The organism is uncultured Tateyamaria sp. (assembly GCF_947503415.1).
GTDB lineage: Bacteria > Pseudomonadota > Alphaproteobacteria > Rhodobacterales > Rhodobacteraceae > Tateyamaria.
The window spans coordinates 618,776-675,246 of the sequence record NZ_CANNDS010000001.1 but is presented as its reverse complement, the minus strand read 5'-3'; the positions used below and the strand labels follow the sequence as shown (position 1 = coordinate 675,246).

The 56,471-nt window shown below is 57.8% G+C and carries 57 protein-coding genes (2 of these 57 running past the window's edge); 25 read left to right on the top strand and 32 right to left on the bottom strand.

Annotation, left to right across the window (positions count from 1 at the left end):
- A protein-coding gene (locus tag Q1A32_RS03225) for a hypothetical protein (protein WP_299649461.1) crosses the window boundary here: on the top strand, positions 1-176 show its 3' portion. It extends 115 nt beyond the left edge of the window; the window shows 176 of its 291 coding nt (coding positions 116-291); its start codon lies off the left edge, out of view; the stop codon is at positions 174-176.
- Between the two features lie 179 nt (positions 177-355).
- On the opposite strand, the gene Q1A32_RS03220 is transcribed toward Q1A32_RS03225, so the two are convergent.
- The 4 genes from Q1A32_RS03220 to Q1A32_RS03205 all read right to left on the bottom strand — a co-directional run bounded on the left by Q1A32_RS03220 (position 356) and on the right by Q1A32_RS03205 (position 5,131).
- Positions 356-1,789 carry an amidase gene (locus Q1A32_RS03220; protein WP_299649458.1) on the bottom strand — a complete coding sequence of 478 codons (1,434 nt, stop codon included), beginning with the start codon at positions 1,787-1,789 and terminating at the stop codon, positions 356-358.
- Entirely contained in the window at positions 1,779-3,086 is a 1,308-nt protein-coding gene (locus Q1A32_RS03215) for an aminotransferase class III-fold pyridoxal phosphate-dependent enzyme (RefSeq protein ID WP_299649455.1), read from the bottom strand. Before Q1A32_RS03215 ends, Q1A32_RS03220 begins: the two co-directional genes overlap by 11 nt.
- 212 nt (positions 3,087-3,298) lie before the next feature.
- Entirely contained in the window at positions 3,299-3,586 is a 288-nt protein-coding gene (locus Q1A32_RS03210; protein ID WP_299649452.1) for a hypothetical protein, read from the bottom strand.
- Between the two features lie 516 nt (positions 3,587-4,102).
- Entirely contained in the window at positions 4,103-5,131 is a 1,029-nt protein-coding gene (locus tag Q1A32_RS03205) for an L-idonate 5-dehydrogenase (RefSeq protein WP_299649449.1), read from the bottom strand.
- Positions 5,132-5,347: 216 nt separating this feature from the next.
- Between Q1A32_RS03205 and Q1A32_RS03200 the strand changes: the two genes are divergently transcribed.
- Genes Q1A32_RS03200 through Q1A32_RS03185 form a run of 4 tightly spaced genes read left to right on the top strand, consistent with a single transcriptional unit; the run spans position 5,348 to position 8,365 of the window.
- Positions 5,348-6,112: an SDR family oxidoreductase gene (locus Q1A32_RS03200; RefSeq protein ID WP_299649446.1), complete on the top strand. Its 765-nt coding sequence runs from the start codon at positions 5,348-5,350 to the stop codon at positions 6,110-6,112.
- Between the two features lie 28 nt (positions 6,113-6,140).
- Positions 6,141-7,028: an NAD(P)-dependent oxidoreductase gene (locus Q1A32_RS03195; RefSeq protein ID WP_299649443.1), complete on the top strand. Its 888-nt coding sequence runs from the start codon at positions 6,141-6,143 to the stop codon at positions 7,026-7,028.
- Entirely contained in the window at positions 7,025-7,357 is a 333-nt protein-coding gene (locus tag Q1A32_RS03190; RefSeq protein WP_299649440.1) for a putative quinol monooxygenase, read from the top strand. Before Q1A32_RS03195 ends, Q1A32_RS03190 begins: the two co-directional genes overlap by 4 nt.
- Positions 7,358-7,360: 3 nt before the next feature.
- On the top strand, positions 7,361-8,365 hold the full coding sequence (locus Q1A32_RS03185; RefSeq protein WP_299649437.1) for a LacI family DNA-binding transcriptional regulator: 1,005 nt from the start codon (positions 7,361-7,363) through the stop codon (positions 8,363-8,365).
- Between the two features lie 80 nt (positions 8,366-8,445).
- Here Q1A32_RS03185 and Q1A32_RS03180 read toward each other — a convergent pair whose 3' ends face one another.
- From Q1A32_RS03180 to Q1A32_RS23995, 7 genes are all read right to left on the bottom strand, one after another.
- Positions 8,446-9,051 (bottom strand): hypothetical protein, encoded by a 606-nt coding sequence (locus tag Q1A32_RS03180; protein WP_299649434.1) that lies wholly within the window; start codon positions 9,049-9,051, stop codon positions 8,446-8,448.
- Positions 9,052-9,595: 544 nt separating this feature from the next.
- Positions 9,596-10,375 carry a hypothetical protein gene (locus Q1A32_RS03175; RefSeq protein WP_299649431.1) on the bottom strand — a complete coding sequence of 260 codons (780 nt, stop codon included), beginning with the start codon at positions 10,373-10,375 and terminating at the stop codon, positions 9,596-9,598.
- A complete protein-coding gene (locus Q1A32_RS03170) occupies positions 10,368-11,387 on the bottom strand; it encodes a Coenzyme F420 hydrogenase/dehydrogenase, beta subunit C-terminal domain (RefSeq protein ID WP_299652746.1) in 1,020 nt (339 codons plus the stop codon). The genes Q1A32_RS03175 and Q1A32_RS03170 overlap by 8 nt, the downstream gene beginning before the upstream one ends.
- A gap of 351 nt (positions 11,388-11,738) precedes the next feature.
- Positions 11,739-13,313 (bottom strand): Coenzyme F420 hydrogenase/dehydrogenase, beta subunit C-terminal domain, encoded by a 1,575-nt coding sequence (locus tag Q1A32_RS03165; RefSeq protein ID WP_299649428.1) that lies wholly within the window; start codon positions 13,311-13,313, stop codon positions 11,739-11,741.
- A 1-nt stretch (position 13,314) separates the two neighbouring features.
- Positions 13,315-13,890, bottom strand: a complete 576-nt coding sequence (locus Q1A32_RS03160) for a hypothetical protein (protein ID WP_299649425.1) — start codon at positions 13,888-13,890, stop codon at positions 13,315-13,317.
- A gap of 520 nt (positions 13,891-14,410) precedes the next feature.
- The gene (locus tag Q1A32_RS24000) at positions 14,411-14,662 is read right to left on the bottom strand and encodes an SDR family oxidoreductase (protein WP_366141196.1); all 252 of its coding nucleotides are present in this window, start codon (positions 14,660-14,662) and stop codon (positions 14,411-14,413) included.
- Positions 14,574-15,194 carry an SDR family NAD(P)-dependent oxidoreductase gene (locus Q1A32_RS23995; protein WP_366141195.1) on the bottom strand — a complete coding sequence of 207 codons (621 nt, stop codon included), beginning with the start codon at positions 15,192-15,194 and terminating at the stop codon, positions 14,574-14,576. Before Q1A32_RS23995 ends, Q1A32_RS24000 begins: the two co-directional genes overlap by 89 nt.
- A gap of 647 nt (positions 15,195-15,841) precedes the next feature.
- On the opposite strand from Q1A32_RS23995, the gene Q1A32_RS03155 reads away from it, so the two are divergent.
- Positions 15,842-17,203, top strand: coding sequence for a hypothetical protein (locus tag Q1A32_RS03155; RefSeq protein WP_299649422.1), 1,362 nt, complete (start codon positions 15,842-15,844; stop codon positions 17,201-17,203).
- A gap of 276 nt (positions 17,204-17,479) precedes the next feature.
- Here Q1A32_RS03155 and Q1A32_RS03150 read toward each other — a convergent pair whose 3' ends face one another.
- The 12 genes from Q1A32_RS03150 to Q1A32_RS03095 form a co-directional block, all read right to left on the bottom strand.
- Positions 17,480-17,860: a hypothetical protein gene (locus Q1A32_RS03150; RefSeq protein WP_299649419.1), complete on the bottom strand. Its 381-nt coding sequence runs from the start codon at positions 17,858-17,860 to the stop codon at positions 17,480-17,482.
- A 458-nt stretch (positions 17,861-18,318) separates the two neighbouring features.
- Positions 18,319-19,215: a phage minor head protein gene (locus tag Q1A32_RS03145; protein ID WP_299649416.1), complete on the bottom strand. Its 897-nt coding sequence runs from the start codon at positions 19,213-19,215 to the stop codon at positions 18,319-18,321.
- Positions 19,216-19,307: 92 nt separating this feature from the next.
- Positions 19,308-19,574 carry a hypothetical protein gene (locus tag Q1A32_RS03140; RefSeq protein WP_299649413.1) on the bottom strand — a complete coding sequence of 89 codons (267 nt, stop codon included), beginning with the start codon at positions 19,572-19,574 and terminating at the stop codon, positions 19,308-19,310.
- An 871-nt stretch (positions 19,575-20,445) separates the two neighbouring features.
- Entirely contained in the window at positions 20,446-21,468 is a 1,023-nt protein-coding gene (locus Q1A32_RS03135) for a hypothetical protein (RefSeq protein ID WP_299649410.1), read from the bottom strand.
- A 23-nt stretch (positions 21,469-21,491) separates the two neighbouring features.
- The gene (locus tag Q1A32_RS03130) at positions 21,492-22,145 is read right to left on the bottom strand and encodes a hypothetical protein (RefSeq protein ID WP_299649407.1); all 654 of its coding nucleotides are present in this window, start codon (positions 22,143-22,145) and stop codon (positions 21,492-21,494) included.
- A 132-nt stretch (positions 22,146-22,277) separates the two neighbouring features.
- Complete coding sequence (locus Q1A32_RS03125) at positions 22,278-22,568, bottom strand: hypothetical protein (protein WP_299649404.1); 291 nt, start codon at positions 22,566-22,568, stop codon at positions 22,278-22,280.
- A 1-nt stretch (position 22,569) separates the two neighbouring features.
- Positions 22,570-23,409 carry a hypothetical protein gene (locus tag Q1A32_RS03120; protein WP_299649401.1) on the bottom strand — a complete coding sequence of 280 codons (840 nt, stop codon included), beginning with the start codon at positions 23,407-23,409 and terminating at the stop codon, positions 22,570-22,572.
- Between the two features lie 73 nt (positions 23,410-23,482).
- A complete protein-coding gene (locus Q1A32_RS03115; protein WP_299649398.1) occupies positions 23,483-24,910 on the bottom strand; it encodes a TIGR02594 family protein in 1,428 nt (475 codons plus the stop codon).
- 77 nt (positions 24,911-24,987) lie between these two features.
- Entirely contained in the window at positions 24,988-25,446 is a 459-nt protein-coding gene (locus tag Q1A32_RS03110) for a hypothetical protein (RefSeq protein WP_299649395.1), read from the bottom strand.
- A 17-nt stretch (positions 25,447-25,463) separates the two neighbouring features.
- Entirely contained in the window at positions 25,464-25,721 is a 258-nt protein-coding gene (locus Q1A32_RS03105) for a hypothetical protein (protein ID WP_299649392.1), read from the bottom strand.
- A 125-nt stretch (positions 25,722-25,846) separates the two neighbouring features.
- Positions 25,847-26,758, bottom strand: a complete 912-nt coding sequence (locus Q1A32_RS03100) for a phosphatase PAP2 family protein (protein ID WP_299649389.1) — start codon at positions 26,756-26,758, stop codon at positions 25,847-25,849.
- An 87-nt stretch (positions 26,759-26,845) separates the two neighbouring features.
- The gene (locus tag Q1A32_RS03095; RefSeq protein ID WP_299649386.1) at positions 26,846-28,426 is read right to left on the bottom strand and encodes a hypothetical protein; all 1,581 of its coding nucleotides are present in this window, start codon (positions 28,424-28,426) and stop codon (positions 26,846-26,848) included.
- 33 nt (positions 28,427-28,459) lie between these two features.
- On the opposite strand from Q1A32_RS03095, the gene Q1A32_RS03090 reads away from it, so the two are divergent.
- The 3 genes from Q1A32_RS03090 (at position 28,460) to Q1A32_RS03080 (ending at position 32,191) form a co-directional block, all read left to right on the top strand.
- Complete coding sequence (locus Q1A32_RS03090; RefSeq protein WP_299649383.1) at positions 28,460-28,858, top strand: hypothetical protein; 399 nt, start codon at positions 28,460-28,462, stop codon at positions 28,856-28,858.
- Between the two features lie 253 nt (positions 28,859-29,111).
- A complete protein-coding gene (locus Q1A32_RS03085; protein WP_299649380.1) occupies positions 29,112-30,797 on the top strand; it encodes a hypothetical protein in 1,686 nt (561 codons plus the stop codon).
- Positions 30,798-31,189: 392 nt separating this feature from the next.
- Positions 31,190-32,191, top strand: a complete 1,002-nt coding sequence (locus Q1A32_RS03080) for an IS110 family transposase (RefSeq protein WP_299652743.1) — start codon at positions 31,190-31,192, stop codon at positions 32,189-32,191.
- 721 nt (positions 32,192-32,912) lie between these two features.
- Here Q1A32_RS03080 and Q1A32_RS03075 read toward each other — a convergent pair.
- A complete protein-coding gene (locus Q1A32_RS03075; RefSeq protein WP_299649377.1) occupies positions 32,913-33,569 on the bottom strand; it encodes a tol-pal system YbgF family protein in 657 nt (218 codons plus the stop codon).
- A 281-nt stretch (positions 33,570-33,850) separates the two neighbouring features.
- Positions 33,851-34,318 carry a hypothetical protein gene (locus Q1A32_RS03070; protein ID WP_299649374.1) on the bottom strand — a complete coding sequence of 156 codons (468 nt, stop codon included), beginning with the start codon at positions 34,316-34,318 and terminating at the stop codon, positions 33,851-33,853.
- A 157-nt stretch (positions 34,319-34,475) separates the two neighbouring features.
- Here Q1A32_RS03070 and Q1A32_RS03065 point away from each other — a divergent pair, with 157 nt between their 5' ends.
- Complete coding sequence (locus Q1A32_RS03065) at positions 34,476-35,441, top strand: IS1595 family transposase (protein WP_299649371.1); 966 nt, start codon at positions 34,476-34,478, stop codon at positions 35,439-35,441.
- A gap of 54 nt (positions 35,442-35,495) precedes the next feature.
- On the opposite strand, the gene Q1A32_RS03060 is transcribed toward Q1A32_RS03065, so the two are convergent.
- Positions 35,496-36,401: a hypothetical protein gene (locus Q1A32_RS03060; protein WP_299649368.1), complete on the bottom strand. Its 906-nt coding sequence runs from the start codon at positions 36,399-36,401 to the stop codon at positions 35,496-35,498.
- A 583-nt stretch (positions 36,402-36,984) separates the two neighbouring features.
- Here Q1A32_RS03060 and Q1A32_RS03055 point away from each other — a divergent pair.
- Positions 36,985-37,122, top strand: a complete 138-nt coding sequence (locus Q1A32_RS03055; RefSeq protein WP_299649366.1) for a hypothetical protein — start codon at positions 36,985-36,987, stop codon at positions 37,120-37,122.
- A gap of 61 nt (positions 37,123-37,183) precedes the next feature.
- Here the strand turns inward: Q1A32_RS03055 and Q1A32_RS03050 are convergent, their stop codons facing one another.
- The 3 genes from Q1A32_RS03050 to Q1A32_RS03040 all read right to left on the bottom strand — a co-directional run bounded on the left by Q1A32_RS03050 (position 37,184) and on the right by Q1A32_RS03040 (position 39,578).
- Positions 37,184-37,417 carry a hypothetical protein gene (locus Q1A32_RS03050; protein ID WP_299649363.1) on the bottom strand — a complete coding sequence of 78 codons (234 nt, stop codon included), beginning with the start codon at positions 37,415-37,417 and terminating at the stop codon, positions 37,184-37,186.
- A gap of 56 nt (positions 37,418-37,473) precedes the next feature.
- On the bottom strand, positions 37,474-38,421 hold the full coding sequence (locus Q1A32_RS03045; protein ID WP_299649360.1) for a hypothetical protein: 948 nt from the start codon (positions 38,419-38,421) through the stop codon (positions 37,474-37,476).
- 167 nt (positions 38,422-38,588) lie between these two features.
- The gene (locus Q1A32_RS03040; protein ID WP_299652740.1) at positions 38,589-39,578 is read right to left on the bottom strand and encodes a LacI family DNA-binding transcriptional regulator; all 990 of its coding nucleotides are present in this window, start codon (positions 39,576-39,578) and stop codon (positions 38,589-38,591) included.
- Between the two features lie 169 nt (positions 39,579-39,747).
- On the opposite strand from Q1A32_RS03040, the gene Q1A32_RS03035 reads away from it, so the two are divergent.
- The 6 genes from Q1A32_RS03035 to Q1A32_RS03010 all read left to right on the top strand — a co-directional run bounded on the left by Q1A32_RS03035 (position 39,748) and on the right by Q1A32_RS03010 (position 46,642).
- Entirely contained in the window at positions 39,748-41,274 is a 1,527-nt protein-coding gene (locus tag Q1A32_RS03035; RefSeq protein ID WP_299649357.1) for a sugar ABC transporter ATP-binding protein, read from the top strand.
- On the top strand, positions 41,261-42,283 hold the full coding sequence (locus Q1A32_RS03030; protein ID WP_299649354.1) for an ABC transporter permease: 1,023 nt from the start codon (positions 41,261-41,263) through the stop codon (positions 42,281-42,283). The genes Q1A32_RS03035 and Q1A32_RS03030 overlap by 14 nt, the downstream gene beginning before the upstream one ends.
- A gap of 85 nt (positions 42,284-42,368) precedes the next feature.
- Entirely contained in the window at positions 42,369-43,406 is a 1,038-nt protein-coding gene (locus Q1A32_RS03025; RefSeq protein WP_299649351.1) for a substrate-binding domain-containing protein, read from the top strand.
- A 118-nt stretch (positions 43,407-43,524) separates the two neighbouring features.
- Positions 43,525-44,286 carry an ATP-binding cassette domain-containing protein gene (locus Q1A32_RS03020; RefSeq protein ID WP_299649347.1) on the top strand — a complete coding sequence of 254 codons (762 nt, stop codon included), beginning with the start codon at positions 43,525-43,527 and terminating at the stop codon, positions 44,284-44,286.
- A complete protein-coding gene (locus Q1A32_RS03015) occupies positions 44,283-45,410 on the top strand; it encodes an ABC transporter permease (protein ID WP_299649344.1) in 1,128 nt (375 codons plus the stop codon). The genes Q1A32_RS03020 and Q1A32_RS03015 overlap by 4 nt, the downstream gene beginning before the upstream one ends.
- A gap of 86 nt (positions 45,411-45,496) precedes the next feature.
- Positions 45,497-46,642 (top strand): substrate-binding domain-containing protein, encoded by a 1,146-nt coding sequence (locus tag Q1A32_RS03010; RefSeq protein ID WP_299649341.1) that lies wholly within the window; start codon positions 45,497-45,499, stop codon positions 46,640-46,642.
- Between the two features lie 44 nt (positions 46,643-46,686).
- Here Q1A32_RS03010 and Q1A32_RS03005 read toward each other — a convergent pair whose 3' ends face one another.
- Entirely contained in the window at positions 46,687-47,544 is an 858-nt protein-coding gene (locus tag Q1A32_RS03005) for a penicillin-binding transpeptidase domain-containing protein (protein ID WP_299649338.1), read from the bottom strand.
- Between the two features lie 192 nt (positions 47,545-47,736).
- Between Q1A32_RS03005 and Q1A32_RS03000 the strand changes: the two genes are divergently transcribed.
- From Q1A32_RS03000 to Q1A32_RS02965, 8 genes are all read left to right on the top strand, one after another.
- Positions 47,737-48,768, top strand: coding sequence for a LacI family DNA-binding transcriptional regulator (locus tag Q1A32_RS03000; RefSeq protein WP_299652736.1), 1,032 nt, complete (start codon positions 47,737-47,739; stop codon positions 48,766-48,768).
- Between the two features lie 103 nt (positions 48,769-48,871).
- Entirely contained in the window at positions 48,872-49,960 is a 1,089-nt protein-coding gene (locus tag Q1A32_RS02995; protein ID WP_299649335.1) for an ABC transporter ATP-binding protein, read from the top strand.
- 34 nt (positions 49,961-49,994) lie between these two features.
- Positions 49,995-51,311: an extracellular solute-binding protein gene (locus Q1A32_RS02990; RefSeq protein ID WP_299649332.1), complete on the top strand. Its 1,317-nt coding sequence runs from the start codon at positions 49,995-49,997 to the stop codon at positions 51,309-51,311.
- Positions 51,312-51,395: 84 nt separating this feature from the next.
- The gene (locus tag Q1A32_RS02985; protein WP_299649329.1) at positions 51,396-52,307 is read left to right on the top strand and encodes a carbohydrate ABC transporter permease; all 912 of its coding nucleotides are present in this window, start codon (positions 51,396-51,398) and stop codon (positions 52,305-52,307) included.
- Positions 52,307-53,239, top strand: coding sequence for a carbohydrate ABC transporter permease (locus Q1A32_RS02980; protein ID WP_299649326.1), 933 nt, complete (start codon positions 52,307-52,309; stop codon positions 53,237-53,239). Before Q1A32_RS02985 ends, Q1A32_RS02980 begins: the two co-directional genes overlap by 1 nt.
- Positions 53,239-53,991: a cytochrome b561 domain-containing protein gene (locus Q1A32_RS02975; protein WP_299649323.1), complete on the top strand. Its 753-nt coding sequence runs from the start codon at positions 53,239-53,241 to the stop codon at positions 53,989-53,991. The genes Q1A32_RS02980 and Q1A32_RS02975 overlap by 1 nt, the downstream gene beginning before the upstream one ends.
- Complete coding sequence (locus tag Q1A32_RS02970) at positions 53,951-54,877, top strand: SMP-30/gluconolactonase/LRE family protein (protein ID WP_299649320.1); 927 nt, start codon at positions 53,951-53,953, stop codon at positions 54,875-54,877. Before Q1A32_RS02975 ends, Q1A32_RS02970 begins: the two co-directional genes overlap by 41 nt.
- On the top strand, positions 54,874-55,296 hold the full coding sequence (locus Q1A32_RS02965) for a heme-binding protein (protein ID WP_299649317.1): 423 nt from the start codon (positions 54,874-54,876) through the stop codon (positions 55,294-55,296). The genes Q1A32_RS02970 and Q1A32_RS02965 overlap by 4 nt, the downstream gene beginning before the upstream one ends.
- A gap of 140 nt (positions 55,297-55,436) precedes the next feature.
- Here Q1A32_RS02965 and Q1A32_RS02960 read toward each other — a convergent pair whose 3' ends face one another.
- Together Q1A32_RS02960 and Q1A32_RS02955 are read right to left on the bottom strand one after the other, a co-directional pair.
- Entirely contained in the window at positions 55,437-56,180 is a 744-nt protein-coding gene (locus Q1A32_RS02960) for a L,D-transpeptidase family protein (protein ID WP_299649314.1), read from the bottom strand.
- Positions 56,173-56,471: the end of a helix-hairpin-helix domain-containing protein gene (locus Q1A32_RS02955; protein WP_299649309.1), read on the bottom strand. Its footprint extends 583 nt past the window's final position; only the last 299 of its 882 coding nucleotides appear in the window; its start codon lies beyond the right edge, outside the window; it ends in the stop codon at positions 56,173-56,175. Before Q1A32_RS02955 ends, Q1A32_RS02960 begins: the two co-directional genes overlap by 8 nt.

Genomic DNA, 56,471 nt, shown 5'->3' with positions numbered 1-56,471 from the left:
GTGGCGAACGCGACCGGTGCGACCAGATTTTCGTGCGTGGAGTGTTGGAAGCCGACCTTATAGCCCAGTTCGTTGACGCCGCTCAGAAAGGTCGGCGCATGAGAGTTGTAGGTCCCGCAGTATGGCATCTGGAGTCGATCGACATGGTGATCGAGAATGTGACAGCAGCGGACTAGAAGCGGTCTTTGTGGCATTCATCGATCTGCTCGGTCGAACGCTGAACCAAGCTGAGCTTACTACCTAATATCAATTTGTACTTTCGCCTGCGGCGGAAATTCGTAAAGCGCGGCGGCAAATGGCTTCCATTGAGAACCCGAACAGGCGCGCAAAACGCGACGCTCGTGCGGCCGCCCTCTCAGATCGAGATAGCGGAAAACCTTTGCAACGACCCTTGTGTGACCATCAACTCGGCCTCATAGGCCAGCGCCGCATCAAACACCTGCTGGTCGTGATAGGGTCGGGCCACGAGCTGAATGCCCGTCGGGCAGTTGTTTCCGGCGACCCCGGACGGCATGGACAGAACCGGGTGACTGCTTAGCATGTTGAACGGCACTGTTAGCGCCCAGCCCAGCACCGGATCGACCACGCGCCCATTGATCTCCAACACATCGCGGCTGTGATCAAACTCTGCCGGAACAGCGGGCACTGCTGTGGTCGGGCACACGAACAGATCGTAGTCAGACATCACAGCGGCAAATGACTGTCCTATACGCCCAGCCACGCCCAAGGCTCCGTAAAAGTCCGTCGCCGTGCTGGCCGTTCCAATGTCGATCCACGTTTGAGTGTACGGGCACATCAAATCTGCCTTGCCCCGGGATTCCGCCGCCATCCAGCTTGAAAAAATGTGCCCAAGATGCGTCTTGGCCGCATCCATCACGGACCAGTCCCAAGGCAGCGATACTTCCTCGACCGTCGCCCCACACGCCCGGAACACTTCAAGCGCGCGCAACGTGTTTTGCGCCACCTCAGGGTCGATTTCAAAGAACCCAAGATTCATCGAATACGCGACGCGCAGGCCCTTCAGTGACTTGATCTCGGACGTCACATGCAGCTTTGGGCGCAGGGTTGTCACATCGGCGGGGTGCGGGCCACACATCGCGTTTTGCATCAGAATGATGTCTGCGACCGACCGGGCCAGTGGGCCGGTATGGCAAAAGTAATCCAGGTTGAAGGGCGGCGTGACCGGGTTGCGGCCCTTGGGCGGCTTGTACCCGACCACACCGCAACAGGATGCGGGCGCGCGGATGGATCCGCCTATGTCAGACCCCATGGCAAGGGTTGCCGCCCCCGCCGCAAGGCTTGCAGCCGCCCCACCAGACGATCCCCCCGGTGTCAGCGCCGTGTTCCAGGGATTGCGCGTCACGCCCCCAGCCCGGGAATGGGTAGTAAGGGCGCCACTGAATTCCGGCGTCCGCGTGCTGCCCAGCAGTGTCGCGCCCGCCTGCACCATTGTGTCATTCTCTGCCGTTGTGCTGGTGCGCGGGGCAGGGTCCGTCGTGAGCGAACCATAGGTCGTGGGCCACCCCTCCAGACTGCCCGCATCCTTCAGTGCAACACAAATCCCTTCCAACGTGCGCGGAGCAGCCCCTTGCTCCATATACCGGGCCTCGGCCTCGCGCGCCGCGTCCATGGCCCGCGCGCCATCAAGGAAGGCGTAGGCATTAATGGAACTTTGCGTCGCCTCTGCCCGCGCCAGAATGGCTTGCGTCATCTCAACCGGGGACAGGTCGCGGCGTTTGAAGCGGGTCAACGCCTCGACCGCGCCCATAAAGCACAAGTCATCCCCCATGCGGCGCGGCCCCGGTCACAGCCAGTACGCTGTCGGCCAACACATCCATGATCTGCGTCAACTCCGCATCCGTGCAAATATAAGGCGGCGCGATGGCCAGCACGTCACCGATCACGCGAAAGAAAACACCGCGCGCCTGCGTCTCGGCTGCCACTTGTTGGCAATGACCCGAACCTGCCGCGAACTCGACACAGGCCAACATCCCCAGACAGCGCACGTCGGCCACACCCGGAAACTGCCGGATGCCTTCCAGCCGTGTCTGCATCATACCGCCCAAATGCTTGACATGAGTGGGCAGGTTCATCTCTTCGTAAATATCCAGGCACTCCATCGCCACAGCCGCCCCCACAGGGTGCCCGCCATAGGTGACGCCATGCCCGAACACCTCATAGGTTTGGGCCAGCCCCGCAACGGTGTTGCGTACCTCATCTGTCATCGCCACGGCGGACAGCGGGAACAGGCCCCCCGTCAACTGCTTGGCCATCGTCATCATGTCGGGTTCGATCCCATAGGTCTCGCACCCAAACCACTCCCCCGTCCGGCCAAAGCCGGTGATGATCTCATCCGCGATCAGCAGGATATCGTGTCGGGCCAGTACATTCTGCACCTCGGCCCAATATCCCTCGGGGGGCATGATCACTCCGCCAGCCCCCATCGCAGGCTCTCCAATAAAGGCGCCGATTGTATCCGCCCCTTCCCGACGGACCAGCGCATCCAGTTCCGCCGCGCGACGTTTGGAAAATGAGACCTCGCTTTCGCCCGGTTCGGCATCCAGCAGGTAATGCGGTCGGCCCGTGCGCAACACCATATCGTCCGGCACGTCAAAGCCGTCATGTGTGGCGGCCATCGCCGTCAGCGCAGCACTCATCGTGCCAGACCCATGGTATGCCGCATCACGCGAAATGATCCGCTTTTTGTTGGTCTTGCCACGCGCATTCTGAAAATAGCGCACGATCTTGATGGCCGTATCCACAGCCTCCGATCCGGCGGTGCCGAACAATACATGGGCCAGCCCGCCGGGCAGCTTTTCCACCAATCGCGCGGCCAGTTCCTCGGACGGGCTATGGGTGCGTCCCAGAAAGCTGTGGTAGTACCCAAGGCTGTTCATCTGCGCCGCAGCCCGCGCCGCCAACCGGTCATTGGTCAAGCCCAGCGGGCAACACCACAGGGCCGATACAGCGTCGATAAATGTGTTTCCATCTACATCGGTCACCCGGATGCCATCTGCCTGCGCCATGCGATGCGGCGGATGTACCTCAGCGCCAATCAGGTCGGTAAATGGATAAAGCTGTGACATGAAACGATCCGCTTGTTCAGTAAGACGCCGATGCAATCAAAGGCGATTTGCCCCATTAGCCAGCGCGGCTGATATCCTGTCAAAAGGGTTTTTTGGTTGCGCACGATTGGCCTTTGAACGGGCGGGCGCCGATCAGTCCGCCAACACCTCCGTCGCACGCGGCATGCGGCCCAAACTGGGGCTGATCCGACGTGCCCAGTTCGGCCCCAGCGTCATGGCCTCGGCATAGGCGAATCCCCGGCCCGAAAGATGCGAACAAGACGGGTCTGCTCGGCGCGGCGGTCCGCTGCGGCCGCCAACCGCACCCGCAACGCGTCGCTTTCGGGACCGATGTTATGCTGCTCCATCTCTGTCCCGACGCGGTACTTGTCATACCAGAACACGCGCCCCTTCACGGTCACGCGGGTCGCAGTGCCGCGCAGATCAGACGCAGCATCATCCTGCAACAAACGCAGCAGATCGTGATAAGCGACAGAGCCGATTTGAGAATGGATGCACATCGCATAATCCAGTAAGAGAAAAATTTACTGTTCAATTGAACGCTAAAACCCGAATTCCGGCTCCGTAGCAAACACGAACCGGCACAATTGGTCGGTTTCGATTTACCGCTCCGCAAATCGGCTGGGTGTGCGCAGGGACAGCGTCTCATCTGCGATCAGCTAGAGCGAATGCGACAGCACCGTCACTTATCTGGGTCAGTTGGGCGAAGAGAAGACAGACACCTCCTCAAGGTGTGACGTCCGTTTGGCGAACGGTTCCAAAAAGACTTCTCCAACATTCGCATACTGACAACTCGGTTCGAAACGACTACGCCGCTTACCCGTGCCTCGCCCAATACGGGCGGCCGTCCGCGACACGGCTGAAACTCTGAACGAAAGCACCGGAGCCACGGTCGAACAACGCCGTCGCAATGCGGAAGACGCACGCCAATTTCGCGACGCGTAGAGCGCTCGTCGGTTTTCTTTCGACCGATCTATCACTCCCCGCGCAATAACAGGTCGGATCGTATCACATCATCAGAAGGCAATGTTGACCTTGATGGCCTGCGTCCGATCCCCCGCGCTTTCAAACGCCGTGACGGCATCGTCGACGTTCATAACGTGCGTGATCAGCGGCCGCACATCCAATCGGGCCGTCCGCATCATGTCCACCGCCGTGAAGAATTCCGCGTGAAAGCGGAACGAGCCTTTCAACTGCAACTCTTTCGCTGTCATCGCTTGCATCGGCAGTGTCATGTCGCCGCCCAATCCCAGCTGCACAATGGTAGAGCCTGGACGCATGGCCGGAACGGCTGAGGCCAGCGCAGAGGCCACACCGGAACATTCAAACAATGTGTCGAAGTGCCCCTTGTCGGCTTCAAACCTTTGCAAGCCATCCGGCGCTTGCGCGATGTTGACCGTGGTATCCGCACCAACCTCGCGCGCTTTGGCGAGCGTGAAATCGGAAATATCCGTGGCGGCAACCTCAACCGCGCCCGCAGCACGGGCAACAAGGACAGCCAGCAAACCGATGGGGCCGCATCCGGTCACAAGCACCCGTTTGCCCATCAAGTCGCCCGCTTGGCGTGCGGCGTGCAATACAACGGCGAGCGGCTCGGCCATCGCGGCCTCGCCCACGCTGAGATCACCGGCTGGGGCGCATTGCGCCACGTCCGCGACGATGTATTCGCGGAACGCACCCTGAATATGGGGGAAGGGCATCGCGGAGCCGTAAAACCGCATGTTCAGGCAATGGTTCTGTTTGCCTTCGGCGCAATAGCTGCAGGACATGCAGGGCCTGGACGGGGAGACAGACACCAGATCACCGATGGCCAAGTCTTCGACGCCGTCGCCCAACCCGCTCACATGGCCGGACACCTCGTGGCCAAGGATCATCGGTTCGCGCAACCGGATCGCGCCAAAGCCACCGTGGTTGTAGTAATGCAGGTCCGATCCGCAAATCCCGCCAGCAGCCATTTTGATCAGCACCTGACCGGGCCCCGGAGTGGGCGTGTCGCGCTCTTCGATCCGCAAATCCTTGGCCGCGTGGGCAACGATGACTTTCATGAGGGACCTTTCAAAGAGCCGCTATTGGTTGTGTATGGCTGCGTCTGAACAGTGTTGCGCTTTGGGCAGGCCGGGGCAAGCACCGGGCGTGGGCCACTTTTCAGGAACGCGATCTTGCGCATGCTATTCTCTTATTGACAGGTTGTGTTATCGGTATCATGGTATCGGTAACAATCAGTAATCGTCAATCCTGCAATACCAATTCCGGAGAACCGCATGCCCCGCCTTTTCTCACTTGATGGCCGTCGTGCCCTGATCACCGGCTCGTCTCAGGGCATCGGGTTCGCCCTTGCCAAGGGCCTCGCGGATGCAGGTGCAGAGATTGTTTTGAACGGGCGCGACACCGCCAAGCTGGCAACCGCCGCGCAAGAGCTGACGGCGCACGGGGCGACTGTGTACACGCTTGCTTTTGATGCCACCGACCACGATGCGGTGCGCAACGCTGTCGACGATTTCGAAGCGCAAAACGGCTCCATCGACATCCTGATCAACAACGCAGGCATGCAGCATCGGACAGAGCTGGAAAACTTTCCGGCTGATGCGTTCGAACGCCTGCTCCAGACCAATGTCGCCAGCGTGTTCCATGTGGGGCAGGCCGTTGCCCGCCATATGATTGGCCGCGGCGCGGGCAAGATCATCAACATCGCCTCTGTCCAGTCTGCGCTGGCCCGGCCAGGTATCGCCCCCTACACCGCAACCAAGGGCGCTGTTGCAAACTTGACCAAGGGAATGGCGACCGACTGGGCCAAACATGGCCTGCAATGCAACGCCATCGCACCCGGGTACTTCGACACGCCTTTGAACGCGGCCCTTGTGGCGGACCCTGAGTTTTCCGCATGGCTTGAAAAGCGCACGCCCGCCGGGCGCTGGGGTCAGGTGGACGAGTTGGTCGGGGCGGCTGTGTTTCTGTCGTCAGCTGCGTCAAGTTTTGTGAACGGCCACACACTGTATGTGGATGGCGGCATCACGGCATCGCTTTGATGCGAAATGCTTTTCGGGGGATGATGACATGAGCGAAAAGATCGCCTTGATCGGGGCAGGGGCCATGGGCGGTGCCATCGGAACGCGTTTGTTAGAGACTGGCAATACACTGCATGTCTTTGATCTGGACGCGGCACGGGTGGCCGAACTGGTGGCCAAGGGGGCGGTTGCGGCTGCTTCTGCTGCCGAGGCCGCGCGTGACGTGGATTTCGTGATCACCAGCCTGAATGCGTCCCGCATCGTGGGCATCGCGGCCTTTGGCGCGAACGGGATTGCGGAGGGGGCCAAGCCGGGCACTGTCATCATCGACATGTCGTCGATTGAACCCGAGGCCACGCGTGAATTTGCAAAACAAGCGGCGGAGCTTGGGTTGGCTTGGGTCGACAGCCCTTTGTCCGGTGGTGCGCCGAAGGCTTTGATCGGTGAGTTGACCTTGATGGCCGGAGGCGAGGCTAAGGATGTCGAGCGCGCGCATGTGGCGCTCAAGCATGTGGCGTCGAATTACACCCATATGGGGCCGTCCGGGGCAGGGCAGACCACCAAGCTGATCAATCAGGTGCTGTGTGGTCTGGGATTTCTGGCTGTGGCAGAGGCCACGCAACTGGCGCTGGACGCGGGTGTGGACGCCGAAAAGATCCCGCAGGCGCTGAAGGGCGGGCGGGCAGATTCGGCTCTGTTGCAGGAGTATTTGCCCCGTTTCGTCACCAAGGATTATCGGCGCACGGGCCGGATCGACAACATGGTCAAGGATTTGAACGCCGTGAATGATCTGGCCCGACAGACCGGAACATCCATGCCCATGACCGCCTTGTGTGCCGAGATTCATCGAATGCTGACTGCCGCCGGATTGGGTGGTGAAGATCAGGCCGCCGTCATGGAGTTTTTCAACGGCGCGAAAGAGGAGATGCCCCAATGATCACACGGTTTGCCCTGTTCGAAGGGTCGGTGAAACCCGGCCACACGGATGCTTTTCGTGCCGCTGTGCTGGAGCGGTTGGTGCCCCTGTGGCGTCAATTTCCCGGCAACACGGATGTGCGTGTGATGTTCAGCGATGACCGGGACGAAGGGGCGCCTGAATTCCCTCTGATCCTGGCCATCACCTACCCGGACGAGGCGGCAATGCAGAGCGCTTTGAGCAGTCCCTACCGCGCCCAATCCCGCGATGTGACAGGTGAGATCGTGTCGGAGCATTTTGACGGCCGCATCCACCACCATGTGACCCAATTGAACGAATACCGGGCCTGAGCCATGGCCACGCGCATCACCATGCGGGATGTGGCCCAAAAGGTGGGCATGTCCCCCATGACGGTCAGCCGCGCGCTGCGCGAGGACCGGACGGTGAATGCGGACACGCGGGCGCGGGTGCGGCAGGTGGCGGACGAGTTGGGCTATGTCTATGACAGCACGGCGCAGGCGTTTCGCACGCAGAAAAGCGGCTTTGTCGCCGTCACTTTGCCGTCGGTGAACAATGCAAACTTTGCCGAGACCTTTCGTGCTTTGACGGGTGGGTTGGGGGAGGCGGGATTGCAGCTGCTTTTGGGCAGTACGAATTACCGGGTGGAGCGCGAAGAGGAGTTGGTGCGCCAGCTTTTGACCCGCAATCCCGAAGCGCTTGTGTTGACTGGCGGGCATCATACGGAGGCCATGCAGTCACTGGTTCAGGGCAGGGGGCTTCCCGTGATCGAGATGTGGGACCTGCCGAGCCGTCCGCTGGGCCACGTGGTTGGCTTTTCCAACAGCGATGCGATGGCACATATCGTGGATCATCTGGAACAGACGGGGCGGCGCAAGCTAGCCTTTGTCGGGGCCTCCGAAGGGGCAGACATGCGCGGTGCGGTGCGCCGGGCCGGAGTTGTTGAGGCGGCCCGTGCCCATGGGTTGCCCGAGATCGCGATGGTCGATGCAGGGCCTGCGCCTGTCTCTATGCGCCACGGCGCTGCGGTGATCGAGGCGATGGGCCGAGACGTGGCGCGCTATGACGCGCTTGTGTGTGTCTCTGATCCAGTCGCTTTTGGCTGTCTGAGTGCTGTGCAGCGGATAGGGCTACGCGTGCCTGATGATCTGGCGATCACGGGTTTTGGTCATTTTGAGGTGGCCAAGGTGTCGAACCCCCGTATCACCACCGTCAACGTGCAGGCCGAGGATATCGGACGACAGGTTGTGAGCCTGTTGCAGGGCATTTTTGACGGCGAGGTCGATGCGCCAGTGCGGGTCGATGTGGGGTCAGAGCTGGTGGTGGGGGAGACGAGCTAGAAGCGTCCTGTGTCTCCTGTGCGGGACAAAGCTGCCGTTTACAAAGGCATTAAGAATGTCTGCTTTCAAATGAACTGCTGTTAATGATGATCAAATGATGTCGCCACGTAGGCATCAAGTGGCGTTTGAGTTTCTCTCGCGAGCCAAAACAGTAAGGTAACTGCCGATGCCATTTCAACGCTTTGCTGAACTGCAGTTTCGATGCTTTGAGGTTTGGGCGAATTTGTGAGCAACTCTACATCATTGAAAATGCTGTCGCGCCGTCTCTCATACCCATGTCCAAAGAGCCCTTCTTTTTCGATAAACTCAGGCAACTCGCTAGTTGCCACTCTCAAAAAATCGATGCCTCGTTGGGTTTCAAAGTGAATGCAGTCAATGACTTGAGACGGAGGAGCAAGACCGTTCCTTCCGCTGCAAAGATCGCCCATGCGTTGAAGGCAAGCAGACTGGAGCGTGTCGCGGAACTCCGTTTCAGCGTCATCAACAGCCATTAGGCACGCGACGTAATTTGGGTCGAGCTCTTGCGAGAAGTTGTCGGGAATGTTGTCAGCAAGGCCAATATTTGGCAGGCCAAATGTACCCGCCACCAAAAGAGTGGCAAAGACTTTTGCCGCGAACTTAGTTTCAGTCTCCATGGTGCGGAATTTGGTCCCCGGGTCTCGATCCTGCATGAGCTTCGCAGACATTCGTGCACTGCGCAGCATTTGTCAAAATGGGCTCTAGAGCTGACCTCGGATGTAGTGCAACATAAGCCGCGCTTAAGACCAAGGGCCTGCCAAGGACGGCCCATGAGAGACATTCATCGCACGCTCCTCTCGCTGCATTGTGGCCCGTCTAAACGGCCGTTCGCTGCGCGCGCGAGATCGGTGCTCTGTCGAACTCACATCTGTGGATGCCCCCCCCCGTTAATGCAAGTCATTTTTTGAGTGTTTTGGGAATGTGAACGGATGCGGTCATCTGTCAGGCCTGTTTATGCGGCGTTTCAGATGCCGCTGGACCGGTCTTTCAAGTCCTCTCGACGTGGGCGTTTCTATGTCAACTGAGACAGAGGAGCCAACACCTGCAGGAACTGATTGCCCGCTTGGAACAACGACCGCAAGCCAGTATGGAATAAAACAGTTGAGCCTGCAAAGGATCTACAGCTTCAGGCATAACGGCAGTTGCACCCTTGGATGCAGCAGGCCAGTGCCAGTGCCCTCACAGGGGCAGGCTTTTCCATTCGATGCGAGTTTACAACAAGGCCGCTTCCATTGATCCCAACAAGCCAGGTTGAACAGATAGGTTCGCGGCGCTTAGCAAGGAGAAATAGAGAGCGGTGTCCGAAGACACGACAGGACACCCAAGTTCAGCCTCAAAACGCGGTGTGGCCTCCAGCATTCTGACACCCGCGCCCGCGACAACAAGCGCATCTGAGTCGGGTACCTGATGTCGCAGCGACGTGAGCAGGCGCAGCACTGTGTCCATGTCTGATGTCGCGTCATGATCCGCGATGCTTGTGATGCTTGTGCCCGCGGTCAGGATGTCTGCGGAGGCAGTGGCCGCGACATCAAACCCGAATGCGCGCAAGGCGATTTCCGTCTGCGCGCGCCATTTCGGCGTGTAGTAGGGCGTGGCGACGGCGATACGCTGCGCATCCAGCGCTTGCAGCGCGTCGCAGATGGCGGTTCCGGCCATCACCACCTCACAGCCCGCAGCCTCAGCGATACTGGCCTTTCGCGCGAGGATATCAGCCTTCGTTGACAGCCCCGCCCAGACGAAAGGCGTACCTGTCATGCCGATTGCGCAGGCGCCAGCATTGCCGAGCAGGCGGGCCGCAACCTCAACCTGCGGCTGCGCGTTCGCGATGTTGCGCAGATCGTCGTACTCTAGGCCCGGCAAGGGCACCATCGCCTGTTGCATGCGCACCGGGGTGGCGCTGAGAGCGCGAAATTCATCCACCGATGGTTCGCACCAGTCGGGTGGTGACAGGATACCGATGATAGGCCCATTGTTTGATTGCCTGTCAGTCATTTGATTTTCTATCCCATCGCGCTTTTGGAGCGAGCTCATCTGCCTTGCCGCTTTGCAGGCGGCTAAGGGTGCCCGATTTTTGCCAGTGATACGTCTCGTCATCCAGATCGGCGGCAAATGTATCGAGCCGCAACCCAGCTGTGCGCGGTACTGTTCGGCCAGCCTCAAGCAGGGCATCATACCGCGGCCGCATGTACTGCTTCTTCTTCACATGATGGTGTTGGCAGGTGTCATAGTAACGCGGCGAAACGTCTTCCTCGATTACAATAACGCCTGCCTCTACGGCGGCATCAAACAGTTTGCGACCCACCGCGCTGCGTACGAGGACCGCGTTTGAGCCCTTGTCCTCGTCTGCGGTTTCCCAGTCAGGCACATCGTTCGGCCATATATCACCGGCCGAAATATCAGCAGCTTCCCCCGGACCGTCCGGGCAGACTTTGCATCGGAACGGCAACTGCCACGAGGTTTCCTCGATGCCACCATAAGGCTCAAAGAAATTTGCAGTATGCTTATGCCCGTCACGTGTCTCGAACTCGGTGTCGCCCGGGCACATGTCGCCGCGATAGGCAAACCGGGTCAGATTGTCACGATCCGTCTGACGCTGCGCCAGGAAATCATTCATTTGCGGCGGCGGAACAATGCCGCCACAGACTGGCGTCATGCAGATTTTCACAAGCCGGTCCACCCGGGGGTCGTAACGTGCAAGATTCCGGACCGCCGAGATATCGCAGGGCTTGCCGATAAAGGCGAAAGGCTCGCCAATATCCAGAACATCACTCATGATCTCAAGAATGGGAGTTGGACCGTAAATGGAGCTTGTGCCGTGTGCCACATCAGCAGCCGTTCGGCTGATGTGTGGCACTCCGAAAGTCAGATCGTCTTCCGATTGTCTCGCGTGATAGATAAACGCCACTTCGGATTGATCGAGCAAGAACTTGGCAAGCGCTGTCAGCACACCGCCACTTGCCGCCTTGATCCGAGTCGTCTCATCCGCGGCATGGGCGCGGACCATCGAGGAAATCGGCCCCCAGACCGGATCAATCGCAAATCCCTCGCCCTGCAAATGCGTTGGTAGGCTTTCCAGACGCGTGGCGGGGCAGACATCATATATCCGGTCAACAAGCTCGTGGTTCAGCGGGACAAGCGCCACTGGGCGCTGATATCCAGTCTGGACCGTCTCCATGCTTATGCGGTCGCGGCCCGCCAGAGAGGCGCACAATCCGCAACCAATGCACATCCCATCTGTCACGATTTTTTCAAGTCGTTCACGCGGTGTCACGGTATTTCTCATTTACCTTCAATCCTTTGCGCTCATTCGGGCATATAAAGTTTAACCGTCGAGTCAGGCGTTTTGACGAAACCATCAGTCGTCGCCACCCGCCGCCTGGCGCTTGGCATTAATCTCGGTCTGGCTGTTGGGGCCGACGAACCACTGATCGCGGCTGCGGTCCTCGAAGATGATCCAGCTGTGATCCGGTGAGCCGCCCAGAACCTCGCGAAAGACCTCGCAGATGCCTTTGGCAACCGCCTTTTTCTGGGCTTGTGTGCGTCCTTCAAACATTTCGATTTTCACAAGTGGCATTATGGTTCTCCTCCGGAATGAAACTGCGGTACCCACGCCAAGCTCAGCGGCAGCAGCAGCGTCAAGGTAGGCTTGGGCCAGAAAGATATCGCAGGTGGCACCATCGCGATGATTGAAGAAAATCGCGCCTTCGAACTGGGTGTAGTAGGTTCCGTTCGATTCGCGTGAAGCCATCGCATCCAGCAGCAATCCCGTGCTGCGTGGAACTGTGTGACCAAGTGCCAAGGCAGCGTCGCAGCGGACGCGCATAACCCGTTTCTTGGTCACATGATGATGCTGACATGTGTCATAGAATTCAGGTGTGATTGCGCCGTCGACTGTCAGGTAGCCCGCCTTGCAGGCCTCCTCAAATAATTCCTGACTAATTTCTGTGCGAACGATGACAGCGTTGTAGCGGGGATCTGATCCTGCCAGTTTAGGATCGAGGACATCGTAAACCCATTGATCCCCCGCTGCTATGTCCGCACTTTCGCCCGGCCCGTCAGGACAAAGCTTGCAGCGCAGCGGCAATGCACAGGTGGCTTCGCCGTCGTCGCCATGAAGATCCATCATGCTGGCGGCACCGCTTTGGCCGGTCGAGGTTTGCCACTCGGTGTCTCCCGGGCATCCATCGCTCCGGTATTTAAAGCCGGTCAATGTGGCCGGGTCCACATCGCGTTCAGCAAGGAATTCTTCCGTGCGTTTGGGGGGGACGTAGCCACCGTAGACCGGGGTCAGCCAGTATCGCACAAGTTGGTGCACACGTGGCTCCCTCCGCGCCAGGTTTCGGGCTGCGGCCAGATCACCAGGTTTGCCGACAAGCGCAAACGGCTGGTTCAGGTCAAGGGCTTCGCGCAAGCGCTCCAGCACCGAACCCGGCCCATAGATCGAACCGGTGGTGCGGTGCAGATCTTGGCTGCTGCGGGAAAATTGCGCCAGACCGGCTGTGTGTCGATCCGGCGATGGCGCCGCCTGCAAGATGAATTCCACGCGACCCTGAACCAGCAGCAGCCGACAAAGCGCTGTGATCACCCCACCGGTGGCAGCCTTAATCCGAGTATCGGGGGCTGTAGCATGGGCGGTCCACATCGCCAGATAAGGCCCCCAAATCGGATCGACAATCGTGCCGGTCCCCTGAAGGTTAGGTGGCAGCCCATCCAGCCGTGTGGAGGGGAAAAGATCATAGATTTCATCGACCAACTCTTGCGACAAAGTGCCAGTGTCATGGGGGCGCAGATCACCGTTGCGCACAAATGCCATGCGGATTTTTTCGGGCCCAGCAAGGCTGGCACAAAGGCCACATCCGATGCACATGCCGTCACAGACAATCTTGTAGAGCCGATCCTTGCCCAAATCGCGGGAACTTGTCGCGTTCATTTCATTGTCCCGAAGGGGGCCGCCCGACATGCGTCATCCAACCCAGGGATCCATCGCGAAGATCAACGCCCAATGCCCGCGCAAGGCCCCAGACCATTGCACCGTCCGCGCCAATGACCGGTATGTCGAATTCTTGCTCCAAACCCTCAATCAATCCAAGAGTGGAAACACCAGCGTCACCGATCAGCATACCATCGGCCTTTGGGTCTGCCTTGCGGACTGCGCGGGCCGCTTCCACGAGACGCTCATTCGCTAGAGGCCAGCCAAGATCGCCGACGACCTGTATCGGGTCAGACATGCCTAGTTGCTCCATCGACATCATCACCTTGCGTTGAAACCCGCAGTCGCGCAGGAAATGCGTCCAGCGTGCGCGCCAGTCAGGAGGATAGTACGTGGTACAGCATGCGGGTCTTGTAATCCCCAGCGCCCGGCAGGCCTCGACGATTGACAGACCCGGCAGAATGAATGCACACCCCCGGCGGCTGCCGAAACCCGGTCCTGCAAGGCGCGCGCACCCGCTTGCGTCGGGTCTGCTGCCCAGGTAATCGGCGTGCCCGTCAGCATAACCGCTTGGCATCCGGCTCTTTTCAGAGACCGTGCGGCGACCATCATTTCAGGCTCGGTAGTGGCGATACTGTCGAGGGTGAAATCAAAGTTGATCGCAGACATTATTGTCCGCTGAACCCGCAGATCAGATGTGACCAGACCGCGAAAACGATCCGGGGTCGGGTCACACCAATCCGGCGGCCTGGCCACACCTGCGATCAGTGGGTCCGATAGTGTGGCTAGGTCCGACATGGGAATACCTATTATCGATGAGGCAAATTGTCGACTTTTTCGCGGTGGCTGCCTAATTTTGAAAAATAAGATATACTATTTCCCAATGGTCAATATTCCGACGCCTTGCAATGCCGCCCATCTCCCAAGATCGTTGTGTCGCTTTCAAATCCGTTGCCAGCCCAAAGCAACTAAGAACGATCTCAGGTCCGGGTGATTTTGACTTTCAGAGGATTGCAATTTTCGACAGAAAAAGCGCCGCCAGCCGTTCTATGCAAAAGCCCACCCGTTTCAGCTTGCTGTACAAAGTGCCGGACGGACTACAGGAAGGGGAAGGCGTTCGCGCCTCCGTCCACAAGAATTGTCCGGCCCGTGAAGCTTGCCGAAAGAGGCGAGGCAAACGTGGAACATATCGCGCCGATGTCATCTGCCTTCGCGAAGCGGTTTGTTGGTATCTGCTGCAAGCGTGTCTGGCGGACCTCATCAAGTGACTGCCCTAACTCTCGAGAACTCTCGAGCCCGACATTCGAAGTGTTTATCGAGACCTTCGGAACGCACAGGACCAGGCGCAACGCTGTTGATCGTAACGCCGTGCGGCCCGATTTTGCAGGCAACCATGGCGCTCGCATGGGTCAAGGTCGCCCTTAGCGCGCCGGCAACACCAAACGCGGGACTACCCTCGAAAGCGCCTGCAGCGGTGATGTTGATGATGCGCCCAAAGCCGCGATCCCTAATTGAAGGCAGGACAAGGTCAAGCAGCACCAGTGTGCATCCCACAATCGCTTCGGCCTGCGCGCGCCACACGGCGGCCTCAGTCAGCGACCCCGCGGGGGTGGCGCCTGGATTGGTTATGAGAACATTCGGCGCAGGCATGATAGCAGCGATGCGGTCTGCCAAATCCTCTCTTGCAAGATCAGCAACAATTGGGTCGGCCTGTCTCCCGAAGGCTCTGATGGCCTCGCACGCCTGAGCCAGGCGCTTTGCGTCACGGGCCACCAGCCAGACCCGCACGCCTTCCCCTGCCAGAACCCGCGCGCAACCCAAACCAATTCCCGCAGATCCTCCACAGATGACTGCTGTCTTTCCGCCTATGTTTAGGTGCAAAGCCTATACTCGCATAAACTATTGCCGTTTCGCGAGCGTTTTTCAGCACCTGAAGTTGAGGGGCGAGTATCTTTCGACAAATCATATAATTGTTTGCGATGCCGCCAAGGTCAACTAAAGCCGCGCGGCAGAAACGTGATCAACATCCCCAGCTTATGATCAATGATCGAATTGAAACAATCTGCCTAGAACGCTTGCTAACCCGCAGTTCCCGTCGCAACTTCGTCCGCACTGTATATACTTGCACGACATTTTCGCAGCGTGTTGATCAAATGGCTGGTTTCGCTGCTGCACAGCAGCAAGAAAGAGCGCGCAATCGCCGGATTGTTACGCTGCGAGCGCGCGCAGCAAGGAAAACGAATTCACACAATGGGCTCGCAGCCGCCGGTAGATCGTCCGCAGCATGTCCGTTGGGCTCAGTGGCACCGCTGAGGACGGCCCGAACCGGACATAGAGCACTCGATCTGAATGCCGCTGCGCAATCCTTCGAAGCGGACCTTCCCTTTGGTTTTTACCGCTGCTGTACGATCGACTGTTCTCAATTGCTTGCAATACAGACGAAACCTCCGCCGCACACGCGAGGGTTGACCTAAAGACCGGGTTTCTGATCAACTTCAATTCATTGTTGATAAGCAAGGATTTATTCATTGGGAAGCGAGCAACTGCCTGATTACTTGAAGCAAGGTGAGGCAGCTCGCCTGTTCCCTGTCCTGTCTACCACATCAAAGGAAGGACGAACCACCTCAATTGTTCTAGCTTGTCTGTGCAAAATCGATGAGTTCGGTGCCCGGCTCTTATCATCCGTTGGTCAGCGGGTCGGCGCTCGCGCGAACGTCGACACTTACACCGAGGTGGTGTTTCACAGACAGAGTACAGGGATTAAAGACCGCCCTGATGGATTGATTGTCGTGCGGATCGGTAGCCGCGAATGGAGGGCGCTGGTTGAGGCCAAAGTTGGCAACAGTGAGCTCGATGCTGACCAAATCGAGCGCTATCGGGTATTGGCCAAGGAGAATGGTATCGATTGCGTAATCACTCTTTCAAACCAATTTGCGACTTCCCCTGATAGCCATCCGGTCGAGCAAGTCCGCAAGAGCCGCTCACGGGTGCCTGTCTATCATTGGTCATGGATGCATATCCTCACCACAGCGGACCTGTTGATCTCGGGAGAGCAGGTCGCCGACGTCGACCAGCTCGTTTTACTCAATGAATTGCGTCGGTTTCTGACGCATGAAAGTGCTGGCGTAAAAGGCTTTGACCGGATGCCCAAAGAGTGGACGGAGCTCAATAAGCTCGTCTCCTCTGGGGGTGCAATCCCAGCCAAGTCATTGCCTGCAAAGACAGTACTGGAAGCTTGGCACCAGGAAACCCGCGATCTGTCGATGATCCTGAGCCGCATGACAGGCAATGTTGTTACGGAGAAATTGCCACGCAAGCAAGTTGGCGATCCAGCGCTACGCCAGAAGGATGAGCTGTCGCAGCTACGGGAGAGCCATTGTATATCGTGCACTTTGATGGTCCCAGACGCCGCTGCGCCGATCAACGTGTCAGCAGACTTGGCTCGACGCTCACTGGACGTCGGAATGACGCTCAAAGCGCCTGAAGACAAGAAGTCGACGAAAGCTCGAGTAAACTGGCTTTTGCGCCAGTTGAAAGGAGAAAACGTTGACGGGCTATTCATCCGCCTACTCTGGCCTGGGGCGAGCGAACCAACTCAGTATCCGGTTGCGGACTTAAGGGTCGATCCAGATCTTGCGGCAGCCGGCAAGGAGCATCTGACGCCGCATGGCTTTCATATCTTCTTGTCAGAACGGCTCGGAGGAAAGTTCACCCAGCAGACCAACTTTGTCTCTGAACTTGAGCGGATCGTGCCAAAGTTCTATGGTGAAACAGGGTCCCAACTGGCCGCATGGGTTAAGAAAGCGCCGCAGATCAAGTCTGATCGGGCAAGTGGTCAGGATGTCTCTCCAAGTGCGCTTTCTGAAGATGCGGAAGAGTTTGGAAACTGAACCCTCACTCCCTGGGAATTAGCAAGTTGTGAGCGGCCCAATCCTGCCGTTCGCTCCTAAAGATAGTCGCTGCAGTGCGGCCCTCCGAACCTACTATTCGCTGCGCTCGCATAATCCGACGGCAGTCGAACTCACAGTCTGCGGACCAAGTGGGCTGTCGCTGCGGCTGCGCCAAAGACAGCTTCAACGATTTGGCAACATCAGGAACGGTCGTTTATGCTGGTGAAAAAAACGTGTGAGCTTTGGCAAACTGAAGCGATCGAATGTGGCCCAATCTCACCCTGAAAGCGACAACGCGCTCCGCAAATCTCGGATAACTGCCTGCATGCGCTGCAAGTAGGCTGATTGCTGGCGAATATCGTTTGACACGTTGTTCCAACGCGATGTGTTAGGAGAAACGTCACCCGTTCGTAGATCAGATGACAGCTTGGTTAGTGCCGTCTCGAAGTCTGAAATGACGCTGGGAACATTCAGCAGGCTTGTGTCGAGCAACACAAACCCGAGGCCTTCTTCGATGTGGTTCAACCAAGGCTCTGTGACTTGTCTGGCCAATGATGCTGTTTCCAGTCTTTGGTTCAGCACCGCCAACACCTCCGCCAAATCATGATAGTTGATGCGGATTGTCTGATCTTTGAATTTAAGAACTGTGTTCGCCATGCTTACCTCATTATGTCCACCGGAATATCCGACGATACCCGATTTTCAAGTTTTTGGCGCAACCTGTCCACTTGCGTCGCGCTTAGTCCTTCAGCATCAACGACAATTCGATCCGCGCCAGACTGGAAATTGGCCTCCTCGATGGTCGCCTCGTTCAGTCTATCTAAACGTTCTTCTGGAACTGCGCCGTCCACCCTTGGGACCGGTCCTTTGACTCCAATTCTTTCGCGCTTCGATTCATCGAAAAAATCGTAGGCGGGGTTCGCTGGGTCGGGACGCGTCAATGTAGTCCCTGTGGCAGCTTCATAGCTAGCACCTGCGCGACCTTCACGAGGCCGCTGAACACCATTTTCATTAGCGAGTTCAACGGACCGACGACCAAAATCATCAGGAAGATCACGTTCGTCGGGTATTGAAAGATTACCAATCTCATTAGCAACAATATTCGGCCTCGTCGCCTAGGAAATTGGTGTTGAAATGGTGTTACTCGTTGGATCGCCGGGAACGGGGGAGCCGGTGTTGTTTGGCAGGCCCAGTTCTTCGATAGGATAGGTTTCAAGCCACTGCTCGATCCGTTCCGGGGTGATACCGGGTAGCTCTCCCAAACGGCGCTCATCTTCTGTCAGTTCAGGGAAAATCTCGACCCAGCCCTGGGCCAGCTCGCCTGCCTGAAGCTGTAAATCGCCACGTGCGAGCGCATCACCAACGGCTTCAATGAAATCCTGCAAGGCCCGTTGTCTCGCAGAGTCGCCGCCAACGCCTGTCTCAAGAATGGTGCCCGGGTTCAACAACTCGTAAAGTGCCGCCGCTTCAGCGCCGATACGGGCAAATTCCGGGTCTTTGGGTAGAACCGGATACCCGCCGCTACTGATCCCTTCTTGCACAAGGGCATAAGCTGTTGCGGCCAGACGGCCTTCGATGGTTGTCACATCCACCCCTAGTCGCGCGGTTGCCTCATCTACGCGCCGATCCCGCATAGCGTCCGTCCAGTCTTGCAGCGCATCGGACGCAAGAAGCGCCGCGCCAACGCCGGTCAGCGCGCGCCAGCCACGTATCGCGTCAGGCGGATCGAGAGCAGGGACACTACCTGCCGCGGGGGCAAAATCGACAAGCACTACATTGCTCTGGACGCCGGGCAAAACAGGCTCAGCGTAGCAACGGCAATTGTGTGCTTCGCCTGGATGCCCACCTTCCGGCGGATCATCCCAACGGAAAACTCGGTCATCATGTGTAGCGTGGCTGTCTCGCACTTTGGCGTCATCCCGCGAGCGCCAGATGTACTGCACAATCGCGAGGTCTTCTTGCCGGAGCTGGTTGATCAGCCCTCCGAAGGCACGCAGAAGGTGTTCTTCCATCGCGGTTCGAAGTGGACGCAGTCGCTGCGAATGATTTTAGTATTGGCTGAAAATGCTCTCAAGGCGCAAGTCCATACATCAAGCGCCTCTGCCTATGCGTCCGACACATCTCGTAGATCGGCTTCGGTGACAGTTGGAACGGTGTCAGGTGGTGTCAGCGCGTTCAGGAGCATCCGGGTGTTTGCGGAAATCACCTGATCGAGGCGTTCACCAAAATCGGCCCGTAAAGCGGAATAGTTTGGAAAGGGCGATTTCAGTGACAATCCCGAGCGGCGACCGATAATATGGCCATCCCTCCGGATGAAATCGTACTGACCGCTGCCGCCATTCCTGACGAAGTCGCCGAAAACGTGTTGCATGGAACCTCCGCATTCTTGCGGAACAGCTTCTATTCATCATTGGTAAAAGAATCCTAAGACCACCGTTCGCTGTGCTTCGATGACGCTGATTACCCCATTTCCGAAAGAAACTGACATTCATTCGCTGTGCAGCGCCCGTTGAAATGGGTTCTTCGCAGCCGTCAGATGCGGTGTAGTATCAACTTCAACTGGAGTATTTCCCGGGCTGTGGACGGCCCATTGCCGACCTTTGTCCCACCGTCAAGATACTGCGCTCGCAGCCCGCACAGCCGATATTCGCTGCGACCGCAATATATGGATTGGTCCGAACTCACAGTCTGCGGGACAAAGCGGCCTTATGCGGGCGCGGCTATTGCTGACGCAGCATTCGTTCGCACTCGCAGCAGGTGATCCACTGCATTGCGGCAGTATCTTCAGACCGGCCATTCGCAGGCATGATTTCAAGCGGAGCCGTTACCGTACTTTCGCCGCGGCCGACACGGACACCACCGACGCGGACCAAGCTGACATTGGATTTGAGGTTTCGCCGACGCAGCATGTGTTCCTACGAGCGGCATAGCTATCGCTGCAACGCGGCGCAATGGATGTTGCATTTTGACATGTTGAAACCTTCCGCAATCGGTGTGGAGGCTTACGACAGCGCACATTGCTGTGCCAGAAATCTAACCGCCACAAACACTAATGCCTTTGCAAAAAATGCAAGTTTTCGAGAAACGGGCCAGTTCAAGCATGGGCGGGAAATTGCCCTCCGATCGAACACCAGCGCCCTACACTCGTTCATCCAAGAAGAAGTCCAACAAGGAGATGCAGCGCCGTTCGTCGCTTTACCGCGTCTTTCGAGGACCAGCTTCATGCTTTCAGTTTGGAATGGCTATTGATTGCTGCTGATCCCAATCAATGATCTTAAATCCTGTTGTACGCTAGTTGGTTCAATCGCGTTCACGACTGTTGACATGAAGGTCAGAAACGCGCCGGGGTCTCTCGACTGCGCGTAGGCGGCGCTTATGTTTATCTCTCCGTTGTCAGCATCGACAAGGGGAGTTTTTCCTGCGGTCAGAACAGTGTTGGCCGCGTTCAGCTCCGCCGCGAGGGTTTGCGCCGCGGGGTTCGGCAGCCAAAAACTCGAGGCGCTGAACATGTTTCCGTCGTAGATGCGCCCAGGTTCCAAACCTGAAAGCGCCAGCGCAAAAGCTTGTTCGCTCCCGCCCGCGGCGTTGGTCAGGCTCAATGTAATGTATGCATCAAACGGGCTGCCGTCCCTGCGTCCCGTTTTCAGCGGCGCCTCACGCACATAGAGTTTCGCCAGAGTGATTTTCATTAAGTCCAATGCTTCGCTGTCCCAATCGACATGAAATTCGGCAAGCAAACGCGGGTAATCCGTGAACCCGTAATCAAACAGCTGCCACCCATCTTCGTCCGTATAAAACTGTGCGAACGGATCGTATTGTGCCGATCTTGCTGCCAGGTCGGCATCCTGCTTGTCGCTCAGATTTGCTTCGACTTGCCGCTCACCTGCAATGAGCAAGATGCAGCGCAGGCCTGCGGAAACCTTAATCTCTCCTTCGGCGACGGCAACAGAGGCTGTGTTAGCGGTGCCTCCGAATACCACCGGGGGCGGCGCGTTCTTGTCAACGTGGTTCGCGATCCAGGCTTTGACCGCTCCGACGGTTGCGGAGGACACCCCAGCAATGATGTCGCCAGCGACTGCAGTTGCCACGATGCTGAGCAAGCTTTCATTCAAAGCCTTTGGCGCTCGAGGCTCTTCGAGAATACATGTGTCTGCCGGGCCGGCCTGCAGGTGAAACGCCATGCGTGGTTCGGCGTTTTTCATTTGTGCATAGGCGCTCGTGGCAGCTGTGCCAGCGAGTAAAAGAGAGATCAGAAAAGTCTTCATGGTCTATTCCTTGTGAGAAAGCTTCATTGAGGTTCGAGCGTGTTGCCGAGCACAGGGCGCAGGCCATCGGGCAGACTGACCCCTAAATTGTAGTCGTCGAGCGCATCATGGCGGCAACTGCGGGATACTTGGCAGACTCTTGGCGTTGACGCGCCCTGACCGACAAACACACCGCCCAAAAACAGGCGACGGTCCTTGGTCAAACTGAGAATGGGCGCACCGCTCATACCTTTGAAGGTCTGGCAGCTTGTCACAATGCAGGCTTGCCGCCTTTTGCCTTGGTAGAGCGAGCGTACGCGTCTGGTTGGCGCCGATGACCGCTTTTGGAAATTGTGCAGGCGATCGAGGTTTTTGCACGCAGGATCGATATCGACCCGGAACGCTTCTGCCCATGTTCCAGGTTCAACGACGTCGCGCAGCGCAAGCTCGGGTGTGAAGATTGCTGGGATCAGGACACGGGCGTCTTTTTCTATGGCCGCGACCGGCAATGCCGAGACAAAACCATCATCCTCAAAAGCCACTTCTAGCACCGCAACGTCTTCGAGATCGCCGTAGCATGGATCAGTCGCGGCCTTGCCGTTCAGGATTTTGTCGGTGTGCCGCTCCCCCAGAACGGTCAGCCGCTGTGCTGGTGCGTTCAGGATGCTGACCTGAAAACCGGTTTTGGTCATGCTCATGTTTTCTGCAAACAAGCAGTGGCGCGCCGTCATGACATGACGGTGGTCGATGCGCAGGACAGTGCAGATCGGCGTGTCCTTCTCCTCTGCTTTGGCAGAAAACAGGCCGCCAATCTGCGACCTGAGGATGTCCTAGGTTGCGCATTTCAGATCGGCCATGGTTTCAAAACAGCCGCGCTCGTAAGCAGCGTATTGTGCGCCGATCCGGCGGATTTCGGATGCGGTGATTGAGTCGTAAGTCACGCCGTTCAGCGTGTTCTGCGCTGCGTTCAGCGCGGCCAGTGCGGCCGAGCATGCTTCGTAGCGGCTTTGGTTATACGCTTGCCAATCGCGGTTTTGCAGCGCGGCGTCGCTGCAGGCCGCGGCCGTGATTGCTGTTGCGGCAAGGACGACGGCGGACCAGATGAGGCGAAAGCAGGTCATCTCAGTCTCTCAGCTCCCATTGCGCTTCGATGTTTAGGCGGCCATCAAGGTGCGCTTTGTAGATCTCTCGCCAGCTGTGGTTTGCAAGAACCGTGTCCTGGACCGGCACGAAAAATGGATCGCCAGGAAATGGTGTCGGACCCGGCCTCGGCTGAGGGATCGGTTTGTCCAAACTGCCGGGAATATAGGTCAGCGCGGCGAAGTATCCGAGCGCGTCGGCACTGTACGTGCCGTCCAGTTCAATGCCGGTCTCGAGTGAAAACGCCTGGGCGACTTCGGTGTTTTCGATTAGCGCCCATCCGATTCCGTAGAATGTCGTTATTTCACCGGCCTCTATTCTCCGGGTGATGTCTGCCGCATCAGCGGTGGCGTAATCGCGAAAGCCGAAAACGTCAAAGAACGGGGAGGGCGGGCACTTTTTCTTGCACTTTGGCGGTTGCACCACCGGAATTGGGGCGCAGTCCGAGCACGCGGTCGGGTCCAGATTGGGGTCGTCGATGTAAGGCAGAGTACTGTGTTTTTTGAACAGGCTGTCTGGAACTGCGAGCGTGGCTTGCGCTGCGTCAGACAACTGTGAAAATCCTTGCAGCACAAAGTCGAGCCTTTGTGTCCCTTTGTTCGACCCGACCGGGGCTGCGCTATCTGCGCCTTCGAAAGAAGAGTGACCCCATGGGTTGGTTTTTTCCTCAAACTCCGTCGGTTCGGTTTTTTCGAAGAACGCGGCGAGCGGGACGGTTTGGGGGCTGGTGTCTAGACCTTGTTCGGCAAAGGTCGCGTGCTGTGCCGCGCTGGAGAAACCTGAAAGCAGGAGGGCGACTGTCAACAGTGCTGATAGCTTCATTTTGCTGTTCCCATTTGTTTGGCGGTGCAGGAAGGCGCGCTGCGCAGCTTGGTCCTGATGCGCAGCGCGTTGATCACGCGCGGCGAATGCTGCGCAGCTTGTAGTGCGTGGATCCGAGTTGTCCGTCTTTTGGATAGGATTGGATGCGGACACGGTTCGACGAATTGCCGGAAAGCAGGTCGATGTGGGTTTCGTGGTCCCTGACCACAAAGCCCACATGCCCGCCTTTGCCCACGCGTTCAAACACGGCAATGTCACCCGCCTGGACGTCGTTGGACACCGGCTCGCCCCAGTTGTGCCAGTTCAGGGCGCGTTGACTGTCGGTTCCGGTCCATCCGGCGGTTTCCACGCAATAGTTCACGAATGAAGAGCACCAGGCAACGGCGTCTTCGGTCCCTGACCAAGCGTTGGTCGTGCGGTGGTACATCACAATCCTTGGGTTGTTCCCCGGGCCGGGCACCTCGCGCACATCCAAGGCCAGTTCTGCCTGGGCAATCTGGTAGGGCGTTGGCGACGCTGGAAGATCAGCCGCAAAGGCAAAAGTCGGCGGCGTGGGAGGCGTTGGATGCGTAACAGGTGTTGGTGACGTCGGCCAAATTGACAACGCCGAGAATCCGCCTGACGCGACCCTCAAATACCCACGGTGCGCGTACCCGTCGGACTGGCCGTCTCCGTTGACGTCGAGGTTGATCCAATCGTTTGAAGTGCCTAGCCCGCTCACGATCTGGCCGGCTGCGAGTGTGCGTTCGACGGGATAGTCCGGACCTGGTCCGCGCCGAAGGTTCAGGCCGCTTGCGGCTGTCACCTCCAAAAGGGCAAATTCCTGAGGCATGACGTTTGGATCGTCGTGCACACTGCCGGGCGCGCCATTGCCGGGCACAAATTGCCCGAAATCGCTCCAAGCGGGAGACAGGATATTGCCATCATGCGGCAATGGCGCACCAATGGGGGGCCAAATCTGACGCAGGGCCCATTGTGTGGTTGGCAACATGGCTTTCGTGCCGGACCAGCCGTTGGCGGCGGCTAGCCAAATGAGATCTGCGTGACCGGCATCTACGACTGTTTTTCCAACTGTGCCGGACCCATACACACCGATCCGATACGCCCCGGCTATCACCTGCGAAATGGCGGCGAAGTATTCTGTGATGGACTGCAATTCAGCGGCGCGAAAATAGTCGTGATCGACTGCAAAATAGATGGCCGATCCCTGCGGCTGTCCAATCCGTTTGGCCAGCTTGACCGCACGTTTTGCATCGGATCGGCCGCTTTGGGCATCCAGATCGCTGAGGTTCCCACCCGCGCCACCACGTTGTTGGAAAACCACGGCAAGGTTCATTCCTGCATGTGCGATCGCCTCGGCCTCGGCAGGTTCGATCCGCTTTTCACTGAGCGTCGATGAGTTGTTGTGGTTGTAGTATCGAATGATTGTCCGCACGCCGCCGGACCTGAGAGCAGGTAGGTGAGCTGTCGTCCGCCATGGCGTGTCAATGATCTTGTGCATAACGTTTTCCTTTTTCACTCAAATGCTTGCTGAAAACGGCGGCCCTTGGTTTTTCGGGCCAACCGATGGCTCGCGCCTTAGGGCTGAGCAGAGCCTGAAGGGGGGTGGCAGTGTCCGACGTCCCGGCCGTCGGACACTGCGCACGCAAATCCGGCTGACATCTTTTGGGCTGCCGCCCCGGTTGCGAAGAATTTGCCCAAGCCGGCATTCGCCCCGACTTTGGTCGGCGCTTCGGCTTCGAACTGCCCAAGGACAGAATAGGTTTCGTGGAAACGAGTGGAGCCGACGACCGATTCACCGCCGAGTTTCACAACCCGCCCATCCGACGCTACGGCAAAAGCGGGCATAACCGCCGCATTCGCATCGCTGTAGCCCAGGTTGAATTCGGGAGCTTGCGTTGTCTCTGATTGGGCGAGGGATATCCCCAGCGTGTGACGTTGTACAAAGACGACGGACGTACTGTCCCGAACGTCACAAGCGCCAAGAAGCAACACAAATGGGAGCGCTGTCGTCGGAACTGTTTTTGGGTAAGTCATTTGTTTTCCTTGTTTAATCATTCGATGATGCACAGTGCGTGCAGGTCCGGGAACAGGGCCTTGATCTGGCTGGCCTGCTGCGCGTTTTCGACAAAGAAAACGGCACTGCAGCTTTCGGTCGGAAGGCATAGATGGTCTGTGTGCGCCACTCCGAGCCCGGCCAGTTGCGGCCCTGCGAAGAGACCAACGCTGGTCGTTTTGGTGCGTTGGCCCTGCTCCGAGCAGGCAGGGGGCGCGCCAAGCCGAAACGTTTTTTTCGGAGCTTGACCAGCCATCGTTGACTCGGAGAACGCGCATCCTGTGCACAAGGCGCTGGCAAGTACTGCACTGACCCATCGGCCCTTGGCGCGGCACGTACATCGCATCCGGTTTGAGTTGCTTTCCATTGACGCACCTGTGATCAAATGTGCTTGTCCATGTAGGCAACGGCTGGTTTGAGAACGTCGATGTCGCGGTAGTGTCGGTTGATCACCTTGTACACACGGCTATGCGTTCTGATCGCGTGTTTGATGCGGGCCTGGGTTGCCTTGTTGTCGTCAAAAAGTTCGCCTGACAGCAGCACGGCATTCACCCAAGAGGCGATGTTGTCCGTGGGATAGTGCACACCCGCAAAGACGCGCCGGTCTCCGAAATCGACGCCGTATTGCATGATGGCGTCCACATTCACCGCACCCAGGCCAAGCCGTTCGGCCTGCTGGTGAATCAACCCGCCGCTAATCAGAAGGCCTTGCAAGCAGTGGCCGCTTGGGAACGCGGGATGCCCGCCGGTGTGAATATGCCGGGTCGCGGTGTGATGTTTGACGCCGTCAACGCCCAGGATCATGGTTGCGGTGTAGGGGCGCGGGCGCTGGAACGTGAGCTTGAACTGGAATGTTCCTTTGACCTTGCTCCCGTTCAGGTCGCAGAACACTTCCCAGATATCATCCGCATTCTGGTCCGGGTCATAACGCACGATGTTGGAGAAGGGCCGCGTCGCTGTCGCGGTGTCGTAACCGTATTCCTGTGGTGGATGCGCGATGCCGGTGTCATCGTAGCCGATGAAGTCTTCGACGCGGTAATGCCAAAGATGATTTTTGGGCGACAAGCGCGACGCTGCGTGCGTGTTGGGAAACGCCTGCAAAATGTCCTGTTGGTGCAGCTCTCGCACGCAAATCTCGAGCTCTGCCTTGGTTGCTTCGTGCATCTTGTCCGCCGCTGCGCCTTCCCATTTGCGGTTGACCGGGTCCCACTTCGGCCACAGGTATTCCGCAAATTCTTCCGTTCTGTCATTGATGTATTTTTCCCAGCTTTTGTTTTTCGGCCAACCGCTCATCGAAGCTTCTTCGGCGTGTCCATGTCTTTCGGCGGGGAGAACCCCCCAAGGTGTCAGTTCCATTTCATTTCTCCGGAATTTGAAGGATCAGCTGGCGGCGTTGATGTGTGTCATCGTCGCCTGACGCGTTATCTCGTCCACGCATTTCAGGCTTTCCGCGTCGAGCCGGTCAAAGTGGCTTTTGGCGCGCGCTTGGTCTGCTTCCTGGCGCAGAAACTCGCCGTTGATGTGCCGCAGGTACATGCGTCCGGCATTGAATCCGGCGCATCTGTGAATATGCGCGGCAATCGGATCGCGTACGACGCCGGATTTTGTGCGATCACGGCGCTCCGCGATCTCAAGCAATGTGTCTTCGGCAGTTTGCAGCCGTTGCAAGCCACCGAAGGCGAAGTACTGGCCGATATGTGGCTGCAACAGGTTGAACGCATCCCGTTCTTCGTCGCGCGTCTGCGGCATCGACACGCGAAGGCGAATGGCGTTTGACAGTGTCACCTGCTCGAACACGTCGTTGTTCTGGTCCCTGCGGTAGATCGACAGAACGGCGCGGATGCGATAGTTGCCAGGTTCGGCGAAGGGGAAGCCGCTGGTGCCGAAGGTCAGGTTTGCATTGTCCGTCAGCGGTGCGCCCCCCGGCAGGAGCGTCTGGTCGTCATTTGGTGCACCAAGATCGTAGCACCGATGCGTGATTGGGTGAAAATGCTGGTGTTGACCGCTGCCTTCACGCTCGATCAGGAACTGGACGAACCCCGCCTTTTGATCAAGCAGGAAGCTGGGTACGGCCTGCGGTCGCCCTGTCATGTTGGTCAGCTCCAGACCGACGGTAACCGGTTGCCCGAAGTGCATCACATTGTGGATTGGTGCATGAAGTTTCAAATCCCAGCCATGCAATGGTGCCTGGGGCACGTAAGGCGAATAGCCGCCGTTACCATCCGCCCAGTAGCGTACCGAGTGAAATGCGGCACCGCCGGGCACGACATCTCTGAAACTGCCGTGGCGCATGAATGCCAGTTCGTCTTTGTCAAATTTGAACTGAAAGTCCCGCCAGAACGCGTCGATCTGTCCGCCACCACGGTATTTCCAATCGTAGTTCATGGGTGACAGGCTGTCAGCGCGTCCAACTTCGCGTTCAAACCGATGTGCAAGGTTAAGGGCATGCCCGGCTTCGTGCACGGCCGTTTGCAGGGTCTTTACGGCGCGGCGGTCGTCGGGAATGTCTTTGCGGTTTTTCAACGCACTCTGGCAAACGGCAAATCCTTGACGTTGCATTTCGCCGTCGATGTCAAACATCACCCCCAGAACGTTTTTGCGGTTCATGTACGAGATGCACAACATACGCAGATCGAAATTGGGGCGGCTTGTGTCGCTTTGTGCGAGGTCGTGCATCACGGTTTCGAGCGATTTTTCGCTCCACCCGTCTTTTGGCGGGAGGGGAAGCACATTGGTCCGACCGACAGATTCAACGTCAAATCCAGCGTTCTTCATGACGTCTTCGAATGTGTATTCGACCCCATTGAAATCAACGTGCGACACGGGTGCTACGCCGTGCTCAAGCTCCACTTCGATACCAAGTCGGCGAAAGGCGTCTCCGGTCTTTTCGAGATAGAACCCGAACTCACGCCTGAAGGGCAGGCTGTCCAGTTGCGCATCAAGCGTCAGCGTCACGCGCAAAACGCTGGCGTCCTGTGAAAAAAGAAGCTGTCCGTGGCCGCTTTCCGAATGCCGATCAACAACTACGATATCAAGACGCCGCCCGGCTTCCAGTATTTCACCGGGCTGAGTGCGAAAGGACGTCACCCAGGTGCGATCCTGTCGATCGGTCCTGAAAATGTCGCCGCTGACAATGCCGAGCTCATGGTCGACTCGGATTTCAATATCGGCGAACCTGTCTTGCCCACTGTAACGTCCCTGACCAACCATCCGCACAGATTCAGAGCCTGCTTTTTCGGGCTGCTCACTGACATGGATGTGGTCGGCGATGCCGTCATGTATATGAATATGCTCGCGAATATGTTGGCCAATATGGCCACCGGGATTGCTTGGGATGTTTCCGGTTCCACCCTCAGAAGGCGAACAGTCTTCCGGGCACCGCACAAGGTTTGAGGTGTTTTTGTGACCGCAGCAACAAGCCTGATTTTCGATGTATTGTGGATAGACTTTCATAGAATTCCCCCAGTGAACGTATTGATCTAATTGTCCGTTCAGTTGAGGCGGAATGTGCCAATCCACGCAATGTGGCTTCCGTTACCTTTCCATTACCTATTCGTTAATTTCGTGCCCGGGTGTACCTTTGTCGGCGCGAGGCATTAAGAATCATGTCCGCCGATGATTTGAGACTTGATTGGGAAATAGCTGGGTGACGAAGTTCGTGGTCCACCTTGTCGGCCCATTTCGCGTTGTGCGTTCAGATGGAAGCCGCGTCAAATTTGCAAGCAGGAAGTCAGAGGCAATCCTGGCAATTCTGCTGTTGTCGCCACATGGATTTTGCATGCGGTCAAAGCTCAGAAACCTGTTGTGGAGCACAAGGTCGCATTTGCAACAACGCAATAGCCTGGGCAAAGAGCTGGTCGGGCTCAAGAACGCATTGGGAAGAGACCCGGACGCGCCAATCAAAAGTGACCGGCGTATCGTGGAGTTGGACCTGTCACGTTTCGACGTGCAAAATCCACCCGACCATGGGCTTTGCCAGAACGTTTTGCTGGATGGGCTGGATGTCTTCGATTCACCTGCCTTCGATGCCTGGTTGGGGGAATTGCGTGGTCGTGCGTCATCCGACTTTGACGGTGGACTAGATCGAAATAAGAAGTCCCAAAAACTCTTGGCCACACCGGGGCAAGGCGAGGTCTTTGACGGTACGAGGCGTGAGAGCGCCCCTGTGCCCAAGCTTCGTATCGAAATCACGCCCACGGTTGCGCGCGTGATCCATGCTCCCAACTTCGCAAGTGAAATCGCGGCCCACAACGTCAACAGACTTGCTGACACGCTGGTCCGATCGTTGTTCCAATTCGACTATTGGGAGGTTGTCGACTCACGTCACACCGGCCGATCGGCCGCTCCATTTCGCGGGACGCATTCTGTCAGTTTGTCGGCTTACGTGTCGCAACGCTCACTCGAGTTTCAGATTGTTCTGAGAGACCCGAACAATACAGCGATCTGGGTTAATCCGAAGTTCTCTTGCGATATTTCTTCGCAAAAGGTGTTCTCCTATTTCGACGACGTGTGTGCCATCCTTTTGGAGTTTCTCATCGGTTATGCTCATGGTGGGAAAAACAATACAAAATGGCAGAGTGACATGCAGATGTCCGATGTTCTGGACGGCTTATTCATCCCGGGTTCCAGACCTATTTCAGACGTGAATCTCACTATCGACCGAGCAATTGCCATTGAACCGTCTGCCATCAACATCTCACTCAGAAACTGTGCGCGGATGTTGCAATACGGTGAGCGAATGGAAGGGTATGACTGCGTAACAAAGGATCTGGTACGTCACGACGTCCGGCGCGCGCTTGAGTTGTCGCCAAATAGTTCGATGGCAAACCTGGTTGCGTCACATGCTTTCAGTTTGTTTTTGCAGGACAACGGTCTGGCGGTGGAGCACGCGCAGCGGTCGGTCGAATTGCAACCAGACAACAAGTTGAATCTGGCGTTTCTGGCGCTTGCCCTGCTGCGCGCGGGAAGGTCAGAAGAGGCCTCTAGGTGTATGGACCGCGCCCGCACATTGCCCGGCAGTTCCTTGTACGAGTCGTTTATGGATGCAGTGTTTTGCGCCTGCCTTACGACCTGCGGCGACTTCCAACGTGCGCGGGCGTTTGGAGAACGCGCGCTCAAAGCGAATCCCAAGTTCAATGCCACAAAAAAATACCTGTTCGCTTCGAACGCGCATCTGGGCCGGTACAAAGAGGCGCAGGCACTCGCGGACGATATCGCGACATTCGATGATGCCTTTGGTGTGTCTGGACTACAGTCAGGCACTTCGCCCTTGAACATAAAGCCTGCTGTTAGCATTTTGGCTCGCGCAACGAGCCTAGTCGGCATCACCTAGTTCATAGTATGTGCACCGCCCTAAGGCACACACAGGCTATGAGTGAACGTTTCAGTCCTCACCGGATTGTGTTACTTGCGACTTGGGCTTTCGTCCTCGTCGTGCCAAGTATGCTGTGAGTTTTCTTGTGACATGTAGTCCGAAGAGTGACGTTTGCGCAGCCTTCTAGGCGTTGAGCTCGAGGATGCTCGTGCGATCGCTGAGGTCGTTAAAACGTCACGAATTGGCTCATCAAAATGCGGCCCTTTGCGGATGAGGTGGATGGCTCCTGCTCCACCGGCATCGAACGTGCCAAAGTGCAGTTGTCATCGACTGCTAGGTAAGGAGCCACCCAATGACAGTAAAAACTGTGGGCCTGGATCATTGACCGGCAGTTGATTGCAAAGCAATCAATGAGAGGGATGGCCAAGGACGTTTTCCAGGTGCACTGCGTTTCTGCGACGGGGCGCAAGATCATCAACAAGAAAATCAAACGCGCGAAACTGATTTCCTTCTTCGAAACATTACCGCGCTGTGTGGTTGGGATGGAGGCTTGCGGATCATCCCATCACTGGGGACGGAAGTTGCGCGAACTCGGTCATGACGTTCGGCTTATGCCAGCAGCCTATGTCAAACCCTATGTGAAGCGTGGCAAGACAGACGCGGCAGATGCCGAGGCGATCTGCGAAGCTGTGCGTCGCCCGACGATGCGGTTCGTCGAGATCAAGTCAGAGGATCAGCAGGCAGTCCTCGCTATCCACCGAGCGCGGGATCTAGTCGTCCGACAACGTACTCAGGTCGTGAATATGATCCGCAGCATTCTCCGAGAGTTTGGACATATCCTGCCGACGGGCATTGAGGCTGTGTCTAAGTTTGCCAGAGAGCACTGCACCGAAGATCAATTGGCAATGCCCGAGATCGCGGACGGCATTCTCGGCGTGATGTGCCATCAACTGAATGGCCTCAATGCGAGAGTCGATGGACTGACCAAACTGATCGAAAAGCACGCGTGGCTGGATGTCGATGCGCGACGGCTAATGCGCATGCCTGGGGTCGGACCGATCACCGCGTCGGCCATCGTCGCAACAATTGGTGATGCGAAACAGTTTGAGACCTGGCGCGACTTGGCCGCGTGGCTGGGTCTGACGCCGCTCAACAAATCCAGCGGCGGCAAGGAACGTCTCGGGCGCATCACCAAGAAGGGCGACAGATACATTCGAAAGCTCTTGATCATCGGAATGACCTCACGTGCCCTCATGGCCAAGAACAAGCCCGAGAAGGCGGACACCTGGACCGCCAAGCTGCTCGACGAAAAGCCCTTCCGGCTGGCGACGGTCGCCATGGCGAACAAATCCGCCCGGATCATTTGGGCATTACTGACGAAACGAGAGGAATACCGGCAGCCGATCGTTTGATCCTGCCGCGGGATGCAAGACGCTTGATGTGATGATGCGAAACGAAGTCAACCAAGAGTAAGGACACTCCGACCAATGTCGCGGCCCCAGAGGTCGTTTAGCCGATAGGAACCTTGCTCGCGGAACTCATCAGGGCCAGTGGCAAATGCCACACAAACAGGCCGAACACACGACTGTACTGACAGACCATCGAAAACTCGCACAAATATCTTGCAATGCAGGAGCCATCCACACAGGCCCTTCGTCACGGCCCCCCGTTGCTGCAACGCGGCCCGTCGAAGCTGTCATTCGCTGCACAAGCGAAATGCTACCGAAAACGAACTGGTGATCTGCGGGACAAACCCGTCTTCGGATTTTCGAGCTTCGCTGACGCAGCATTCGTTCGCACATGCGGCACGACTTTTGATGCAGCGCAGCGCTTGACGTCATTGCGGTCGTCAGCGGGGGTCGATTTCGCCTGATCCGATAACGCACTTTCGCCGCAACCGGGTCAGACTAGAAAGGAGCGGGGCTCTGCGATATTCGTTCTCTGTTCTTCGCTGACGCGGCATACATTCGCAAGTACAGCGGGACCTCTGTTGCAAGGCAGCCAGTATCGCTGACCTCGGCCATTACCAGGCGAAAATTTAACGAAACTCATATAACTGCTTGGCGACGCTCTGCAAATCTGTCTCATTGAGCTGAAGCAGTTTTGGCAACTCGCCCGACGCTAGAACCGTCGTCACGGATTCTCTCGGTCGGTGCCAAGCCGATCTGTGCGAATTCTCTCGTTAGAAGGTTTGTCAGGTAGAACATGTAGTTGCTTCAGTCGCTTCTGTATCTGAGCACAAGTGATCATATAGCCGCAACTTTGAGCTTCTTTGGACGCGTGTTGGAGTATCCGAACTGCTTCCTCTTCTTGATCTCTGGAGACCAAAATGTCAGCGTAGGCAACCATTGCATTAGCGCGAAGAAGCCCCAGACCACCCTGTTGCGCCCGAGTCATTGCTTTTATTATGAGGTAACCTGCATTCTTTTGCTGACCCAGTTTTAGTAGGCATAGCGCATGCCCAGTCTTAGCCTCAATATCGAGATCAGCTCTCTCAGTTTGATCCGCCGCTTTTAAGGCGGCTTGAAAATGAGTGGCGGCCTCATCGTATTCATCTCGTTCGACGAGAGAATGACCCAAGGCTATCATAGCCTTGACATACAAGTCCCAGTATTTTTTTGCCTTTGCTTGCGAACATAGACTTCGAAGCATTACCTCGGCCTCATTGGAACAGTCTTGGAGGCTTCGAATTTTGGCTTGCCAGATCGACAGGAACATGTTGCTGCGCAAATAGAGGTCTACCTCCTCAGCATTTCGGGCCCTTTTTAGAAGGATTTCGGCGGCACTCAAGTTCCCCTTCAAGACATTGAGTACTCCAAGGTACCCGGTAGCTTTTCGGTGCAAACCGATGTTGAGGAGGTCGTTGAATCTACAATTTGCTCAAGAGTCCTATGAGCACTCATAAGGTCACCTCTTCCAATCTGAATCTTCGCTAGTTCAAGCTTTAAAGGAACTGCGCTATTCCCAGAATCTAAGTCGCTAGGAAGAGAGTAAATCGCCGATTTGACATAGGCTAATGCATAGCGAAGATCGCCTTCTTTCCTTTTCGCCTCTGCCTTGTTCAAGCTTACTTATGACAGAAATTCATGGATTTTCCTAAAAATATCTGGATTGAATTTCTTTTCGCGTGATTGGATCTCTGCCTTAAGCACCGGCATCATAGTGAAAAATCCGGGCACATGCGGAGACATCAAACTACTCTGAGAAAGCCTGTTCCAATCAGGAAGCGCTGAACCTCCAAAAAACCCTTCAAAGATTTCTTGGAAAAGTTGTTCTTCGAGCAACTGGGGGTAGGAGGCTAGCCTGATTGCGTTGATGGAGTTTTCATTCAAATGGTCAATGAACCGATCAACAACTTCATCGGGGGTGTTGCCGAATAGCTCAAGTGAGGGATTGGCCGTAGTCTGAGCCAATGATAGATAATACTCGCCAGCCAGTATCAACGCGTATGGTATACCTTGGCAGCTCAATATGATCTTGCTCCGAATTGCAGGATCTGTGACGTCGTATTGCTCCAAGAGTTCGGCAGACGCTGTCACATTGATCTCTGGAAGTCGCCGAGAATCTATGACGTCTAGAAATAGCTTATCGTAGAAACCCCATCGAAGAGGTTCTCGCCCAAAAATGGGCGATTATATATTTGACAAACCCACGGCTAAGGGTTAGATTAAACTCAACAAATCAGAGGTTAATCCAATGTCCGTTCTTTCCGCCCCATACATGCACGACGAAGCAGCGGCGTTTGCCCACGTTGAAGCGATGCTGTGGGCTGATGGCCCTGTCTGCCCTCACTGTGGCGTTGTAGATAGCGCCTATAAGCTGGAAGGCGTCCGCACGAAGCCCTCTAAGAAGAACCCAGAGGGCAAAGAGCGCTTTGGCCTGTGGAAGTGTCGCGATTGCCGTGGTCAGTTCACGGTGCGCAAAGGCACGATCTTTGAGGAAAGCCACCTTCCGCTGCACCTGTGGCTGCAAGCCATTCACCTGATGGTATCCAGCAAGAAAGGTATCAGCAGCCACCAACTGCACCGCGTTCTGGGCATCACCTACAAGAGCGCATGGTTCCTGACGCACCGCATCCGTGAGTGTATGCGTGACGGCGCACTGGCTGGCTTTGGTGGGGACGGCGGCATTGTAGAAGTAGACGAAACTTTCATAGGCAAAGAACCGGGCGTGGTTAAGCACCCCAAGGCTCGCGGCGGTTCTCACAAGATGAAGATGGTCACGCTGGTGGATCGCACCACCAAGCGCGCCAAGTCTATCGTTGTGGACGACCTCAAGAAGTCTACGCTTATCCCGATCCTGCAAGAGAACATCGCCAAAGAGGCGTATGTTATGACCGACGAAGCCCGCCAGTACCAGGGTATCGGCGCAGGTCAGGTGTTTGACGCCCACGGTTGGACCAATCACAGTGCGGGCCAGTACGTCGATTATCAGGATAGCGAAATCCACACCAACACGGTTGAGGGCTTCTACAGCATCTTCAAGCGCGGCATGAAGGGCGTTTACCAGCACTGCGGTAAGCAGCACCTGCACCGTTATGCTGCGGAGTTTGACTTCCGTTACAACAACCGGGTTGCGAATGGTGTGGATGATGCTGAGCGCGGTAACGTCGCGTTGCGCGGGGTGGTAGGGAAGCGGTTGACATACGCAAGACCTGACTAAGCGAACAAAAGGGCGGGGCTGATGCCCCGCCCTGAAATATTCTGAACGGTTCGGTTAATCTTCAAGTGCTAGCTTTTGCGCCTCAAGAACGCGGATCATCTTTTCTATTTCTTTTGGCCCAATTTCGCCTTCGCCTTTGAAGTTGATAGTGACAAGTTTGTCTGCGCCGACCTTGGCGCGAAACCACTCTGAAAAACCTTTCGCGGCGGTAGGATTCTCAAAAGAAGGCGCTTCACTTGGGAACGCTGGTGGCTTGGGCGGCGCAGTTTGCTCTACGGTAATTTGGTTCATGGGTATCCCTGTTTCGCTTCCCTCAACCGCAATCCAGTTACCGTCTTCGGAAACAGCGCGGACGCGTTGGGGTGTCTCAAATTGGAGTGCGCCTTGGCTTTCCCACTGAACGAAATCGCCAACCGCTGCACCACCGAACGCTTTGCCCGGTGGTCCCAATTCTGCGTCAACTGAATCGTCAGGAACATGACTTTCGCTTTCGCCCCGTGACTGAATGAACTGCATAGTGTTGATGAAAGCCTTGGCCGCAGGTCCAACTGCGGTCGGATTAAAGCCCTCACGATTCAGATAGGTCACGACGCCATCCATAGGTGGAACCGCTATGTCCTCGAACCTATCCCTTAACTCCTTAAACAGCTTTGGCTCCAACGCAGCTTGCGCCAGTTCTTCATTGCGATCTGCGTCGTTGTCTGGGTGAATAATTGAGCGGGCGCGACTTGTTACCCGCATCATTCCCTTCCCTGCCCGCTCCACCAAGCCGTAGGATGCCAACGCAGCCAAGGCCTTGTTTGCCGGTCCTGTTGCCCCCGAGTAGCCAAGCAATTTGGCCCCGTCCTCCCGATCCACAGGCGAACCACGATACTGGGCTTCGATTTTTTCAACTGCGCCCACAGCGTCCTCAAGGGACATGCTGGGGTATGCAGGGCTGCGAATAGGTTTTCCGGCCATATCAATCTCCACTTGACTGAAAGGTTGATAGCACGGTTACTCAGTAACAGCAATTTAAATTACTGATGACTGTTGACGGGCACGTGAGGCGGTGTATTGTGTCGATCATGGGGATTCTGTTTCAGATCCCCCAAGATGTAGTGAGGATTCGATGCAGAGACTGGCTCTGCCCCTGCGGCAGCGCACCCGGATCGTTTGATCTGACCGTAGGGGGGAAGCAAGAAAGCCGACCCACAAGGATCGACTTTCGAGGTGCATTTCACCGGGGCAGGACCCCATGTCAAACGCGGCTTCAACAATCGCAATATGACAAGAGTTCTGCCCCATTTCAAGGGAAACCCTTCTTAACTGGAGAATGGGGCATGAAGAACGTGTTTGTTAACGCATATCATCGTATCCGCCGTGGCCGCTTGGAGTACGTATGTGCTCACTGGCGCAGTCACCCAGCGTAAGCTGAGACGGTGATGGGGCGCTGTCAGGCTATGCGTTAGCGGTCTGATGGTGGGTATCTGTATGAAACCTAACTGAGGTGGCCCACGGGTCGCCTCTTTTTTTGTCTGCCGTTTGCGACTATCTTGCGTTTATGGAAAAAGAAAAATCCCAACTAGACCGCTTCAAAGAAGCCGCCCGCGAGTTAGAAGCGGACGACGACGAAGCGAAGTTCAACGCCAAGCTGGGCAAGCTGGTGAAGCAGAAGCCGGACGCCAAGAAGGGCGGGTGAGGTGTTGAGTTACCCCAGTTGATGGGGTATCATGATACCTATGGCGGAAGTGAGCGGCTTTTCATTTGATCTTGAAACCCTTCAATCCCTTGAAGGCAGCCTTGACCATTCCGCTGACCTCAGCCTTTGCCATCTCCATGGCCTTGACTTTAATCTCTCCGTAAGGCCCAAACTCGAAACCGCACCCTTTGCACTTGGCAATGTCGTTGTCGGTGTGGTCGTCGGGCAATTCCAGCGTAGCAGGCTTAGCCCCACAGTTCTTGCATTCAAACGTGATGTTGATCTGGTCTGACATTCCTCGAATCTCCTTAATGAAAAGAGATTCAACCTACGCCTGAGCGCTTGGGTTTGTCAAATATACAATCGCCCAAAAATGACTACTAAACAGCCCGGCAGGAGCTCTACCAAATTCCGAAACCAACTGTCATATGGATTCCGAGCAATCATACGTCCGCTGCCCGAAACCACCTCGTATGCATCAAGAAAGAGTACAATTCGAGGTCGATCCTTTTTGGTCTGAGATCTCTGAATGTCATAAGCAAGAATGCTGGGTAGTGCGTTCTCCAATTCAGCGACCTCTACGTCATCGATGCCCTCTAGCTGCTCTTTGACCGACTTGGTCCTCCACCAATCAGCGAGAGCGCCTTTAAGTCTTGATCCGTACTTGTAGAGTAGGTTTAGTCCGGGCAGGATAGTAGAGGCTCCGCCAATCAGAACTCCAAGCCCTTCATCGGCCCAGCTGAATAGGTCTTCGACAATAGGGCTGCTACCGTTTGCAAATATCCGTGGGTATGCTTCGCGAACATCTTCATCTGGTCTTGTAAGAGCAAAGTACCGAGCAAATACAAAGTCAAACGTTGAAAAATCTATCCTTTTGTCTTTTCCAAATCTCTCGCGAATGCGAAGCAGCCACTCAACGTGCGATCTATGCCGGTCGTGTTCGAAATCCAACGCACAGATAGAAGCTGCTTTGCTTTTCTCAACATGTTCTTCGAGTTTTCTGCGTAGCGTACTCTTTCCATACCCATCTGGGGCGAACCAATTGATAATCCGATGTTCGTCGTGCCGTTGAACCGAGTCCAAAGCGCGGACAAACGCGTCGACTTCTGGAGTTCGTCCAACGAAGTTAAGGCTACGTAGTTTGGCGAATGGTCCCTTTGTCGACATAGTCAATTCGTCACCCTCGAGCATGATCCCCGTTTGCTGACTTTGGCGGCGATGCAGAAACAACACAACCAGGTTCGAGATATCATGTTTCGCTTTGAATTGCCGTTTGATCCATGCTACGGGCCGTACCAATGGCCCTTGTCCTGCCGCTCGGCGGCATGGCTGATTTCGCTCAGGCCGCTTTTTTTCGCTTCGAGCGCGCGCAGCGAGAAAACGCAATGACCGCCTTGGGCTCAAACCCGACATTCGCCTTGCATGCCGAACGCGCCATTTGCCTACGACGACGGCGGGATCAGGCGCTAAATCGCACTGTTCCGCACCGTCGATCCCGGGATCAACCTAAAGCCAATATCCGTGCAGGTCGGCACCGGTTCGTCCGTCAGCCGCCCCATCATCATCTCTGCGGCCGTCTGGCCGAGCTTCAGATGTGACACGTGGCAAGACGTGAGCCTTCGGTTCATCACCGATGCGATGGGCAGGTCGCCCCAGCCTGCGATGCCGATGTCGCCGGGCACGGACAGGCCCTTGGCCGCGCAATATTGCAGCCCGCCAAAGGCCATCGCGTCGTTCTGGTAGAAGATGCATTCGATATCACGCGCCGCGGCGAGCAACTGTTCGGTGCCGTAGAAGCCCGGGTAATACGTTGCCGTATCGTGCAGGCAGAGCTGTTTGACCACCGCGCCACCTGCGCCTTCGACCGCCTTGCAAAAGCCGTTCAACCGCTCGGTCGCGGCGTTTGCCGTGTCGTGGGATGTGCCCACGTAGCCGATGTTCTGATAGTCGAGTGACGTCAAATAGCGGCCCATGTCAAAGCCGCTGTCGAAATGGTTGATGCCCACGCTCATGTCGAGGGGCGCGGCGTTCAGGTCCCAGATTTCCACCACCGGGATGCCCGCATTCCGCAGCATGTCGGTAGCGCGCGGTGAGTGATAGCGACCGGTCAGTATCAGGCCCGCGGGCTGCCAGGACAGAACCGTTCTGATCCAGTTTTCCTCCTCCTCCAACGTGTGCTGGGTGAGGCCCAAAACGGACTGATAACCGAAGGTGCCCAGCTTGCGGTCAATGCCTTCGAGCACTTGGGCGAACACCTCGTTCCCGAGGTCGGGGATCGATACGCCGATGAAGGTCGAAGCCTGATCACCTGCGAAAACCGTGGCCAGACGATTCGGCAGGTAGCCCAGGGTGTCGACCTGCTCCATCACCTTGACGCGGGTGTTCTCGGAATATCCGCCCTCACCGCGCAAAACACGGCTTGCCGTCATCTTTGACACTCCTGCGGCGCGCGCCACCTGAGACAGGCTTACCTTATTGTTCTTGCTGCTTTTTTCCACGTTTTTTGTCACTTTACGTTACGGGTAACTTAAGCCTTGACAGGTTGTGCAATCTGCCCCGATGCTAGCGTAACGTTACGGGTAACTCAACGGGGAGGTTGGGGGCCGTAACCCCGGAGGAGACGTTATGCCAGACCTGCAATCAGGTTTGTTTTTCGACAGCATCGACAAGCATTTTGGCGGGACTTACGCGCTGAAAGACGTGTCGTTGACTGTGGGCCGGGGCGAGATTGTCGCGCTGTTGGGCGAGAACGGGGCGGGCAAATCCACACTCATCAAGGTGCTGGGGGGCATCCATGCGCCGGACGCAGGCCGGGTGCTGATTGACGGCGAGCCTTACCAACACACACTCGCTGGATTTGGCGAACGTCAGAAGGTGGCGTTCATCCACCAGGACCTTGGCCTGATCGAATGGATGACGGTGGCCGAGAACATCAGCCTGGCCCTTGGGTTTTCCCGCAAGAACGGTTTGATCCGTTGGAAGGATGTTGAGCATTTCGCAGTCGAAGCGCTGCACAAGGTCGATGCCGAATTTGACCCCACCACGCGGGTCGAGGATTTGACGCGCACCGAAAAGTCGCTTGTTGCCATCGCCCGCGCGTTGGCGGTGGACAGCGAGTTTCTGGTGCTGGATGAGCCCACCGCGTCACTGCCTGCGGACGAGGTTGAGCGCTTGTTCACCGCCCTGCGCTCGCTGCGCGAAAAGGGCGTCGGCATGATCTATGTCAGCCACCGGCTGGATGAAATTTTCCAGATTGCCGACCGTGTGGCCGTGCTGCGGGACGGGGCCATGGTGGGCATGCGCAGCATCGCGCACACCACGCCCGAGGAGTTGGTGCAGAAAATCGTGGGCCGCAAGACCCGCGAGACAGTCAAGGCGAACGAGGCGATTGGCGCGCCTGTGCTGTCGCTGCGGGATTTCGAAGTGGCGGGCATGCAAACTCTTAACTTCGATCTGCAAAAGAACGAAGTTTTGGGCCTTGTTGGTCTGCGCGGAGCGGGGCACGAGGCCATCTCGCGCGCGCTGTTTGGGTTGGTGCCCTATGAAGGGTCGGTGACGTTGGGTGGCGTGCAGCCTGATTTGTCCACGCCACAAAAGGCGCTGCATTCGGGTGTGGGGCTGGTCGCCAAGGACCGGACCGAAGAATCCGTCGCCATGAGCCTGTCCATTCGGGAAAACACGTTTCTGAACCCCGAAGGCATTGGCCGCAAACTGCTGAACCTCTTGTCGCCGCGGACCGAAGCGGATCAAGCCGCCATCATTGGGGCCGAACTGGGCCTGTCGCCCAATGACCCAACCCTTGCCATCGAGGCGCTGTCGGGCGGCAACCAGCAAAAGGTCGTCATTGGCCGCTGGCTCGCCACCAAACGCAAGCTGCTTATCTGCGAGGACCCGACGGCGGGCGTGGATGTGGGCGCGAAGTCCGAGATCTATGCTCTGCTGAACCGCGCCCTTGGCGACGGGGTCGCGATCCTGATCATGTCGACCGATTTCGAAGAGATCGCAACCATCTGCCACCGCGCCATCGTGTTCAGCCAGGGCGCCATCGTGGACGAGTTGAGTGGCACGCGATTGACGACGGAAAACCTGATCCAGTCGGCTTCTGCCGGGAATATCGAAACACAAGGGGGCGGTGCAAATGCAGTCGCTTGAATCCGGCGCATTGGAGCCAACCAAGGCCGAGTTGAAGGGCTTGAGCATGGGCAAGCGCATCATGCGGTTCTTGCCGGTTTACGGCTTGGTCATCCTGACGGTGTTTCTGATTGGCCTGTTTTCGGTCCTGCTGCCCAACACGTTCCCCACGATGCTGAACCTGCGGTCCATCATCTCTGACAAGGCGATCATTGCGCTGTTGTCGCTGGGCGCGATGATCCCCATGGCGGCGGGGCGGATTGATCTGACCGTGGGGTATGGGATTGTGCTGTGGCACATTCTGGCGATCAGCTTGCAGACGATGCTGGGCCTGCCCTGGCCGATTGCCGTTGCAATTGTGCTGCTGCTGGGCGCTGTGACCGGTTTCCTGAACGGGTTGCTGGTCGAAGTTGCCAAGATCGACAGCTTTATTGCCACGCTTGGGACGGGGACGGTGCTCTATGCGCTGGCCCTATGGCACACCGGGGGGCGACAGATGGTGGGGCTGTTGCCGGATGGGTTTTATGCCCTGAACACCACCTTTGTCTTTGGCTTGCCGATCACTGCTTACTACCTGATCGTCATCACGGTCGTGATGTGGATCGTCCTCGAATACACACCCGTGGGCCGCTACCTCTATGCCATTGGCGCGAACCAGCGCGCCGCACAACTCAACGGCATACCCACGCGAAAATATGTGATCGGTGCCTTTGTTGCGTCGGGCACCATGACGGCGTTGGCGGGGGTGCTGCTGGCCGCGAAGCTGCGGATCGGGCAGGCATCTGTAGGCCTTGAGTTCCTGCTGCCTGCGCTTGTTGGCGCGTTCCTCGGGTCGACCACGATCAAGCCGGGACGGGTCAATGTGTGGGGCACCGTTGTCGGTGTTGTCATTCTGGCCGTGGGCATTTCAGGCATTCAACAATTAGGCGGCTCCTTCTGGGTCGAGCCGCTGTTCAACGGAGTTACCCTGCTGGTTGCCATTGGCATCGCAGGCTACGCGCAGCGCAAAAAAGGTGCAGACAAGCGCTGACGCATTGAGTGCAGTCCAAAAAGTGGGAACCGGTTTTTGGGTCAAACTGCACGGCAAGATCGAGTGATTGCAAAGGGAGGATACTATGCAAAAACGTACATTTCTGGCCGGATTGATGGCCGCGACGATGATGACGGCTGTTCCGGCTTTGGCCGAATGGGATGGCCCGACAAGCGGGCCTGCGGCGGCGGAGGGCAAGTCCATCGTGGTGGTCGCCGGTGACCTGAAAAACGGTGGCATTCTGGGGGTGACCACGGGTGTTGAAGAGGCCGCCGAGAAGATCGGCTGGGAAGTTCGTGTTCTGGACGGCGCAGGCTCTATTCAAGGCCGGACGGCCGCAATTGGTCAGGCGCTGGCGCTGAAAGCGGACGGCATCATCATCAACGGGTTTGATGCAGTCGAACAGCAAGCCGCCCTTGAGGGTGTCGTGGATGCAGGCGTGCCGATGGTCGCCTGGCACTCAGGGCCAAAGATTGGTTGCGACGCGCCGGGCGGCATCTTTGCCAACGTGTCCACGGACGCGATGACCGTGTCCGAAGTGGCTGCCGAATGGGCGCTTGAGGATGGCGGCAAAGACATTGGTGTGGTGATCTTCACCGACTCCACCTACCAGATCGCCATCGACAAGGCGGACCGGCTGAAAGAGACGGTCGAGGCGGCAGGCGGCACCGTATTGGAATATGTGGATACGCCGATTGCGGACACGTCCACGCGTATGGGTCCGCTGACCACGTCGCTGTTGCAGAAATACGGTGAAAGCTGGACGCATGCGCTGGCGATCAATGACTTGTACTTTGACTTCATGGGACCGTCGCTGGCGGCTGCTGGTCTGTCCCCTGACGCGGGGCCACAAGCGGGCTCTGCTGGTGACGGGTCAGAGGCCGCGTTCCAGCGCATCCGCTCAAACGGCTATCAGGCGATCACCGTGGCCGAGCCTTTGAACCTGCAGGGCTGGCAACTGGTGGACGAGCTGAACCGCGCCATTCAGGGCGAGGCGTGCTCGGGTTATGTCACCTCGCCCGCGCTGGTCACGCCCGAAGGCTTGGCGAAGCTGGGCGACAGCAACGCCTTTGATCCGGACATCCCTTACCGCGACGCATACGCGGATATCTGGGGCAAGTAAGAGTTCTCCCCCCGCGGGGTCCCGGAGTGAGTGCCGGGGCCCTGCACCTTTGTTTTTTCGAGTTGAGTTCCGGCGCATGTATCCGCGCCACCCATCCGAGTTGGCGGAGGATAACGCCATGGCACAGACACCGCTTGTCCAGATGACGGGCATCACCAAACGGTTCGGCGGCGTGACCGCTTTGGAAAACGTCGACCTGACTGCCTATGCCGGCGAGGTGCTGGCAATTGTGGGCGACAACGGCGCAGGCAAGTCGACCCTGATCAAGGTTTTAACCGGCGTCTACCAGCCGACCGAGGGGGACATCTTCCTCGATGGCGAAAAGGTCGAGTTCTCCAACCACGCCGACGCCGCACGCGCTGGGATCGACGCCGTTTATCAAACTCTGGCGCTCGCCGATCACCTTGATCCTGCGGCCAACATGTTTCTGGGCAATGAACTGACCAAGAAAGTGTTTGGCATCACTGTCCTCGACAACAAGAAGATGCGGTCAGAGACAGAACGCGTTCTGATGGAACGCTTGGGCGTGCGCCTGAAATCACTGGACGCGCCGACCGACAGCCTGTCGGGCGGGCAGCGTCAGGCCGTGGCCATTGCACGTGCGGTTTATCACGAGGGTCTGCGGGTGCTGGTCATGGACGAACCCACCGCCGCCCTTGGCCCGCAGGAAACTGCGCGGACCCTGAAACTGATCAAGGCCCTCAAGGCGCAAGGGCTGGCCGTGATCCTGATCAGTCACTCGCTGGATGATGTGTTCGAAGTTGCGGACCGCGTGCATGTGCAGCGCCGGGGGCAATGTGTGGGTGTCGCCCTCACCGCCGAAAGCTCGACCCAAGAGGTTCTGGGCATGATCGTTGGTGCCAAGGAGGACGCCGCATGAACACCGCCGTTGACCCAAACTACAAGCCACCGCTCAGCGAACGGCTTGAGCCATACATGGCGGTCATTGCGCCAATGGCGATGATTGCCGCCATCTTCCTGTTCATGGCCGTAGCCTCGCCCGACCGGTTTTACCGCATCAGCAATCTTGAGTTGATCCTGCAGGACGCCGCCCTTTACATGCCAATGGCAATGGCGATGACCTTCGTCATCACCCAGCGCGGCATTGACCTGTCGGTTGGGTCGGTGGCCGTACTGTCGGCCATTATCATGGCGTTTCTGGTGAAGCAGTTCGGCTTTTCGATTTATGTCGGGATCCCGATTGCGCTGACCATCGGCGCGCTGCTGGGGCTGATCAACGGGCTGGTGATCACGCGGTTCAACGTGCCCGATCTGATCGGCACACTGGCGATGGACCTAGTCTATAAAGGGTTCGCGCTTTTGCTGGCCAAGGGGCTGGTGCTCGCGCGTTTCCCGGACGTGCTGACGGAAATGGGGCGGGGGCAAACGCCGTTCTTCATCCCCACGCCTGCGGTGATCGGCATGCTGACCATGGTAGCGGGCTACTACATCCTGAAACGCACGCATTTTGGCCGGTATACGGTCGCCATCGGCTCCAGCCCGGAATCGGCGGAACTGACGGGCATTGGGGTGAAGCGGCACAAGGTCTACGCCTATGTCCTCTGTGGAGCGTGTGCGGCCCTTGCGGGTCTGATGCTGACGGGCAAACAGAACGCAATTCAGGCGACGATGGCCCCCTTCTTCAACCTGCACGTCATCGCGGCGGTGGTTGTGGGGGGCACGTCGCTCTTTGGGGGCCGGGCGTCCATCATCGGGTCGTTCTCGGGCGTGCTGCTGCTGGCGATGATGCTGAACGCATTGGTGACGCTGCGGATCGAGTTCTTCTGGCAGCCCGTCGCGTCGGGCTTTGTGATCATCAGTTCGGTCGCACTTTATGCCTGGATTCAGAAGAAGGACCGCGATGGCGCGGGTGGTTGGTTCGCTGATCTGCGAACAGCCGAGGGTCAGAAACTGGTGCGGTTTTCCGCGCTGCTGATTGGTGTCCTGATTGCCCTGTTGGCGATCGGCGGCATCTTTGCCGGGGACACCGTGAACAGCGGGTAAACGGCCATATGCGGGGTGGCCGGGCCGGGGGTGCAGCCCCGACACCGGCCGGTGGCCCCGCTCTCATTGCAAAGGGAGGAACCAAGATGAGATTTTTAGCAACCACAGCCCTCGTGGCAACAGCAATGACCAGCGCGGCCTTGGCTGACGGTCATTCCACATTGCCGCTGAAGGAACTGCCCGACATCGCGGATCGTGACTACTGGGTCCCCGATGAGGTGAACGCGGAAGGCAAGCTGGAAGCGATGCAAGCCGTCGTTGGCGCCGAAGCTGTGGCATTCACTGGTTCGCAAGATGCGCCCGTCCAGATCGCCCTGATCTATCCGTCGTCCGACACCTCGGACTTCTGGGCGCGTAATTATCTGGCGATGACCAAACGTCTGGACGAATTGGGCGTGCAATACGAAACGACCGAATTCGCCTCGCGCCAGATCGAACATTCGCTGCAAACGACCTATGCCAATCAGGTGGTTCTGGACAAAGACATCTATGATTACGTCATTTTCGGCCCATCGGAACTGGCCATTCAAGCCGACAACATTTCGAAACTGGCGGCGGAAACGGACGATCTGACCACTTATGTCTGGGCCTTTCACACACCGCTGAAAGAGTTGGAAAATCAGCCAGCCGCGTGGTTTGATTTTTCGTCCGCTGCTGGTGCCCTGACCATGTGCGACTACATGATCGGGCGCTTGGGTGAAGGCGTGACCATGGCGATGAACCGCGGCATTCCCGGCATCACGGACAACCAGCGGTCTGGTGATTTCAAAGCCTGTGTCGAGGAGAAAGCAGGTTGGACCACCGTGTATGAACACTATGGTGAGTATCAGCGCGAAGGTGGCTTTGCCGGCACGTCGCTGATCCTGCAGGCTTATCCAGAGGCGACAATCATCCACAATGCCAACACCGCGATGGCGATGGGCAGCGTCGAGGCGCAAGTGTCCGTCGGCAAGGAGAAAGAGATATTCTCGACCGGGTGGGGCGGCACGGGTTTGGAACTGGACGCCATCCGCCGCGGTGAGCTGGACGCCACACCGATGCGTATGGGTGACGATGTAGGTGCAGCCACAGCCGAAGCCATCAAGGCGGATCTTGAAGGGCGCGCAGACGAATTGCCCTTCGTTTTCCTGGGGCGGATCACCGTGGCCCATGACGAGATGAGCGCGGACGAGATCGACGCACTGGAACAGGAAGCGTTCCGCTTCTCAGGCGTGGGCGCACTGGATCGCTAGAAACAAGCGGGCGTCATCCCTTTTCAGGGGGTGATGCCAACCTGCTATTGTTGTGCCCCGGTCAGTCCGCAAGCCGTCAGCAGTGTTTCGGCAAAGTCACGACGGTACGTGCGGATTGCGTCGAAATACGGGCCGGTTACATGGTGCGCGAATACGACAAAGACGTCATCGCCCCGCGTAAGCCATCCCACATACCACCCTTCAAACTTGCCAGAAAACTGACCCGACCGAACCGGCCCGGACCCGGTTTTGCCATATAGCGTTGCAGACCCAAGCGGCCCCGCATGTGCTGCATTCATCAGGTCAGCAAGATGGGCGCTCTGTACCCCAAGATCGCCTTGGACCATCCGGGTCAGAAACCCAACCTGTTCATCCACTGACAGCTTCAAAGGCCCGCCCAGCCAAAATGCGTCAGACCCATCTGGCACCACCGCATTGCCATAGCGCCAGTCCTCCAGAGCGGTGCGGTAGCTTGGGCTGCCGATATCAAACGCGATGTCCTGAAAGTACCACACGGCTGACCGTTGAAACGCCGTTTTCAGAGTTTGCCCTTGCCGCCATGCCTCAGGCCAGTACTGTAACGCAGGGCGCTGCGCAGGGTCCCAATCCCGCCAATGGTCAATACCCGCCGCCGCACCGGTTTCAAGCGCGATCAGGGTATTGGGGATTTTGAATGTCGACCATGGGGCGTGGCGCGTCTCCAGATCGCTGCCTTCCAAACGGCACACGGTGCCGGTCATAAGATCACGCGCCAGAAAGCTTGACTGCCGGTCGCCCATTTGGTCGGAAAACTGGTCCCGGCTCAGCACAGTCTCTGCCGAGGCGGAGACAACCGAACCACCCAAAAGGGCCAGACAAACAGAAAGCCTGACGGCCAATCGCGCAACAGGTGAAAATCTCACAGCCTTATAATCCTTGAACAAATACCGGTGCCATTGCCCACATAAGAAGACGGTACAGCCACCGCAATTTACCAAGCGCTTTCTCGCCAGCGCCGGGGAGGGTACCGTATCTCAGCCGTCCTTGAACAGGATGTCCGCGCCTTGACAAATACCACCTTGACGCGGAATGTTACCGCGAACACCCTGCAGCACATGTCCCGGCCACCACAAAAATCCTCTGGTCCCGTCACAATGCGCGACGTGGCGCGCGCTGCAGGTGTGTCGCGCATGACGGTGAGCCGAGCGCTGAAAAAGGACAGCCCGGTGTCGAAGGACACGCGCGACCGTATCCTGAAGGTCGTGCGCGAGATGAACTATGTGCCCGACCAGATGGCGGGCAGCCTGACGACCAAACGCTCAGGCTTTGTCGCGGTGCTGGTGCCGTCGCTGAACAACCTGCACTTTGCCGAAACCGTTCAGGCGCTGACCGAGGAGTTGGAGGGCATCGGCCAGCAGATCCTGCTTGGCCACACCGACTATGCCCAAGACCGAGAGGAGCAGTTGGTCGAGGCGATGCTACGCCGCAGGCCCGAAGCGATTGTGCTGTCCTATGACGGGCATTCCGACCGGACCGTGCAGTTGCTCTCGGACGCGCAGGTGCCGGTGATTGAGCTTTGGGAAAAGCCCGAAGGCCCCATCGGGCACACCATCGGCTTTTCGAACCGGGACGCGGCCGCTGACATGACCCGCGCCCTCATCGGACGGGGCTATCGCAACATCGCGTTTCTGGGTGAGGCGGATGACGACTGGACCCGTGGTGCTGCCCGGCGCAAGGGATTTGCGCTGGCGATGAAAGAGGCGGGACTGTCCGCGCATCGGCAGGTCAAACTGGGCAAACCGCCCCTGTCGATTGAGGATGGCGCACAGGCAACACCGGCCTTGCTCGAGGCGCATCCCGACACTGATTGCATCTTTTGTGTCTCGGACGCGCCCGCCTTTGGGGCGCTTTCGGCGCTAGGTGCAATGGGGCTGTCTGTGCCCGACGATATCGGCGTCGCGGGCTTCGGCAACTTCGAGGTCTCGCGCTTTTCCACCCCTGCCATTTCCACCGTCACCGTCGATCCCCGGCGCATCGGTCAGGCCACGGGCCAACTGCTGGCCGAGCTTCTGCATGGCGATCCGTCCGCGATTCCCCAAAACATCAAGATCGAGGTCGAAATCAGCCTGCGCGACAGCACGCGCTAGGCTGAGCGACGTGAAATCAACCACTTAGCCGAGAAGAAAAATGTTGTGTTACCGGTCACAATTGCTACTGTGACCGGTAACAAAGCCGTAAGGCAGGGACAGAATGCCACATATCCGACTGGACAAGCTGATCAAGCGCTACGGCAACGTGGAGGTGCTGCACGGCATCGAGCTTGAGATGGCCGACAACGAATTCACCGTTCTGGTGGGCCCCTCGGGCTGCGGCAAGTCCACAACCCTGCGCATGATCGCGGGGCTTGAGGACGTGTCGGAGGGTGAGATTTATATCGACGACAAGCCCGTCAAACATCTGGAGCCCAAGGACCGCGACATCGCGATGGTGTTCCAGGATTACGCCCTTTACCCGCATATGAACGTGGCGCGGAACATGTCCTTCGCCCTGCGCCTGCAAAAGCGCCCCAAGGCCGAGATTGACAAGAAAGTGCGCGATGTGGCGGCGACTTTGGGCCTGTCCGATTACCTGGATCGCAAGCCGGGCGAATTGTCCGGTGGTCAGCGCCAGCGGGTTGCCATGGGGCGCGCGCTGACCCGCGACGCTGCCACGTTCCTGTTTGACGAGCCGCTGTCGAACCTTGACGCCAAGCTGCGCGGGCAGATGCGGGCGGAACTGGCGCTGATGAGCCAGCGGGTTCAGAAAAACATGATCTACGTCACCCATGACCAGATCGAGGCGATGACGCTGGCCGACCGGATTGTCGTCATGCATGGCGGCGTGATCCAGCAGCAGGGCGCACCCAAAGAGCTGTTCGAGCGGCCCATCAACAAGTTTGTGGCGGGCTTTCTTGGCATGCCGCCGATGAACTTTCTGGATGGTCAGATTGTTGAACGGGACGGCGACGTTTTTGTTGTGGGCGATGGCTTTGACCTGCGCCTTGATGGACCGAAGGCCGCAGCGGCCCGCGCGCATTCCAGCAAGGATGTGACGCTTGGCGTGCGCCCCTCTGACCTGCGCTATGACGCGGATGCCCCGGCTGACGGGTCCCTGTCGCTGGATGTGCTCGTCTCGGAATATGTCGGCGCGCAATCCGTGCTGCTGTGCCAATGCGGCCCGGCCAAGGTCATGGTCGAGCTTGGCTCTGACACGCCTGTGGCGTTGGGCCAGACCCTGACCTTTGCCGTCAATGCAGGCGGCATTCACCTCTTCGACCACAAGACAGAAGTTGCGCTCTAGCGGCTCAAGACACCAACATAAACGGGAGGAAACTATGTTGAAATCGTTGAAACTGGGCGCGGTGGCCGCGCTTATGGCAGGGGCGGCATACGCCAATCCGTACGAAGAATACGCGGGCACGACGCTGGTTGTGAACTTCCCCGCGCATCCGCATTACAACGCCGCGATCAAGGTGCTGCCGGAGTTCACAAAGCAGACCGGCATCGAGGTTGAGGTGGACCAGCTGCCATACCTCAAGATGCGCGAACGTCAGACGCTGGAACTGGCGCAGGATGAAGGCGAATATGACCTGATTTCCTACGTGGTGTTTTCCAAAGCCGACTATGTGTTTGCCGATCAGTTGGAGAACCTCGCCAAGTATTTCATGAACCCCAAGCTGGCGAACCCGGCCTATGACGCGGATGACCTAATCGACGGTTATGTCGAAAATATCGGCGTTGCGGGCGGCACCAAAGGATATTTGCCGGGCAAGACAGGGTCGCTGTTTGGTATCCCATTCGGGTCTGAGACGTCCGTGCTGGCCTACCGCAAGGACATCTTTGAAAAGCACGGGATTGCCGAGCCAGAAACCTATGATCAGCTGCTGGACGCGGCGTGCAAGATCCCCGAGGTTGAGCCGGGCATGGGCGGTATGGCATCGCGCGCTGCATCGGGCCACCAGGCGAGCCACGCGTTCCTGCTGCACCTCGCCCCCTTGGGCGGTCGCGTCTTTGACGACCAGTGGAACCCGATCATCAACAACGCTGCTGGTGTGGAAGCGGCCGAGGCACTGAAAACCATCGTGGATTGCGGCCCCGAAGGCGCGATGAGCTTTGGCCCGGCCGAAGCGGCCAACGCGTTTGCCAACGGTGATGCGGCCATGTTCATGGACTCCATCGCGTTTATGCCCGGCTTTGAGAACCCCGACCGGTCGTCCGTGGTGGGCAAGGTTGGTTATGCAATGCACCCCGAGGGCGTGCGTCGCGGCAGCCAGACCGGCGGCTTTGGCATCGCGATCCCCAAGAATGCGGAAAACAAGGAAGCCGCGTTCCTGCTGATGCAGTGGCTGACGTCGAAAGAGGGTGACCTGATGGTCGCCATGGAAGGCGGCAACCCTTCGCGTTTCTCCACCTACGAGAACGCGGACCTGAACGCCAAATACCCGTTCGCGTCGACCTTTGGTGAGGCCCTGAAATATGCCGATCCCGACTGGCGTCCGATCATCCCCGTCTGGGGCAAGATCAACGCGGATATCGGCACGACCCTGTCCAAAGTGCTGACCGAAGATCTGGACATACAGGAAGCGTTGGACGGTGTGGCCGAACGGACCAAAGCCGTGATGGAAGACGCCGGCTACTATACCTGGCAGTAAGCTGATCCTCCCTGCCGGGGCGTGATGCACGCTGCACGCGCCCCGGCCTTTTGACCCCTTTCGCCCCGACACGAGGTTCCCGGCATGCGTATCGCCATGGCCAACCGAATGACGCCCTACATGTTCATGGCCCCTGCGGCTGTCATCATGGCCATCGCGTTACTCTACCCGCTGGGCTATATGGTCTGGGGCAGCTTCCGGGACTGGAACCCAAGCCAATCCATCGGGGAAGCCGAGTTTGTCGGCCTCAAGAACTACATCTTCCTCTGGTCCGACCCCAATTTTCACGAAAGCCTTGGTGTTACCCTGCGCTTTGCCTTCTTCGTTGTGTCGATCGAGATGGTGCTGGGCGTTGGCCTTGCCCTGCTTCTGGACCGCGACATTCGCGGCATGTCTGTGCTGCGCACCATGTTCATCCTGCCGATGATGATTGCGCCCGTCGTGGTGGGTCTGATGTGGCGCTACATGTACCATCCGACCATCGGCACCTTTAACCGCTTTCTTGAAAGCATCGGTCTGCCCAAGGTCGATTGGTTGGGGGACTATGCCCTGACGTCGATCATCATTGCCGACATATGGCAGTGGACGCCGTTCATCTTCATCCTGTCGCTGGCTGCGCTGCAATCGCTGCCCCGGTCGGCGCTTGAGGCCGCGCGCATCGACGGCGCCACCCCGTGGCAACAGATCATTCACATCAAGCTGCCCCTGATGATGCCGGTCCTGATCGTCACCGGCCTCTTGCGCCTGATCGACGCCTTCAAGGTGCTTGAGGTGATTTTGGTGATGACCAATGGCGGGCCGGGCCTGTCGACCGAAATCCTGGCCCTGCGCATTTCCCGCACCGCCACTGAATTCCGGGAGCTTGGCGTGGCGGCGGCCATGTCCAACTACCTGCTGATCCTGCTCTTGCTGCTGACGGTCGCCATGTTCGCCTTCACCCGCTGGCAAGAAGCCCGCGCCGCCAAGCTGCGCATGGTTGTGGAGGATGACGACTGATGGCTTATACCGAACGCCAGAACCCAGCCTTTTATGCCGTCATTGCCCTGCTGGTCTTTATGTCCGTGGGTCCGGTGATCCTGATGTTTGCCAACTCGTTCAAGCTGGACGTGGACATCATCTCGGGCACCGGTGGGCTGTTGTTCCTGCCCACGATCCAGAACTACGAAAAGGCGCTGTGCGACGTGCTGTGGTACGAGCCGAACCATGTGGATTTCTGTTCGCTGAAGTTTGGTGGCGCGTTCATCAACTCGCTGATCATCGCGCTGATTTCGACCGTGCTGACGCTGGTGATCGGGTGCATGGCGGCCTACGCGCTGGTGCGGTTCCGGTTCATGGGGCGGGATACCGTTTCGCTGTCGACCCTCATGGTGCGGATGGTGCCCCCTGCGGTGCTTCTGGTCCCCGTCTTTGGCCTGTGGAACAACGAGTTTTGTCTGGACCGTGATGGCCTGATCGGCGGCGCGATCCGGGATGTGTTTGGGGGGCGTGGCGATGTCTGTCTGGCGGGCACGCATAGCGGCATCATCCTGATCTACGTCGCCATGAACCTGCCCTTCGTGATCTGGATCCTGCAAAGCTTTATCGTGCAGGTGCCCCGATCCCTGGAAGAGGCCGCGCGCGTCGATGGGGCAGGGCCGTTTCAGGTCTTCTTCAAAGTCGTGCTGCCCCTGATCAAGCCCGGCCTTGCGGCGGCGGCCATCTTTACCTTCCGCATCGCGTGGAACGAATACCTGCTCGCCTCGGCCCTGTCCGACCGGAACACCAAAACCGTGCCGATCCTGATCGTGAACAACATGTCGGAATTCAACGTCGAGTGGGGGGTCATCATGGCCACGGGCATGCTGCTGGCCATTCCGCCCATCATTTTCACGCTGCTCGCCAGCCGTCAGATCATCACCGGCATGACGGCAGGTGCGGTCAAAGGCTGATGTGGGATTGGCTGCTCTCCCCCATGGATGCGGCCCGCGCGCATGAGGTTGGGTTTGCCGTGTCGTGGCACGCGCGATCGATGGTGCTGGGATGGGGCGTGCTGGCCCCCCTTGCGGTCTTGATTGCGCGCTTTTTCAAAGTGCTGCCCGGTCAGGATTTCCCGCGCGAGGTTGACAGCCTTGCGTGGTGGCGCAGCCATTGGATCGGGCAGATGGCTGTGATGGGGCTGACAGCGCTTGGCTTCGTGCTGGTTCTGCCTGTGGATTTCACCCGGATGAGTCTGCACAATTGGTTCGGCTACGGCGTCCTTGTGCTGCTGACCGTCCAAGTCCTTCTGGGCCTCTTTCGCGGCAGCAAGGGTGGCCCAACAGCCCCCGCGCCGGATGGGTCGCTGCATGGGCACCACTACGACATGACGCCATGGCGGCTGATGTTCGAGGCGCTGCACAAGTCCATCGGCTATGGGCTTCTCTTGCTTGGGGTCATCACCATCCTGCTGGGTCTTTGGAAAGCCAACGGCCCCAACTGGATGTGGCTGTCTCTGATCCTGTGGTGGGCGGGCCTCATCACCGCGTTTGTCATTTTGCAGAAACGCGGCATGGCGATAGACACATATCAGGCGATCTGGGGCGATGATCCCGCCCATCCGGGTAACGCCCGCCCGCATCCCGGCTGGGGTGTGCGCCGCACGACACGAAAGGAAGACACAGATGTTCGGAGTGATCGAAGGGACCGGGTTCGAAGTCATTGATCCACGGTTCGAGGCCTGCTTCGTGGGCCACGCACGGGTCGAACGGCTGTGGACCGGCGCACGCTGGTCCGAAGGGCCGGTGTGGTTCGCCGCCGGGCGCTATCTGGTCTGGTCCGACATCCCCAACAACCGAATGCTGCGCTGGGATGAGACCGACGGGTCGGTGTCGACCTTCCGCCAGCCGTCGAACAACTCCAACGGCAACACGGTGGATCGGCAGGGGCGGCTGGTCAGCTGCGAACACCTCGCCCGCCGTGTCACGCGCACCGAACATGACGGCACGGTCACGGTCATCGCCGACAGCTACGACCGCAAACGCCTGAACTCACCCAATGATGTTGTGGTCAAATCTGATGGGTCGGTGTGGTTCACGGACCCCAGCTACGGCATCCTGATGGACTACGAAGGCGACCGCGCAGAGAGCGAAATCGGTGCCTGCCATGTCTACCGTGCGGACCCGGACACCGGCGACATCCGGATCATGGCGGACGACTACCTCAAGCCGAATGGCCTCGCGTTCTCCCCCGATGAAACTCAACTCTACATCGCTGACACAGGTGCCACGCACGCACCTGACGGCCCCAAACACATCCGCCGACACGACGTGGGCCCTGACGGCACACTCAGCGGCGGAGAGATCTTTGCAACCTGCACCGAAGGGCTGTTCGATGGCTTCCGCCTCGACCGCGACGGGCGCATCTGGACCTCTGCCGCGGATGGTGTGCATTGCTACGACCCGGACGGCACGCTGATCGGCAAGGTGCATATCCCCGAACTGGTCGCCAATGTCTGCTTTGGCGGGCCCAAGCTGAACCGCTTGTTCATTTGCGGCACGACCTCGCTTTACTCGGTGTTCCTGAACGTGAACGGAGTGTCGCCGGTATGACCGATTTCACGACCCCAACGCGTACCCTCACTCATGCAGGCGTCATGAAAATGCTGACCGCGGCGGTACAAAAGGCCGAAGAAATGGGCCAGCCTCAATGCATCGTCATCGTGGACGCGAGCGGCGTCACATTGGGCCAGATCCGCATGACCGGGGCCAAATTCCTCAGCCTCAAGAGTGCAGCGACCAAGGCCTGCACCGCCGCCTCCATCCGCGCACCCAGCGACGCGATCCCCGAGGCCGTGGGACCAGCAATCGCCGCCGCCACCGGCAATGCCGTCACGCGTCTGGGCGGAGGCCTGCCCATCTTCATTGAAGGCGACTGCGTCGGCGGCATCGGCATTGGATCAGGCACTGCCGATCAGGACAAGGACGTGGCAAACGCCGCGCTGTCAGCGATTGGTGCGCGCGATAGTTAAAGCGCGTCCGCGCTGTGTCGCAACCGTGGCCGGTGGTGTCATCGGTGTGATGTCTGATCAAACCGTTTGGACAGATGTTGCATGTTGCAAAGTCTTTTCTGGTTTGGGTGCCGTTGAGCCAATCTTGCGCCTCGGACTGCCTATGGGTGGAGGCATGCCAGATCCTCGACCGGTGGCACATCGTCCGACAGCCCAAGAGCCCCTTGCAGGCCATAGATGTCGGGATACGTAACGATCTGGCCGGAGGCATCTGGAAACCGCGTGTAATACCCAAGCTCGACCGGGATCGGCGGTGCAGGGGCGTCGAAAGTTCGCGTGCCGTGAGCGTGTCGCAACACCTCCCGCAGGTTCACGCTCAGGACAAACGCCGCGAGTTCTGCCCATTTCTGCACCCTGACGCAGCCATGGGACAGGGCGCGATCGTCCTGTTCAAACAATTCTCGTCGGTTGGTGTCGTGCAGGTAGACAAGCAGCCCGGTGCCCAGCCGGACAGCTGCCAGCCCAAGGGGGTTGCGCTCTCCCGGAGGCCAGACGCGGTCGGGGTATTCGCCACTTGCGATCATCGAAGGGGTCGGGCGCCACGTCGGTCGAAAGCGAACAGATGACACATGCGTCCTGAGCCGGGGCGTGCGATGCCAGGGCGTGCCCACGATCACCCGACTGCGCAAGACCGGTGTACCGTTCTCGAAGGCGATCAGTTCGAAGGCGGGGATGTTGACCAAAATGGCCTTGCCGAATTGTGGCACGTCAAAGCCCGGCTGTGCGTGGTCGCTGTCGTGCTGAACCCCTTCCGCTTGGGTCTGTGTGGCCCAAGCAAGCCAAATAATGACGAGTACCGAGAGACCTCGCAACACCCATCGCCGCATGCACGCCACATCAGGCATTGATGCCGTCCAGTGTCGTGTCATAGTGCGCGGCACATTCCTGTTCCCGACCCCGCACGACCCGCATGCCATCCATCGGACCGCCATGTTGGGTTACCACGGTTGCCAGCCCCTCGGGCGCGTCATCCTGTTCAAAATAGATGACAACCCAATCGCGCGTTCTGCCATATCGATGCGCCGCAGCGGTGTTCGAAAAGATGGCGGTGAACCGCCAGTGATCTCTTTCACAATGCAGGATCGGAATGCGCGCATGCCCATTGTCATTGAAACGCCGCGGTCTGATCACCGGCA

What these genes read in the sequence shown, in the direction of transcription:
- Q1A32_RS03220 (WP_299649458.1), bottom strand. Translation starts at nt 1,789, where the DNA reads ATGGGGGATGACTTGTGCTTTATGGGCGCGGTCGAGGCGTTGACCCGC.
- Q1A32_RS03215 (WP_299649455.1), bottom strand. Translation starts at nt 3,086, where the DNA reads ATGTCACAGCTTTATCCATTTACCGACCTGATTGGCGCTGAGGTACAT.
- Q1A32_RS03210 (WP_299649452.1), bottom strand. Translation starts at nt 3,586, where the DNA reads ATGTGCATCCATTCTCAAATCGGCTCTGTCGCTTATCACGATCTGCTG.
- Q1A32_RS03205 (WP_299649449.1), bottom strand. Translation starts at nt 5,131, where the DNA reads ATGAAAGTCATCGTTGCCCACGCGGCCAAGGATTTGCGGATCGAAGAG.
- Q1A32_RS03200 (WP_299649446.1), top strand. Translation starts at nt 5,348, where the DNA reads ATGCCCCGCCTTTTCTCACTTGATGGCCGTCGTGCCCTGATCACCGGC.
- Q1A32_RS03195 (WP_299649443.1), top strand. Translation starts at nt 6,141, where the DNA reads ATGAGCGAAAAGATCGCCTTGATCGGGGCAGGGGCCATGGGCGGTGCC.
- Q1A32_RS03190 (WP_299649440.1), top strand. Translation starts at nt 7,025, where the DNA reads ATGATCACACGGTTTGCCCTGTTCGAAGGGTCGGTGAAACCCGGCCAC.
- Q1A32_RS03185 (WP_299649437.1), top strand. Translation starts at nt 7,361, where the DNA reads ATGGCCACGCGCATCACCATGCGGGATGTGGCCCAAAAGGTGGGCATG.
- Q1A32_RS03180 (WP_299649434.1), bottom strand. Translation starts at nt 9,051, where the DNA reads ATGTCTGCGAAGCTCATGCAGGATCGAGACCCGGGGACCAAATTCCGC.
- Q1A32_RS03175 (WP_299649431.1), bottom strand. Translation starts at nt 10,375, where the DNA reads ATGACTGACAGGCAATCAAACAATGGGCCTATCATCGGTATCCTGTCA.
- Q1A32_RS03170 (WP_299652746.1), bottom strand. Translation starts at nt 11,387, where the DNA reads ATGGTCCGCGCCCATGCCGCGGATGAGACGACTCGGATCAAGGCGGCA.
- Q1A32_RS03165 (WP_299649428.1), bottom strand. Translation starts at nt 13,313, where the DNA reads ATGAACGCGACAAGTTCCCGCGATTTGGGCAAGGATCGGCTCTACAAG.
- Q1A32_RS03160 (WP_299649425.1), bottom strand. Translation starts at nt 13,890, where the DNA reads ATGCCAAGCGGTTATGCTGACGGGCACGCCGATTACCTGGGCAGCAGA.
- Q1A32_RS03150 (WP_299649419.1), bottom strand. Translation starts at nt 17,860, where the DNA reads ATGGCGAACACAGTTCTTAAATTCAAAGATCAGACAATCCGCATCAAC.
- Q1A32_RS03145 (WP_299649416.1), bottom strand. Translation starts at nt 19,215, where the DNA reads ATGGAAGAACACCTTCTGCGTGCCTTCGGAGGGCTGATCAACCAGCTC.
- Q1A32_RS03140 (WP_299649413.1), bottom strand. Translation starts at nt 19,574, where the DNA reads ATGCAACACGTTTTCGGCGACTTCGTCAGGAATGGCGGCAGCGGTCAG.
- Q1A32_RS03135 (WP_299649410.1), bottom strand. Translation starts at nt 21,468, where the DNA reads ATGAAGACTTTTCTGATCTCTCTTTTACTCGCTGGCACAGCTGCCACG.
- Q1A32_RS03130 (WP_299649407.1), bottom strand. Translation starts at nt 22,145, where the DNA reads ATGAGCATGACCAAAACCGGTTTTCAGGTCAGCATCCTGAACGCACCA.
- Q1A32_RS03125 (WP_299649404.1), bottom strand. Translation starts at nt 22,568, where the DNA reads ATGACCTGCTTTCGCCTCATCTGGTCCGCCGTCGTCCTTGCCGCAACA.
- Q1A32_RS03120 (WP_299649401.1), bottom strand. Translation starts at nt 23,409, where the DNA reads ATGAAGCTATCAGCACTGTTGACAGTCGCCCTCCTGCTTTCAGGTTTC.
- Q1A32_RS03115 (WP_299649398.1), bottom strand. Translation starts at nt 24,910, where the DNA reads ATGCACAAGATCATTGACACGCCATGGCGGACGACAGCTCACCTACCT.
- Q1A32_RS03110 (WP_299649395.1), bottom strand. Translation starts at nt 25,446, where the DNA reads ATGACTTACCCAAAAACAGTTCCGACGACAGCGCTCCCATTTGTGTTG.
- Q1A32_RS03105 (WP_299649392.1), bottom strand. Translation starts at nt 25,721, where the DNA reads ATGGCTGGTCAAGCTCCGAAAAAAACGTTTCGGCTTGGCGCGCCCCCT.
- Q1A32_RS03100 (WP_299649389.1), bottom strand. Translation starts at nt 26,758, where the DNA reads ATGAGCGGTTGGCCGAAAAACAAAAGCTGGGAAAAATACATCAATGAC.
- Q1A32_RS03080 (WP_299652743.1), top strand. Translation starts at nt 31,190, where the DNA reads ATGAGAGGGATGGCCAAGGACGTTTTCCAGGTGCACTGCGTTTCTGCG.
- Q1A32_RS03065 (WP_299649371.1), top strand. Translation starts at nt 34,476, where the DNA reads ATGTCCGTTCTTTCCGCCCCATACATGCACGACGAAGCAGCGGCGTTT.
- Q1A32_RS03060 (WP_299649368.1), bottom strand. Translation starts at nt 36,401, where the DNA reads ATGGCCGGAAAACCTATTCGCAGCCCTGCATACCCCAGCATGTCCCTT.
- Q1A32_RS03055 (WP_299649366.1), top strand. Translation starts at nt 36,985, where the DNA reads ATGGAAAAAGAAAAATCCCAACTAGACCGCTTCAAAGAAGCCGCCCGC.
- Q1A32_RS03050 (WP_299649363.1), bottom strand. Translation starts at nt 37,417, where the DNA reads ATGTCAGACCAGATCAACATCACGTTTGAATGCAAGAACTGTGGGGCT.
- Q1A32_RS03035 (WP_299649357.1), top strand. Translation starts at nt 39,748, where the DNA reads ATGCCAGACCTGCAATCAGGTTTGTTTTTCGACAGCATCGACAAGCAT.
- Q1A32_RS03030 (WP_299649354.1), top strand. Translation starts at nt 41,261, where the DNA reads ATGCAGTCGCTTGAATCCGGCGCATTGGAGCCAACCAAGGCCGAGTTG.
- Q1A32_RS03025 (WP_299649351.1), top strand. Translation starts at nt 42,369, where the DNA reads ATGCAAAAACGTACATTTCTGGCCGGATTGATGGCCGCGACGATGATG.
- Q1A32_RS03020 (WP_299649347.1), top strand. Translation starts at nt 43,525, where the DNA reads ATGGCACAGACACCGCTTGTCCAGATGACGGGCATCACCAAACGGTTC.
- Q1A32_RS03015 (WP_299649344.1), top strand. Translation starts at nt 44,283, where the DNA reads ATGAACACCGCCGTTGACCCAAACTACAAGCCACCGCTCAGCGAACGG.
- Q1A32_RS03010 (WP_299649341.1), top strand. Translation starts at nt 45,497, where the DNA reads ATGAGATTTTTAGCAACCACAGCCCTCGTGGCAACAGCAATGACCAGC.
- Q1A32_RS03000 (WP_299652736.1), top strand. Translation starts at nt 47,737, where the DNA reads ATGTCCCGGCCACCACAAAAATCCTCTGGTCCCGTCACAATGCGCGAC.
- Q1A32_RS02995 (WP_299649335.1), top strand. Translation starts at nt 48,872, where the DNA reads ATGCCACATATCCGACTGGACAAGCTGATCAAGCGCTACGGCAACGTG.
- Q1A32_RS02990 (WP_299649332.1), top strand. Translation starts at nt 49,995, where the DNA reads ATGTTGAAATCGTTGAAACTGGGCGCGGTGGCCGCGCTTATGGCAGGG.
- Q1A32_RS02985 (WP_299649329.1), top strand. Translation starts at nt 51,396, where the DNA reads ATGCGTATCGCCATGGCCAACCGAATGACGCCCTACATGTTCATGGCC.
- Q1A32_RS02980 (WP_299649326.1), top strand. Translation starts at nt 52,307, where the DNA reads ATGGCTTATACCGAACGCCAGAACCCAGCCTTTTATGCCGTCATTGCC.
- Q1A32_RS02975 (WP_299649323.1), top strand. Translation starts at nt 53,239, where the DNA reads ATGTGGGATTGGCTGCTCTCCCCCATGGATGCGGCCCGCGCGCATGAG.
- Q1A32_RS02970 (WP_299649320.1), top strand. Translation starts at nt 53,951, where the DNA reads ATGTTCGGAGTGATCGAAGGGACCGGGTTCGAAGTCATTGATCCACGG.
- Q1A32_RS02965 (WP_299649317.1), top strand. Translation starts at nt 54,874, where the DNA reads ATGACCGATTTCACGACCCCAACGCGTACCCTCACTCATGCAGGCGTC.
- Q1A32_RS02960 (WP_299649314.1), bottom strand. Translation starts at nt 56,180, where the DNA reads ATGCCTGATGTGGCGTGCATGCGGCGATGGGTGTTGCGAGGTCTCTCG.